Origin of the sequence: Lactobacillus sp. PV012 (assembly GCF_014522325.1) — a bacterium.
Lineage (GTDB): Bacteria > Bacillota > Bacilli > Lactobacillales > Lactobacillaceae > Lactobacillus.
In genome coordinates, this window is the sequence record NZ_CP041983.1 from 1 (window position 1) to 57,671 (window position 57,671).

The 57,671-nt window shown below is 33.3% G+C and carries 52 protein-coding genes and 2 pseudogenes (1 of these 54 running past the window's edge); 33 read left to right on the forward strand and 21 right to left on the reverse strand.

The window, feature by feature from the left end:
- Positions 1–374 precede the first annotated feature (374 nt).
- The 3 genes from FP433_RS00005 to FP433_RS00015 form a co-directional block, all read right to left on the reverse strand.
- Entirely contained in the window at positions 375–2,495 is a 2,121-nt protein-coding gene (locus FP433_RS00005) for an ATP-dependent Clp protease ATP-binding subunit (RefSeq protein ID WP_265486710.1), read from the reverse strand.
- A 193-nt stretch (positions 2,496–2,688) separates the two neighbouring features.
- On the reverse strand, positions 2,689–3,573 hold the full coding sequence (locus FP433_RS00010; protein ID WP_265486711.1) for an alpha/beta hydrolase: 885 nt from the start codon (positions 3,571–3,573) through the stop codon (positions 2,689–2,691).
- Positions 3,548–4,882, reverse strand: a complete 1,335-nt coding sequence (locus tag FP433_RS00015; RefSeq protein ID WP_265483813.1) for a PTS transporter subunit EIIC — start codon at positions 4,880–4,882, stop codon at positions 3,548–3,550. The genes FP433_RS00010 and FP433_RS00015 overlap by 26 nt, the downstream gene beginning before the upstream one ends.
- A gap of 154 nt (positions 4,883–5,036) precedes the next feature.
- Here FP433_RS00015 and FP433_RS00020 point away from each other — a divergent pair, with 154 nt between their 5' ends.
- Both FP433_RS00020 and FP433_RS00025 read left to right on the forward strand, forming a co-directional pair.
- Complete coding sequence (locus FP433_RS00020) at positions 5,037–5,270, forward strand: hypothetical protein (RefSeq protein WP_265483812.1); 234 nt, start codon at positions 5,037–5,039, stop codon at positions 5,268–5,270.
- Positions 5,271–5,294: 24 nt separating this feature from the next.
- Complete coding sequence (locus FP433_RS00025) at positions 5,295–6,491, forward strand: MFS transporter (RefSeq protein WP_265486712.1); 1,197 nt, start codon at positions 5,295–5,297, stop codon at positions 6,489–6,491.
- Between the two features lie 81 nt (positions 6,492–6,572).
- Here FP433_RS00025 and dltD read toward each other — a convergent pair whose 3' ends face one another.
- The 7 genes from dltD to FP433_RS00060 form a co-directional block, all read right to left on the reverse strand.
- Positions 6,573–8,837: a D-alanyl-lipoteichoic acid biosynthesis protein DltD gene (gene dltD / locus FP433_RS00030; protein WP_265486713.1), complete on the reverse strand. Its 2,265-nt coding sequence runs from the start codon at positions 8,835–8,837 to the stop codon at positions 6,573–6,575.
- Positions 8,830–9,069 carry a D-alanine--poly(phosphoribitol) ligase subunit DltC gene (dltC, locus tag FP433_RS00035; RefSeq protein WP_265483809.1) on the reverse strand — a complete coding sequence of 80 codons (240 nt, stop codon included), beginning with the start codon at positions 9,067–9,069 and terminating at the stop codon, positions 8,830–8,832. The genes dltD and dltC overlap by 8 nt, the downstream gene beginning before the upstream one ends.
- A 21-nt stretch (positions 9,070–9,090) precedes the next feature.
- A complete protein-coding gene (dltB, locus tag FP433_RS00040; RefSeq protein WP_265486714.1) occupies positions 9,091–10,308 on the reverse strand; it encodes a D-alanyl-lipoteichoic acid biosynthesis protein DltB in 1,218 nt (405 codons plus the stop codon).
- On the reverse strand, positions 10,305–11,825 hold the full coding sequence (dltA, locus tag FP433_RS00045) for a D-alanine--poly(phosphoribitol) ligase subunit DltA (RefSeq protein WP_265486715.1): 1,521 nt from the start codon (positions 11,823–11,825) through the stop codon (positions 10,305–10,307). Before dltA ends, dltB begins: the two co-directional genes overlap by 4 nt.
- A gap of 18 nt (positions 11,826–11,843) precedes the next feature.
- On the reverse strand, positions 11,844–11,999 hold the full coding sequence (locus tag FP433_RS00050; protein ID WP_265483806.1) for a teichoic acid D-Ala incorporation-associated protein DltX: 156 nt from the start codon (positions 11,997–11,999) through the stop codon (positions 11,844–11,846).
- 96 nt (positions 12,000–12,095) lie between these two features.
- The gene (locus tag FP433_RS00055; protein ID WP_265483805.1) at positions 12,096–12,392 is read right to left on the reverse strand and encodes a hypothetical protein; all 297 of its coding nucleotides are present in this window, start codon (positions 12,390–12,392) and stop codon (positions 12,096–12,098) included.
- Position 12,393: 1 nt separating this feature from the next.
- Positions 12,394–13,530: a hypothetical protein gene (locus FP433_RS00060; protein ID WP_265483804.1), complete on the reverse strand. Its 1,137-nt coding sequence runs from the start codon at positions 13,528–13,530 to the stop codon at positions 12,394–12,396.
- Between the two features lie 915 nt (positions 13,531–14,445).
- Here FP433_RS00060 and FP433_RS00065 point away from each other — a divergent pair.
- The gene (locus FP433_RS00065; protein ID WP_265486716.1) at positions 14,446–16,326 is read left to right on the forward strand and encodes a heavy metal translocating P-type ATPase; all 1,881 of its coding nucleotides are present in this window, start codon (positions 14,446–14,448) and stop codon (positions 16,324–16,326) included.
- A gap of 99 nt (positions 16,327–16,425) precedes the next feature.
- Positions 16,426–17,580 carry a cation:proton antiporter gene (locus tag FP433_RS00070; protein ID WP_265486717.1) on the forward strand — a complete coding sequence of 385 codons (1,155 nt, stop codon included), beginning with the start codon at positions 16,426–16,428 and terminating at the stop codon, positions 17,578–17,580.
- A 25-nt stretch (positions 17,581–17,605) separates the two neighbouring features.
- Here the strand turns inward: FP433_RS00070 and FP433_RS00075 are convergent, their stop codons facing one another.
- Positions 17,606–18,265, reverse strand: a complete 660-nt coding sequence (locus tag FP433_RS00075; RefSeq protein WP_265483801.1) for a CPBP family intramembrane glutamic endopeptidase — start codon at positions 18,263–18,265, stop codon at positions 17,606–17,608.
- 95 nt (positions 18,266–18,360) lie between these two features.
- On the opposite strand from FP433_RS00075, the gene FP433_RS00080 reads away from it, so the two are divergent.
- Together FP433_RS00080 and FP433_RS00085 are read left to right on the forward strand one after the other, a co-directional pair.
- Positions 18,361–19,446, forward strand: a complete 1,086-nt coding sequence (locus FP433_RS00080) for a YdcF family protein (protein ID WP_416202988.1) — start codon at positions 18,361–18,363, stop codon at positions 19,444–19,446.
- Positions 19,447–19,485: 39 nt separating this feature from the next.
- Entirely contained in the window at positions 19,486–21,819 is a 2,334-nt protein-coding gene (locus FP433_RS00085; RefSeq protein ID WP_265486719.1) for an ATP-binding cassette domain-containing protein, read from the forward strand.
- 45 nt (positions 21,820–21,864) lie between these two features.
- Here the strand turns inward: FP433_RS00085 and FP433_RS00090 are convergent, their stop codons facing one another.
- Entirely contained in the window at positions 21,865–23,253 is a 1,389-nt protein-coding gene (locus tag FP433_RS00090; RefSeq protein ID WP_322555907.1) for an IS3 family transposase, read from the reverse strand.
- Positions 23,254–23,355: 102 nt separating this feature from the next.
- On the opposite strand from FP433_RS00090, the gene FP433_RS00095 reads away from it, so the two are divergent.
- From FP433_RS00095 to FP433_RS00210, 24 genes and pseudogenes are all read left to right on the forward strand, one after another.
- Positions 23,356–24,393, forward strand: a complete 1,038-nt coding sequence (locus tag FP433_RS00095) for a BMP family ABC transporter substrate-binding protein (RefSeq protein WP_265486720.1) — start codon at positions 23,356–23,358, stop codon at positions 24,391–24,393.
- A gap of 70 nt (positions 24,394–24,463) precedes the next feature.
- The gene (locus tag FP433_RS00100; RefSeq protein ID WP_265487270.1) at positions 24,464–25,186 is read left to right on the forward strand and encodes a glucosamine-6-phosphate deaminase; all 723 of its coding nucleotides are present in this window, start codon (positions 24,464–24,466) and stop codon (positions 25,184–25,186) included.
- A gap of 148 nt (positions 25,187–25,334) precedes the next feature.
- Positions 25,335–25,982, forward strand: coding sequence for a deoxynucleoside kinase (locus tag FP433_RS00105; protein ID WP_265483798.1), 648 nt, complete (start codon positions 25,335–25,337; stop codon positions 25,980–25,982).
- A gap of 19 nt (positions 25,983–26,001) precedes the next feature.
- Positions 26,002–26,688 (forward strand): deoxynucleoside kinase, encoded by a 687-nt coding sequence (locus tag FP433_RS00110; protein ID WP_265486721.1) that lies wholly within the window; start codon positions 26,002–26,004, stop codon positions 26,686–26,688.
- A 132-nt stretch (positions 26,689–26,820) separates the two neighbouring features.
- Positions 26,821–28,131, forward strand: a complete 1,311-nt coding sequence (locus FP433_RS00115; protein WP_265486722.1) for an NCS2 family permease — start codon at positions 26,821–26,823, stop codon at positions 28,129–28,131.
- A 230-nt stretch (positions 28,132–28,361) separates the two neighbouring features.
- Positions 28,362–28,958 (forward strand): annotated as a pseudogene (gene ribB / locus FP433_RS00120) (3,4-dihydroxy-2-butanone-4-phosphate synthase); the annotation flags it as partial.
- Positions 28,959–29,124: 166 nt separating this feature from the next.
- Positions 29,125–30,438: an NCS2 family permease gene (locus FP433_RS00125; protein WP_265486723.1), complete on the forward strand. Its 1,314-nt coding sequence runs from the start codon at positions 29,125–29,127 to the stop codon at positions 30,436–30,438.
- Between the two features lie 15 nt (positions 30,439–30,453).
- A complete protein-coding gene (locus tag FP433_RS00130) occupies positions 30,454–30,867 on the forward strand; it encodes a peptide deformylase (protein ID WP_265483794.1) in 414 nt (137 codons plus the stop codon).
- A 100-nt stretch (positions 30,868–30,967) separates the two neighbouring features.
- Positions 30,968–31,366, forward strand: coding sequence for a hypothetical protein (locus FP433_RS00135; RefSeq protein ID WP_265486724.1), 399 nt, complete (start codon positions 30,968–30,970; stop codon positions 31,364–31,366).
- Entirely contained in the window at positions 31,350–31,628 is a 279-nt protein-coding gene (locus tag FP433_RS00140) for a hypothetical protein (protein ID WP_265486725.1), read from the forward strand. The genes FP433_RS00135 and FP433_RS00140 overlap by 17 nt, the downstream gene beginning before the upstream one ends.
- A 28-nt stretch (positions 31,629–31,656) precedes the next feature.
- Positions 31,657–31,896: a hypothetical protein gene (locus FP433_RS00145; RefSeq protein ID WP_265483792.1), complete on the forward strand. Its 240-nt coding sequence runs from the start codon at positions 31,657–31,659 to the stop codon at positions 31,894–31,896.
- A 489-nt stretch (positions 31,897–32,385) separates the two neighbouring features.
- Complete coding sequence (locus FP433_RS00150; RefSeq protein ID WP_265486726.1) at positions 32,386–33,471, forward strand: GHKL domain-containing protein; 1,086 nt, start codon at positions 32,386–32,388, stop codon at positions 33,469–33,471.
- A gap of 13 nt (positions 33,472–33,484) precedes the next feature.
- The gene (locus tag FP433_RS00155) at positions 33,485–34,240 is read left to right on the forward strand and encodes a LytR/AlgR family response regulator transcription factor (protein WP_265486727.1); all 756 of its coding nucleotides are present in this window, start codon (positions 33,485–33,487) and stop codon (positions 34,238–34,240) included.
- 149 nt (positions 34,241–34,389) lie between these two features.
- On the forward strand, positions 34,390–35,241 hold the full coding sequence (locus tag FP433_RS00160; protein WP_265486728.1) for a hypothetical protein: 852 nt from the start codon (positions 34,390–34,392) through the stop codon (positions 35,239–35,241).
- Entirely contained in the window at positions 35,228–35,797 is a 570-nt protein-coding gene (locus FP433_RS00165; protein WP_265486729.1) for a hypothetical protein, read from the forward strand. Before FP433_RS00160 ends, FP433_RS00165 begins: the two co-directional genes overlap by 14 nt.
- Before the next feature lie 14 nt (positions 35,798–35,811).
- Complete coding sequence (locus tag FP433_RS00170) at positions 35,812–36,411, forward strand: ATP-binding cassette domain-containing protein (protein ID WP_265486730.1); 600 nt, start codon at positions 35,812–35,814, stop codon at positions 36,409–36,411.
- On the forward strand, positions 36,401–36,892 hold the full coding sequence (locus tag FP433_RS00175; RefSeq protein ID WP_265486731.1) for a hypothetical protein: 492 nt from the start codon (positions 36,401–36,403) through the stop codon (positions 36,890–36,892). Before FP433_RS00170 ends, FP433_RS00175 begins: the two co-directional genes overlap by 11 nt.
- Positions 36,893–37,190: 298 nt before the next feature.
- The gene (locus FP433_RS00180; RefSeq protein ID WP_265486732.1) at positions 37,191–37,658 is read left to right on the forward strand and encodes a hypothetical protein; all 468 of its coding nucleotides are present in this window, start codon (positions 37,191–37,193) and stop codon (positions 37,656–37,658) included.
- Between the two features lie 54 nt (positions 37,659–37,712).
- Positions 37,713–39,788, forward strand: a complete 2,076-nt coding sequence (locus tag FP433_RS00185) for a hypothetical protein (protein ID WP_265486733.1) — start codon at positions 37,713–37,715, stop codon at positions 39,786–39,788.
- A complete protein-coding gene (locus FP433_RS00190) occupies positions 39,781–40,440 on the forward strand; it encodes an ATP-binding cassette domain-containing protein (RefSeq protein WP_265486734.1) in 660 nt (219 codons plus the stop codon). The genes FP433_RS00185 and FP433_RS00190 overlap by 8 nt, the downstream gene beginning before the upstream one ends.
- 209 nt (positions 40,441–40,649) lie before the next feature.
- Positions 40,650–41,066, forward strand: a complete 417-nt coding sequence (locus FP433_RS00195) for a CopY/TcrY family copper transport repressor (RefSeq protein ID WP_265486735.1) — start codon at positions 40,650–40,652, stop codon at positions 41,064–41,066.
- Positions 41,067–41,076: 10 nt separating this feature from the next.
- Positions 41,077–41,454 (forward strand): cupredoxin domain-containing protein, encoded by a 378-nt coding sequence (locus FP433_RS00200; RefSeq protein ID WP_265483781.1) that lies wholly within the window; start codon positions 41,077–41,079, stop codon positions 41,452–41,454.
- Complete coding sequence (locus FP433_RS00205) at positions 41,451–41,738, forward strand: cupredoxin domain-containing protein (protein ID WP_265483780.1); 288 nt, start codon at positions 41,451–41,453, stop codon at positions 41,736–41,738. The genes FP433_RS00200 and FP433_RS00205 overlap by 4 nt, the downstream gene beginning before the upstream one ends.
- Entirely contained in the window at positions 41,738–43,657 is a 1,920-nt protein-coding gene (locus FP433_RS00210; RefSeq protein ID WP_265486736.1) for a copper-translocating P-type ATPase, read from the forward strand. Before FP433_RS00205 ends, FP433_RS00210 begins: the two co-directional genes overlap by 1 nt.
- Positions 43,658–43,712: 55 nt before the next feature.
- Here FP433_RS00210 and FP433_RS00215 read toward each other — a convergent pair whose 3' ends face one another.
- Positions 43,713–44,354 (reverse strand): Crp/Fnr family transcriptional regulator, encoded by a 642-nt coding sequence (locus tag FP433_RS00215; protein WP_265486737.1) that lies wholly within the window; start codon positions 44,352–44,354, stop codon positions 43,713–43,715.
- A 90-nt stretch (positions 44,355–44,444) separates the two neighbouring features.
- Here FP433_RS00215 and FP433_RS00220 point away from each other — a divergent pair, with 90 nt between their 5' ends.
- Positions 44,445–45,005 carry a hypothetical protein gene (locus tag FP433_RS00220; protein WP_265483776.1) on the forward strand — a complete coding sequence of 187 codons (561 nt, stop codon included), beginning with the start codon at positions 44,445–44,447 and terminating at the stop codon, positions 45,003–45,005.
- Positions 45,006–45,268: 263 nt separating this feature from the next.
- A pseudogene (locus tag FP433_RS00225) lies at positions 45,269–46,605 on the forward strand (MFS transporter).
- A gap of 18 nt (positions 46,606–46,623) precedes the next feature.
- Here the strand turns inward: FP433_RS00225 and FP433_RS00230 are convergent.
- Together FP433_RS00230 and FP433_RS00235 are read right to left on the reverse strand one after the other, a co-directional pair.
- Positions 46,624–46,773, reverse strand: a complete 150-nt coding sequence (locus tag FP433_RS00230) for a hypothetical protein (RefSeq protein WP_265486738.1) — start codon at positions 46,771–46,773, stop codon at positions 46,624–46,626.
- Between the two features lie 119 nt (positions 46,774–46,892).
- Complete coding sequence (locus FP433_RS00235) at positions 46,893–48,530, reverse strand: malolactic enzyme (protein ID WP_265483774.1); 1,638 nt, start codon at positions 48,528–48,530, stop codon at positions 46,893–46,895.
- Positions 48,531–48,684: 154 nt separating this feature from the next.
- On the opposite strand from FP433_RS00235, the gene FP433_RS00240 reads away from it, so the two are divergent.
- Complete coding sequence (locus tag FP433_RS00240; protein WP_265486739.1) at positions 48,685–49,563, forward strand: LysR family transcriptional regulator; 879 nt, start codon at positions 48,685–48,687, stop codon at positions 49,561–49,563.
- A gap of 42 nt (positions 49,564–49,605) precedes the next feature.
- On the opposite strand, the gene FP433_RS00245 is transcribed toward FP433_RS00240, so the two are convergent.
- The 6 genes from FP433_RS00245 to FP433_RS00270 all read right to left on the reverse strand — a co-directional run.
- Entirely contained in the window at positions 49,606–50,574 is a 969-nt protein-coding gene (locus tag FP433_RS00245) for an AEC family transporter (protein ID WP_265486740.1), read from the reverse strand.
- Positions 50,575–50,692: 118 nt separating this feature from the next.
- Positions 50,693–52,246 (reverse strand): ClC family H(+)/Cl(-) exchange transporter, encoded by a 1,554-nt coding sequence (locus tag FP433_RS00250; protein WP_265486741.1) that lies wholly within the window; start codon positions 52,244–52,246, stop codon positions 50,693–50,695.
- A gap of 92 nt (positions 52,247–52,338) precedes the next feature.
- Positions 52,339–53,727 (reverse strand): NADP-dependent phosphogluconate dehydrogenase, encoded by a 1,389-nt coding sequence (gndA, locus tag FP433_RS00255; RefSeq protein ID WP_265486742.1) that lies wholly within the window; start codon positions 53,725–53,727, stop codon positions 52,339–52,341.
- Positions 53,728–53,797: 70 nt separating this feature from the next.
- Positions 53,798–55,705 carry a tRNA uridine-5-carboxymethylaminomethyl(34) synthesis enzyme MnmG gene (gene mnmG, locus FP433_RS00260; RefSeq protein ID WP_265486743.1) on the reverse strand — a complete coding sequence of 636 codons (1,908 nt, stop codon included), beginning with the start codon at positions 55,703–55,705 and terminating at the stop codon, positions 53,798–53,800.
- A gap of 8 nt (positions 55,706–55,713) precedes the next feature.
- Entirely contained in the window at positions 55,714–57,099 is a 1,386-nt protein-coding gene (gene mnmE / locus FP433_RS00265; RefSeq protein ID WP_265486744.1) for a tRNA uridine-5-carboxymethylaminomethyl(34) synthesis GTPase MnmE, read from the reverse strand.
- A gap of 105 nt (positions 57,100–57,204) precedes the next feature.
- On the reverse strand, positions 57,205–57,671 hold the 3' portion of the coding sequence (locus tag FP433_RS00270; RefSeq protein WP_265486745.1) for a YidC/Oxa1 family membrane protein insertase. The gene runs 409 nt beyond the window's last position; only the last 467 of its 876 coding nucleotides appear in the window; the start codon falls outside the window, past its right edge — the gene reads right to left on this strand; the stop codon is at positions 57,205–57,207.

The window sequence follows — 57,671 nt, forward strand, 5'->3', positions numbered from 1 at the left end:
TGCAAGTGTTTTTTGTAATTTTTTTAAAATAATATTTCATCCTAAAGCATTTGTTAAAATTCTTTGCTCTTTTCATTCGGGAATTATAATTCTATCAGCTTTTATTTTTTTGTCAACACTTTTTAATAATGTTTTTGATATTTCTCCACTTTCTTTTCTAAAAGCAACCTCCATCTTAACTAAAAGTAATATTTCTATTTACTCAACCTCCAAATTTAATCTGTAGCTTCTCACTTTCTGTATTCTATCTTAGTCTTTAAGTTTTGTTCCCATCTATTTCTTAATGGCTTTCTCTTTTTAGAATTAATTTAGTCATAGTAAAACCCTGAAATCTTTTCAAATTTCAGGGTTTATAAAATTATTTAATTTAAAAATTACTTATCTGACTTTTTATCAGTTTTTTCTTCTGCTTCTTTGATGTCTTTCTTTTCTTGATCTCTTGTTTTACGGTCAAAAAGCACATCTTCTAGCACTTTACCGTTTAAGTAAAGGTGCTTATCGTCAAGAGTAAATTCAACCTTCTTCGTATCTGGCTTAGAGACGATTAATTTAGCAGCTGGAGTTTCAAGATCTTGTTCTACCACTCTTCTTAATGGACGAGCACCAAATTCTTTGTCATAACCTTTTTCTGCCAAGTACTTCTTAGCTGGTTCAGTTACATGAAGCTCAATATCTCGTTTCCCAAGAGAAGCTTTCATCTTCTTTAAGTAAAGATCTAAGATCTTAAGCATATCCTCACTGGTTAATGAGTTAAATGGAACAATTGCATCAAGACGGTTCAAAAATTCAGGTCTGAAGTAAACTTCAAGAGCCTTACGTAAAGCATCTTGATCATCACCTTTAAGCAAGTTATCTGAGAAACCAGCATTTGAAGTCATGATAATAATTGTATCTTTAAATGAAATTGTTCTTCCTTGTGCATCCGTTAAACGACCATCATCCATAATTTGGAGTAATGCATTAAATACTTGTGGATTTGCCTTTTCAATTTCATCAAGCAAAATTAATGAATATGGTTGGTGACGAATCTTTTCAGTTAATTGTCCACCTTCACCATAGCCAACATAACCAGGTGCAGAACCAATTAACTTATTAACAGCCATTTGATCTTGGTATTCAGACATATCTAAACGTACTAAGGCATCAGCTTTACCAAATAGCTTGATAGCTAATTGTTTAGCTAATTCAGTCTTACCAACACCAGTTGGTCCTGTCAAAAGGAATGAACCTGTTGGACGGTTAGAATCCTTGAAGACTTGTTTACGAGCAATAGCATCAGTAATAATATCAATTGCCTTATCTTGGTCAATAACAACCTTCTTCAAGTCAGCAGCTAAGTTAGCATTCTTTTCAGCTTCGTCAGCATTGATTTCGCTCATTGGAATACCAGTCTTAGTTTGAATTAGCTTGTATAAATCATCTGCAGTAACTTTAGCTTCACTAGCCTTACCTGCAGTCTTAAGATCTTTCTTTAATCCTTCAATATCTTTCTTGATTTTAGCTGCTTCATCATATTTTTCATCCTTAGCAGCTTCATCTTTTTTAGCTTCTAAAGCCTTAATCTTATTCTTAATTGAAGTTTCGTCTTTTTGATCCATGTTTAAGGACTTCTTAGCACCAGCTTCATCCATTAAGTCAATAGCTTTATCTGGTAAGTGACGATCATTGATATAACGATCTGAAAGTTCTGCAGCAAGTTTCAATGCATCTGGATCATATTTAACATTGTGGTACTTTTCATATTTTGGAGCTAATCCTTCCAAAATCTTAATAGCATCTTCAATAGTTGGTTCAGGAACTTGAACTGGTTGGAATCTACGAGCTAAAGCTGGATCTTTTTCAATTTGTTGATATTCGCTAGTAGTTGTAGCACCAATAACGCGAATTTCGCCACTTGCTAAAGCGGGCTTTAAGATGTTTGCAGCGTCACCTGAATTATTTTCTGAATCTGTTGATCCAGCACCTACTATATTGTGTAATTCATCGATGAAAAGAATAACATTCTTATCGCCTTTAGCTTTATCAATAATTTTCTTCAATTTTTCTTCAAAAGATCCACGTAATGAAGTTCCAGCAACTAACTCATTAATGTTTAATTCAATAATATGTGCTTTCTTTAATTTTTCAGGCACATCTCCATCTACAATCCGTTGAGCTAATCCTTCAACAACAGAAGTTTTACCAACACCAGCAGGACCAGTTAAAACTGGGTTATTCTTTTTACGTCTACTTAAAATTTCAATAACTTGATCAATAACTGCTGTACGTCCGATAACTGGATCATACTTTCCTTTTTTAGCTTGTTCAGTTAAATCAATTCCAATTTCTTTTTCTTTTTTCCCTTGTTGTGCTTGTTGAGTTACACCTTGTTGAGGCATTTGGCCTGAGCTAAAGCCCATTGGTTGACCACCTGACATTCTTCTGCCATTCCCATCGTTGAAGAAGTCATTAAAAATGTCGTCAAAGTTGTAACTACCATTATCAAAGTATGCCATAGTATGTCCACTCCTCATTAAATAAATAATAAAGAACTTAGCACCTACTTATACCTAAGTGCTAATCTTTCATAATCTAATTATATGCGCTTATTTCTTTAATGCCAAATAATATGTATTGTTTTATCAATAAAAAAATAGAGGGATATTTTCATCCCTCTATGGCCTAAAAATTAATGTTTCATATGAAACATTAATTTTTATCTTTCTTATTACTATTTCTTTGTGGGCCATTATTTCCTTTTTGTACTGCCTTTAATAGATATTGTTCAATCAACTGCACCACTTGTTTATTTTGAGGCAAAGAAGAATGTTGAGCATCTTCTCCAGTGACGGTCATTGTAGTATAGTGGTTAACTTGATTTTGAAAAATGTATTTTCCAGCTTCTACGCTATTCTCTGGTACTAGACCATCTGACTCATAATTTTCCCCTCCAGAAACAGAATACACATTTAGGCTAGAGGGGATTTTACTTTTATTTTTAATAAAATCTTCTAACATCTGAGTTTTATGACTAATACTTGTTTCATTAAAATTAAACGGTGTCCCTACCGTCATTAACTCTTTAATTTTAATTTCACTCGAATAATCAGAATAGTAATGTTCTAGCCAGTAAGTCCAAATTAATCCTCCATTAGAATGTCCAAAAGCTTTAAAGTTATTAAAGGTATACTGCTTACTTAAGCTTTGAAAGGCTATGTTAAGCCACGAAGCTTGTTTTTTTATATTACTGTATCCATCCTTATTATTTTCAAATCCAATAATAATAAATGGTTCATTATCACCTTTGCTAATTTTTCCGCTATAAACTAATTGTCCATCAGTATCTACCTTTATTTTTAAAACACTATGTTTTTCCACAGTATCTTTATTTAAAGTAGAAACTAATTCATTAAATCTTTCTGTTGTTGCACTTGAACCTGGTACCATAATAACAGGAGAAAGCTGAGATTTTTTTCGCTCAGCTAAATCTTTATTAGAATTTTTTGTCCAAAAATATGTTGGAATCATTAATACTGCTAAAAGAAAAAAGATCAATATTAAAAATAATTTATTTTTCTTCACTTTTTTCAACATTTTTTCTTTCCTCTCTAGTATTTAATTCATCAACTTTACTTTCAATCTTATTAGCCATCTTCACAATTGGAATATAAAGAAGAATATCGACTGCAAAAATCACTAAAGCCACTAATAAAGCCTGCCAGCTTCCATTAGTAGCGATAAAGCCTTTGATAAGACCAGGAGTCCCTGTTAGTATCGCATAAGCAGAAGCAGGCACTAAATGGAGAGCGATTGCTCCTGCTGCTAAAAGCATATTCATAATAGGAAGAAAGACATAGGGTAATACAAAAAGTGGATTTAAAATCACTGGAATCCCAATTAAAGCACCTGCATTTGAACCAAATAAGGTTGGAATAAAAGTCCAACGACTAATCCTAACAACATTTTTCTTTTTAACAAATAATAAAATTACTATCAACAAAGCCAGCAAAATACCATTGCCGCCAAATTGTCCATAAGATTTATAAATTTCAGACCCCAAAAATTTATTTGGCACATTCCAGCTTGAGCCATGTTGCAACGCGTAACTAATGTTAGCTGTTCCCATGCCACTTATTCCCGCATCTGTTAACCCTGTCAACGGTTGACCAATTCCTAACCAATTTAAAAAAAGTGCTAATCCGATTAAAGGAATATAAGCAAAAATATTTAAATTATTTTGCCCTTGATTTTGAAAGTATTCGTATAAGTGAGTAGCCACTAATCTTAAGCCAACAAAATTAGCCACAATTCCTAATACTAGACCAATTGCCCAAGTTACCAAAAGTGGCTTGAAGGATGCAATCGCTCTTTCCTGAATATGAGGGGAATTATTTATTGAAGGATGAGTAACATTTTTGCCCAACCAACGAAAAATTTGTCCCGTGCCAAACCCTATCAAGAGTGCCAACAAAAAGCTGTCAATATTTAAAAAACGCCAATTAAACGTAAAAACTGAATTATTCACATTGCGATACCGATAAGCACACAGTAAAAGTCCAATCATCCCTGAAAGTCCAGCCATTTGTTCATCTTTATTATAAAATTGCGCAGTATACTTAGCAGCAAAATACGCTACAAATATTCCAAATAGATTAAAAATAACATTTGTTAATCCTTGCGTAGCATACCAAGCACCATTAAAAATTTGATCAGGTAACCAATTGTCAAAATATAATATATTTGAGATTAGACTATCCGGCGAAAATACACTTCTCCATAAAAACTGTGATACACTTCCAATAACTGCTAAAGGCATCAACATGGTTAAAGTTCTCTCAGACACTCTAAAAAAAGGACGTCGGCGGAACCACAAAAATATGGTATAAATATTACTCTTTGGCATCTAATTAATTTTCTCCCTTAACTAAGTTATATTTACTATACTATTCCTTTCCTTCTCGTCATTCAATCTCATCAAATTAACTGACCGTCTTTCCTCTAATTTTTAGCAATTAAGACTGGTATAATATAAGAAGTTAACTAAAAGGAGGACTAATATGATTAAATCACATCTTAAATTGAGTAATGAAAGTCGGGCATTACTTTCTTTTTATTGCGAACAAGAAAACAAAGATCCTGAAATATTGCTTAACGACCTAATTAATGAATTTTTACATAAAAATATTTCAAAAAATGATTTTCAAAAAATTATTGCTGAAGCTTCTGATTCTACTAGCTTTAACACTAGTGAATTAATGCGTAATTTTGGCGATAGCTGGCTTCAAGACTAATTATAGAAATGGAAGGTTGAAATAATGTTAAAAAGAGCAAAATCTGATCCTATTAACACAATTTGGCTTTTCCTTGGTTCACTTATTGTTAACACTGGTATTAGTTTTATTTGGCCGCTAACCACTATTTATATTCACAATTATCTCCACGAAAGTCTAACCATAGCAGGAGTTGTGCTTTTCTTAAACTCTATTTTTACCATGCTGGGGAATGCACTAGGTGGTTACCTTTTTGATAAATGGTTCCCTTATCAAACCATTTTACTAGGAGTAAGTATCGCCACCTTTTCTACCCTAATGTTAATTTTCTTTCATGGTTGGCCCGCTTATGTGGTTTGGCTTTTGACCTTAGGTATTGGGAATGGAATTATCGTTACTGGCCTTAATTCAACCGCCACGTTAATAAAAAGCAAAGCCCCCTCTTATATTTTCAATATTTTATATTTTACTCAAAATTTAGGTCTTGTATTTGGCTCATTAATGGTTGGTTTTATTTTACCATTTGGAATTGTCTATATATTTATTCTTGCATTTATGATGTTTCTATTTTTCAACATTGTTGTTTTAGTAAAATATCGCCATCTTAATCAGCGACCAAAAGATACAAACCACATGAAAATTTCGGAAGAGAACGTGACAAGCAATCCTCATTTAAAAATTATTGCTAGTTTACTTTTCTGTGTATTAGCAGCCTGGATTGCTTACGAACAGTGGAATTCTAATATTTCTTCTTATATGTTAAGTTTGCACATGTCCGTTACCCTATATAGTTTTCTATGGACTTTAAATGCTATTTTAATTGTAACTTTGCAACCCATTCTTACCTATTTTGATAGCTGGCTTACTGATCATATCAATGGAAGACTATATTTTGGTTTTACCTTGTTTGCCCTAGCTTTCCTACTTCTAATTGGGGCCACTCATTATGCTCGTTTTCTCTTAGCTATGGCTTTGTTAACTACAGGAGAAGTTTTTGCTTTTCCAGCAGTTTCTACTTTCATTAACAATTTTGCTAGTGAAGAAAACAAAGGGAAATATCAAGGAATTATCCAAGTAGTAGTTTCTGCGGGAAGAGCCCTTGGTCCCTTAATTGGAGCTCTAGTGATTGATTTCTCTTCATTCTTAACTCTCTTTATTTTTTGTACAGGTATCGTTCTAATTTCAGGCATTATCTTTTTCTTTACAAATGAATTATCCAAAAGAAAAAAGTTTAGAGACTAGGAGTTTTGTTTCTCCTAATTTCTAAACTTTTTATTTACTCAAAATTCAATACTAGACTTCAAATAGAAGTAATACGGTACTTTATTTTATTAATTCACTTATTAATTTATCCATTTGGACTTTTGTCTGCTTAAAGCTCTTTATTGGATGGTTTGTTTGAATGATCACAGCATTTTTTCCGTTATTAGAAATTCTTACAAATGCATGATAGCCAACTCCTGCCCCATTTGCAGCTCGAAAGCCCGCCGGATTATTATAGAATCCACCACCATAGTAGGCTGGTGCTTTACCTCTAAAAAGAATTTTCATTGAGTTTTTAGACAGTAAAGTTCCATCTGTAATGGCTTTCTCAGTTTTGTATAAATCTGATGTCGACATTACCACTGATCCTGCCCCAAGTTCTCCATGGAGCTCATTTAAATTCAAAGTAATCGGAACTTCAGAAGTTTTATTTTTATTAGCGTATCTATAAGATTGCGCTAAATGTACCTTCTGCAACTTCGATTTTTTATTCCAAATAAATGCAGTATTTTCTAGCTTCAATTTCTTTACAAAAGTTTCATTAAATAAACTTTCGTAGGATTGGTGAGTTACTTTCTCTAAAATTCCAGATAAAAGTACATAGTTAATTGAAGAATAATATCTTTTACCATACAAATTATCCTTAAAACTAATCAAATGGTCAATATCATATTCGATACCCGCTTGATCATTTTCAAACTTCGGACTTCCTAATGGTGCTTTATTTGGTGTAGTAAGCCCACTTGTCATTTCAAGCAACTGTTGAATGGTAATCCGATTAGCTTGATCAATATTAGGGTAAAATTTGGCCAACTTATCTGTCAACTTCAGGTTACCCTTTTCAACTTGACGCATAACCATTGTAGCAGTCATAGCCTTTTGAACAGAATCGATTAAATAACTAGTTTTCTCAGTATTAACTAAGTTTTTCTTCTTATTTGCCCAACCAGTTGCATAAGAGACCCTTACCTTATTATTTTTTACTTCAGTTACTGTCCCTTGTAAGCCCTGCTGATTCATCAAATTTTGCATTCGGTTAATTTCAGCTGCTTTTTCTTCAACTGACTTGCTAATTTTTGCATCTGGCTTTTTTGCCCAAGCTTCAGAGAAATAATAGTTATTCAGCTGATAGTTAATTGGCGTATTCTTAAGTTTCATAAATGACTGTACATACTTATCCATCGTAAGCCATCCATTCCAACCTAAGTGAATAGTATCTTCCATGAAGTATTCTTTGTCACCATCCTTCGACAAATCAGCTACATGGGTAAAACCTTGAGTTAAAAGTTGCGCTTTAATTTTATTTACAGAACGTTGGTACATCTTTTCAGATAGACCTGTATATTTTGCCCACTTACTATTTACTGGTGGAATTACAAATAATACATTTACATGTTCTTGCGCAAATTCATTTAAAACTAACTCAAAATCGCCAAATTCTGGGGAACGGGTATAGTCAAAATTCTTTTGAGAGTCTTTTAGACCCTTTAATCCATTCTTCAATAATCTCTTTTTAAAGAAATTATTAGAGATATTAAATGAATTGTTTGTTGTACCCTGTGCTCCTTGATTATTAGCGAATTGACGCAAATTATCATATGCATATGTCCCAGGAAGTTTGTGCGCACCACTTTGCAATTTCGGAATATTATTCTTCATATCAAAAGTAGTAAAAAAATCATCCTGATTAGAAAGGGTTCTTTGACGCATTTGAAGCCATGATCTTTGCCAATTGGAAATTTTCTTTCCATCTGCTAGATCTTTTAGTGCTGCTTTAGTCGACTCACTTGAAGTTGCTGAAGGCATCTTAAGTAATCGTTTAGCAGCATAGCGTGTCGCAACACTATCTTTAGCACTCAAAATCCAATCAATAGCTTGTAATTGTGAAAAATACATTCCAAAAGCAGCTGGATCTTGCCCTTCTTTTACAAACCATTGAGGAGAGATAATAAACACTGCTTTTTTACCAGCAAGTTGTTTCTTAGTCTCTTGAAGATTCATAAAATGTGTCAAGGATTGACTACCAGGTCCCCCTAATAAAAAGGGCTGATATGAACGATGATATTTATAAGCTAAAACACTTGGATGTAAAGGATCCATTCGAGAAAGCTCACTTGAACCATAAAAAGGAACGTACTCTTTTTCAAAAGCCGCCCGTTTAATATTTTCTCCCTTAAATACGTTTTGAGATTGGGAGACAGATGCTTTGAATAAAACACCATCTGAAACTTTTCTATTCCATGGAATTATAAAAACCACGAATAATAGAATAAAAGCACAGATAACTGGGCCAAAAATTTGCCACAGCTTTCGTTTATTACTCATTTCTTAAGCTTTCTACCTTTTCTACAATTTTTGTAGGAGTTTCCCATTCTTCACGTACAAATTCAGATACTGGAGGAGTAATTCCGATAAGTTGTTGTAATTCAAGTAACATTTGTACTACTGCCATTGAATCCATTAAACCTGTTTCGAATAAATCTTCATCCATACGATCAGTAAAATCTTCACCAGTTAATTCATTTAATACATTTAATACAGCTTCTTTAGTATCCATAATTTAAATTCCTTTCACTATCTATTTCCAACCAAACCAAAGAGTACTTAAAAATCCTGAAAAAATCAAGAAACTGAAACATACTACATTGAAAGTTAAGAAAATCGCAAACCATTTTGTAAACTTATTAGATGGAATTTTGTCTTTATGCTTTCTCTTAAATACAAGCCAATTATCATTAAAAATAATCGCAAAAGCATGATAAATCCCATATACAATATAATACCACGTTAAACCATGCCAAAATCCCATAACTAGGAAATCAATAAAATATGATAAACGTGACAAGTCTTTTCGATTTTTAACAAGTTTTTTCTTCATTGCAAAGAAAGTAAATCTCATGAAAATGAAGTCACGGAACCAAAATGATAGGGTAATATGCCAACGATTCCAAAAATCTTTAATATTCTTAGAAATAAATGGCTTATTAAAGTTCATTGGTGTCTTAATTCCCATGAAATATGATGTTCCTACCGCAAAGAGTGAATAACCTGCAAAGTCAAAGAATAAATACATACTATAGCAGTACATATAACCTACTAAAGCCCAAGAAAGTTTTAAAGGTCCTTGTCCCATATGGATTGACATCTTTGCTAATTGAGGAAGCCAAAGCGTACCAAATACATATCCAATGATAAATTTATATAAAAAGCCTTGGAAAATATATCTAGTCCCTAAACGCATCTGCTCAATATACTCTTGCCGATCAGGCGCTCCATTACAATCATTTGCAAATCTTTTATAACGATCAATAGGTCCTGAAGAAATCGTTGGGAAAAACAACAGAAAACGGGCATAAGTTACAGGATCAACTTTTTCTATTGCCTTATCTCTTAATTCCATCAACACTTCAACCGTTTTAAAAGTTATATATGAAATCCCAAAAAATCCAATTAGATCCGCAACTGGATTATTAACATGGGGCGCAATTTTTACTACTACCAATGGCAAAATTGCTAAAATGATGACTACATAAAAGACCCAACTTTTATTTCGTCCAGATCTGATATAACGTTCATAAGCAAAAGTTAACAAGAATTGAAATGCAATATAGCCAATCAATTGATACCCTTGAATTGCATCTGTTCCATCAAACATTAATACCAAAAACAGCAATGATACCAGAGCTTCATAAATCTTAAAGCGTCGTCCAAAATACAACCCAATTATTAAAGGTAGTAACGCCACAAAAAGAATTATAAAGTAACGCGGATTGCTGTATGGTTGCATATTGATCACGCGTTATTTACCTCCTTGATTACCTGTTTGATATCTACCTTACCATTTTGCGAAATTGGCATATTTTCTCGGTAAATAAATCTTTGAGGAAGCATATATGGCATAATATCTCGGCTTAAATCTTCACGTAACTTTTTAGTCAATTCAGCATCGCTATACTTTTCTCTCACGCCTTCCGCTAATTCCACCACTGCAACTAATTGTTGCACTTTATGGTCTTTGTTATATCGTGGTGCAACTACGCCATAGCGTACCAATGGATTTTTAGCAAGATAGAAATTAATTTCTTCTAGTTCAATTCTATAGCCATTAAATTTTACTTGGAAATCAATTCTTCCTCGATAAAAGAGCATATCTCCGTCTAAAAATCCTAAATCTCCAGTACGGTAGGTACTATATTGATCATTTGGATTTTTGAAAAATGCGGCTTCAGTTTTTTCAGGATTATTTAAATATCCCTTAGATACACTTGGCCCTTGAATCAATACTTCTCCTTGTTTATTATCTTTATCTTCACCCTTTGAAGTATCAATTGTAACCTTTGTATCTTTTTTAGCCACTCCAATTGGTAAACGATCATACTTATTTAAGATATCATTATCAATTTCAACACTAGTTACAGCCACTGTAGTTTCAGTTGGACCATAAGTATTATAAATATGACTATCAGGGAATTTATTCTTTAATACTTGAGCAGTTTTGTGACTTAATTCTTCCCCACAGAATAAGAAATGAGTTAAATTCTTGTGATGCTCACCATTAAAAGTAGGATCTAAAAAACTCATTTCAGCAAATGATGGTGTTGAAACCCAAACATTAAAGTCTAAATTAGGCATAGTTTTAAACAGTTGACCCAGATTTTGCGTTACATCATGAGGTAAAACGACAAGCTTTCCTCCTGAAGTTAAAGCGGGATACAAACTCATTACTGATAGATCAAAAGAATAAGGGGCTTGAGCTAAAAAGCTAGGATGTTCAGGTAAATTAAAATCTTCTAACTCCCAATTTACAAAGCTTAATAAGTTATTATGGCTGATTTGAACACCCTTTGGCTTTCCGGTAGTTCCAGAAGTAAAGATAATATAGAAATTATCATCCCCACTTACATAATTATCTTCAGCAATATTAAAATCACCATCTTCAACTTCTGATGCATTTAATACTTCAATATTCTTCATTTCAATTGGTAACTCATCAACAGCAATTACCAAAGGTGCTTGAGATACCTCCTGAATCATAGTTAAACGTTCACTGTTTGAGTAACTAGCGATTGGAATATAAGCATGTCCAGCCTTAACAGCTCCTAAAAAGCTCGCAATCATTTCGAAGTTTTGACCACCCCAAATCATAACTGGTGCTTTTTCAGGAATATTCATCTTTTTCAATTTAGCTGCATAAGCATCTGATCTCTTTTTTAAATCACCATAAGTATTTGTCTCACCTAAATAGTCATAAACAATTCTATTTGGATCTTTTATAGCAATTTCATCGATCGTTTTGATTACATCTTTAATCATTTAATGCGATCCTTTCAATTAAAAATCTTTATAAATGAAGCTTGCGCTACCAATTCCACTATAAGAGTAGAGATAAACTAAAACTAACAAAATAGCAAAATAAAAAATTGTTTTTCCAATAAATATTCCTATTTCCTTAGCTCTAGAATTTTGGTGTTCAGTTTTTGCTGCCATTCTCACACCTCATAATCTTTTTAATTTTACAACACCTTTTCTTTGAGAGAAAGGCTCCCTGTCTTAATATAAACATTATAACAAAAAAAATCTTATTTAACGCCCTCTCTTATTATCTCTTGCATTTAAATAGGCAATAAATAAAAAGATAGTTGGTAAAAGTGAAACGAAGAAAAGTGAAAAAATAGTTACTTTTATAATCCAACTTGGATTTTGCCAGCGACTAGTATTAGCAGTGGCCAAAAGATATGCTGAAAAAACCACCACTATTGCCAGGGTAATTAAAAATAATCCTGCATGACTCATATTATAAAGCTGAAGCATCACTGCAGCTGCAATTAAGCCACTCCACCCAGCTACCTTTATCCAGAAACTTGTTTTGTTTTTTATCATGTTAACTCCCTAATAAAGCGTTAATATTTGCTGACAAAATTCTATCTACTATCATAATATCATCACGAGCGTATTCTCTTGAAGAAGATTCAAACAATAACAATAATTGTCCTTTATAAACAGAGATTTGTTCTAAATATGGCGGTAATGTAACAACCTTATCAGCTCTATCTTCATCTAAGTTATCAATCGCCGATGCCGGGAAAAAATAAAGCTTAGAGTCTTTACTCCCATAAGATTGACTTAAAATAATCCAATCCTTATAAATTGCTATTCCCTGAATCTGACTATCCATTGCTGCACTTCCGGCCCCAGAAGCCCATGTACTTTGTCCTGTTACTGCTTTGATTTGATCACTAGTAATAGTATCTTTAAAATATCCTATTCTACTTATTGGATAAGCAACAATTCTTCCCTTTTCATCTTTACTAAAAAATCCTACAAACAGTTGATTATCATCATAAGTTACTGCAGATGCACGTTCAATAGTTGGTAGCGTTATTTCATGGTCATAAGTAATCGGCTGGTGACTTTTTTGATAATTATAATCTTCGATTCTTTTAAGAGGAATAGACATTAAAGCAGCCTGTCCTTGGCTTGTTCCTGTTAACCAAATATTTTTGGCAATTGGATCATAAGTAATTCCACCTAAGTGGGGTTTACCGGCTACAATAATTCGCTTAAGATATTTTCCTTTCTTATTTAATACATAGATTACTGAAGCATGGGTATGTTTTGCATCATATGCTGTAATTAAAATATAGTTTCCAGCAATCGTTACTCCTTGGGGAGTCATATAGAAAGAAGAAGTATCTTTATTTTTTTCATAATCATAGCTTATTGTTTTTTTAACACCAGGAATCACAACATCTGCGCCTCGATAGGAGGTCTTCGGGGTAGTGTAGACAGCTTGATAAAGTTTAGGGTACTTTTTACTAAGTTGCTTCTTAAAATATTCCAAATTATAGCGTGTTGCACTTATACTCGTTCCGTCTTTAGCACTTACTAAAGCTGGCGCACTCGAAAAAGCTTTTTGATTTTGATGATGGCGATAAACTTTATTTACAATAAAATAACTACCTATTCCTGTAATTACGATCAATGATAGGAAAAATAAGATTCTAATGACTTTTTTCATTTTTCCCACCTCCTTCTTTAATACAATACGAAAAAATTCTTCTTTTTAAATTTCCCAAGTGAATATTTCCCAGGAATTAATTTTCTTATGAAAATTATAAACTACCTTTACATTTTCTGTAAAAATTAATCATAAATTCATCATATTTTCTCTCTAATATATAAACCATAGCAAGAGGGGAAACCTCAAAGCTATTAGCATTAATATCCAAACTTTTATTTTCATTTTTACTCCTCCAAGTAAATTAAACACATTGCCTTTTCGGCTAATCATATTATCCCTAAAACCTCGTGAAATTCATTTACGAGGTTTTTCTTTGGGTTTAAAATCATTATTTTCTCTTAAAAAATACTTTTAGGTTTAATCTGTTGCTTTTATCAATATTTATAATTTCTATGAAAAAACGTCACACTTTCTTCATAATTTCTCTCTAATATATAAACCATAGCAAGAGGGAAACCTCAAAGCTATTAGCATTAACATCCAACTTTTTTATTTTCATTCTTACTCCTCCAAGTAGATTGAACATATTGTCAGCTCTTTCTTAATCAGAGTTGACCACATTTATTCCTAAAGACTCACATCTTCCCACTGTGAGTCTTTTTTATTTTTCAAAAACCTTTCTTCAATTTTTTTATAACATTTCATCACACTTTCTTCACAATTTCTCTCTAATATATAAACCATAGCAAGAGGGAAACCTCAAAGCTATTAGCATTAACATCCAACTTTTTTATTTTCATTCTTACTCCTCCAAGTAGATTGAACATATTGTTAACTCTTTCTTAATAGAGTTAACCACATTTATTCCTTATTTTAAGACCACGAACTTCGTGGTCTTTTTTTGTTTTATATAATAAATGATATAATAATTGAGTAATGTTTTATTTGATATATTAATTTTGGAGGACACATATGCTTAAACGACAATGGAAATTTTTTACCGTTCTGGGCATTGGGATAATTGGATTAATTCTAGACTTTTTACTCCATAAACCAACAATTGCTGGTTTTCCTATTTCTGAAATTTTAATTGATATCTTCGGTATTTTTATGGTAATTACCATGGCGATCGAAATGATTCATACCTTAGAAAAAGGAAACTGGGGTGTCGATGTTTTAGCTATTATTGCCACTTTATCTACAATGATCGTGGGAGACTACTGGGCTGCATGGATGATTTTAATTATGCTTACCGGTGGTGACTCCTTAGAAGATTATGCAACAGGTCAAGCTGATCGTGAATTACGCGCTTTGTTAGATAATACTCCTCAACTTGCTCATAAATTGGTTAACGGCAAAATTGAGAATGTAAATGTAGACGACTTAAAAGTTGGTGATATTGTTTTAATCAAACCTGGTAATCAAGTTCCTGTTGATGGTGAAATTATCAAAGGATCTTCTAGCTTTGATCAATCATCCCTAACTGGTGAATCTGTCCCTGTCGATAAAGGTGTAGGTGATAAACTTATGTCTGGCTCAATCAATGGTGACAGTGCTGTCGAAATGAAAGTTACTACTTTAGCTAAAGATTCTGAGTACCAATCTATTGTTGCTTTAGTAAAATCTGCTCAAGCTAAACCTGCTAAATTTGTTAAAATGGCTGATCGCTATGCTGTACCTTTTACAATCATTTCTTTAATTATTGGGATTGCTGCTTGGATTACCTCTGCTGTAACTAATCCTGGACTTGACTGGCAACATCACTTTTTACGTTTTGCTCAAGTTATGGTAGTTGCTTCTCCATGTCCTTTAATTATTGCTGCACCAGTAGCTTTAGTTTCTGGAATGAGTTCAATGTCACGTAATCATATTATTATAAAAAACGGTACCACTCTTGAAAAGCTGTCTCGGACTTTAACTTTTGCTTTTGATAAAACAGGAACTTTAACTCAAAACAAATTAGTTATTGATCAAGTTAATGTGGCTGCTGATAGTGACCTTACTAAAAAAGAGCTCCAATCCTTAGCAGCGAGTGTTGAGCAACAATCTAGTCATATTATTGCCACCTCATTGGTTAATAGCACTGGAAAAGAAGCATTGAAGCCAGTAACTAATATCAAAGAAACTACTGCTCAAGGAGTAAGTGGAATTATAGATGGTAAAGAAGTCAAAGTAGGGAAACTTTCTTTTGTTGCCCCTGACCACAAAAAAATAGACGTTACTTCTACTGCAATTTACGTTTCTGTAAATAATAAGTTTGCTGGCTACATTACCTTCCAAGATCAAATTCGTCCAGAAACCGCTTCTACGATTGCGCGTTTACGTCGTCAAGGAATCAAATTAATCATGATGCTTACTGGTGACCGTAAGAGCGTAGCTGATAAAATTGCCAAAGAAGCTGGCATAACAGATGTTAAGGCTGACCTTCTTCCAGCTCAAAAAATCCAAGCTATCAAGGATGTACCAAAAGACTTACGTCCTGTTGCAATGGTTGGTGATGGTGTCAATGATGCTCCAAGCTTAATGGCTGCTGATGTCGGAATTGCTATGGGAGCCCAAGGTGCCACCGCTGCTAGCGAAAGTGCTGATATGGTCGTAATGGTCAATGATCTTTCAAAAATTAACGATGCCGTTGCAATTTCTAAACACACTATGAAAGTAGCACATATCGATATTATTACTGCTATCTGTGTGGTAATCTTAATTGAACTTATTGCCTTTACCGGTATCATTCCAGCTATTTGGGGTGCAATTATCCAAGAAGTAGTTGATTTAATTACTATTTTATTAGCTTTACTTGCTAAAACTAAGCCAACTAATCCTGCACAAACTGGATTACCTAAAAAGAATTAAGTTGCATCCAATAAAAACATTGGCTAGAATTTTTATAGACTTATCTAAAAGTTTCAAGATTAATCTTGAAACTTTTTCTTTTAAAGAATCGAGGAATTTATGCATTTTTTAGGCGAGTTAATTATTATTTTGATTGTTACTACCTTATTGGGACAGCTTTTTGCCCGCTTTAACCTACCTCCTGTTATTGGCCAACTTTTATCAGGAATTATTTTAGGACCTGCAATTTTATCTTGGGTTCACCCAGGAAATATTATTTCTCTATTTTCTGAATTTGGCGTAATTTTATTGATGTTTCTAGCAGGCCTTGAAAGTGATTTAGATCTTTTAAAAAAATATTTTAATCTTAGCTTCACAGTAGCTGGAATTGGTGTGATCTTACCAGTTATCTTTATGGGAACTGCCTCTTTACTATTTGGTATGAAATTTTTAGAAGCTCTATTTATCGGAATTGTGTTTGCAGCTACTAGTGTTTCAATTTCAGTTGAAGTTTTAAAAGATGCCAATCAACTTCATACTCGTGCAGGAAGTGCAATTTTAGGCGCTGCAGTTGTTGATGACATTCTAGCTGTTGTTGTCTTAAGTTTATTTACCACCTTTAGTCATGAAGGAGGAAAAAGTGGTTTAACCAATATCTTCTTTTTAAATCTTTTAATTGAGGTTATCTATTTTGGCGCAGTATGGTTGATTTATAAGTTTATCGCACCGTATTTTATGAGGGCCGCAGAAAAACTTGAAGTAAATTATGCTGTTGTCATTGCTTCACTTGTCTTAGCCCTTACAATGGCTTGGGCAGCAGATTTTGTCGGTTTAAGTGCAGTGGTAGGTGCTTTTTTTGGAGGGCTAGCTATTCGACAAACACCACAATACCAAGAAGTTAATTCCTCTGTTTCAGCAATTGGCTATGCAATTTTCATTCCCGTATTTTTTGCAGATATTGGTTTAAGCATGACTTTTGCAAGTTTTATCAAAGATATTTGGTTCATCATTATAATGACTATTCTAGCCTTAGTTTCTAAATTTTGGGCCGGAAAATACAGTAGCGAAATATTTGGATTTAGTAAAAACGATGCTAATATTGTGGGGGCTGGAATGATTTCCCGCGGAGAAGTTGCATTAATAGTGGCACAAATTGGAATTACTCACCATCTATTTCCAGAAGATATTTATTCTAGCTTAATTTTAGTTATTATCGTTACTACAGTATTATCGCCTTTCATTTTAAATCACTACCTCAAAAATCTTTCTAAATAAAAAGCTCCCCATTGGGAGCTTTTTATTATAAGAAGGGTAATAAATTATTTAACATGTGAGCAATAATTGAATATCTTAAATCTTTTGTTAAAACATAAGTCCACGCAAGTATTGAACCCATCATCCAGTATAAATAGATAAATTTTGAAAAAGTTGGATCATGCATAAACCCAAAAACAAATCCACTGGCTAAAACACCTAAAACCTTAGTCCATTTATTTTCGATCGGGAAAAATGTATTGAAAAACATCCCTCTAAAAATTATTTCCTCACAGATTGGGGCAACAATCACTAATAAAACATTATAAATCGGATTAGCTAAACTTGAAATTTTATTTAATTCCTGCTGGTTATGTGACGTTACTCCACCCTTAGCAAACAATTGAATAAAAGCGATTTGAAGAATCGTCATCAAAAAAAACATTCCAATTGCAATAAAAATTCTCTGAGCATTCCAGTGAGGCTTTTCATTAAAATCCCAGTTATTTTCTTGTTTTAATTGGTATTTATACAAAGCAAACATTGCCCAGATTGCCATAACGGTTATTATACCTATTCCAACCTCATTCCATATTGGTAAAGCAGTCTTATTCGGAATTACATACATCCATTGAATAAAACTGTAACCAATAAAAGCAATAATGATAATTCCTACATTTCCAAGAAATCGTAAAAAACTTTTCACAGATTTACACCACTTTTCTTAAAATATTCCAGCTAGTTACTTATAATTTATAATAAAGAAAAGAATGAAAATATACAAATGGAGTGAGTTTGTTGATAATCCGAATCCTTAATTTTAGTTTACATAATCAAGTTAGTCTACTAACTTTTTTAGTTTATTTAACTTTTGCAATTTTTATTATTTCCTGGCTAATAGAACCTCGTCGTTCTATTAATGCAGTTTTCTTTACCGCCTTTGTCCTTTCATTTGCTCTTTGGTGTGGTAAGCTTTTATTTTCTCAAAAAAACACCTTTCTAACTTGGAGCTTTGGCTTAATTGTATTAGGGATGTTTATTTTAATATTTATCTTAGTAATTTTTTCTTGGGCATTTTTCCTTTGGAATGCTTATTTCGTTTGGAAGTATGAATCACATACCCTGCCTAACTTATTAACTCTATTTTCAGGAATTGGATTAATGCTAATCTGGATTTTAATTCGCCTCCATGTCTTTAAGAATGTGCCAGACTGGGTCAATATTCTCTTGTCTGGTATAGTCGTTTTAGCATTTTATTTGTTAATTATAATGTATAATTTTTTAATTAATTTGATCTTATATCAATTTGTTCCCCGTCACTACAAACAAGACTATTTAATTGTGCTAGGTGCAGGCTTAGTAAATGGTAAAAAAGTATCTCGCCTTTTAGGAGCGCGAATTGATCGTGCGATTGCTTTTTCATACACCCAATACGATAAGGGACATCCCCATCCTAAATTTATTATGTCTGGTGGAAAAGGAAGCGATGAAAAAATTTCAGAAGCCAGTGCAATGCGTGACTATGCAATTAATCGTGGAATTGCTGCTGAAGACATTTTATTAGAAGATAGATCAAAAAATACCTATGAAAATATGCTCTATTCTAAAGAAGTTGCCATTAAAGACTTTGGTAGCAAAAAATTTCATGCAAAGTTTTTTACTAATAATTATCACCTCTTTCGCGCTGGACTCTATGCTAAAAAGGCGCATTTACATGCTAATGGCGTTGGTGCGCCAACACGCTTATACTATCTACCAAATGCGATTATTCGAGAATTTGTTGGCATCTTTGTCATGCACAAACAACGTCATTTTGTGATTATGGGAGTTATTACTTTAATTTTTGTTCTCTTGGCTATTTTATCTGGAATCGGATACATAAAATAAGTTATAATGGTATAACTATTATGTTAGAAAGGATCTTTTATGCTACAGCTAGAACATTTAATGAAGACATATCACATTGGTGGCGTTACAACCCATGCACTAGATGATGTCTCTATTAACTTCCGTAATCACGAATTTGTTGCTATTTTAGGACCTAGTGGCTCTGGGAAAACTACCTTATTAAATGTTATTGGAGGATTAGATCGTTATGATAGTGGTGACATAATCATTAACGGTAAATCGACCAAAAACTTTACCACTACCGACTGGGATGCATATCGTAATAATACAGTTGGTTTTATTTTTCAAAATTATAATCTAATTCCCCATCTTTCCATCATAGAAAATGTAGAACTAGGAATGATGCTCTCAGGAGTCGACAGCAAAACTCAACATGAAAAAGCAATTGCAGCCTTAAAACGTGTTGGACTTGGTGACCATCTCGCCAAAAAGCCAAATCAACTTTCTGGAGGACAAATGCAGCGTGTTGCAATTGCCCGGGCAATTGCAAATGACCCTGATATTTTACTCTGTGATGAACCTACAGGAGCATTAGATACTAAAACTAGTGAAAGTATCATGCAACTTATTAAAGAGCTAAGTAAAGATAAGTTAGTAATCATGGTTACTCACAATCCTGAATTAGCAAAAGAATACGCTAGTCGTATCGTCCATTTCCAAGACGGAAAAATCCTTAGCGACTCTAATCCTTTTACTCCTAAACATAAGGTCAAAGATACTTTTAAACTTATCAAAACTAAAATGTCTTACTGGAATGCCTTAAAGTTAAGTTTCACTAATATCATGACCAAAAAAGGGCGAACTTTTTTAACGGCCTTTGCTTCTAGTATTGGAATAATTGGAATTGCAATTGTTTTGGCACTTTCCCATGGTTTTCAGCATCAAATTGATGAAACCCAAACCAAAACATTGGCTCAATTTCCAATTTCTATTTCCAGTGTTGCAAATGATTTATCACCCACTACCAAAAAAGACTCTGATACCAACCAAAAAAACAATGGATATTTAGTAGCTACTAAGCCTGCAAATGAACAAAATACACACAATAATCATATCACTCAAAAATATGTGGATTATGTAAATAAAATTAATCCCACTTATGCTAATAACATTACCTATATCCGTGGAGCACAATTAAATCTTTTAACTAAAGCTAATAATAAAATTAAGCAAGTTGAATTCTCAAATAATAATTCTAGTGGTAATTCTCTCGCCAACGCCCAAACTCAAGGAATGGCTACTATGGGAATTAACACCAATGTTTTCCCTACCACTTTGGATAAGAAAAAAGGAAACTTTTTAAGAACCAACTATCAACTTCTTGCTGGAACCTGGCCAACTTTAGAAAATCAAGTAGTTTTAGTCCTAAATAATAAAAATCAAGCTAATATCAATGCCCTTAAAAATATCGGCATTAATGTCAAAAATGGTCAAAAAATCAATTTAAAGTCCTTAATCGGGAAGAAATTTAAACTAATTTCAAATAATAATTACTATCAAGAACTTCCTACTGGAAACTTTGTTCCTAAGAGTCCGAGTTCTTCTATGTATAACTCTGGCAAAACCATTACTTTATCAGCAGTTATTCAAGGAAAAAATAATTCTCAAATGGCACTTTTAGACAATGGAATTGCTTATAGCGATGCTTTGAGTAAAGAAGTAGTTAACGAAAACCAAAACTCTGCAATTGTTAAGGCGCAAAAAGCAAGCTCTAAAAATGTTATGACAAATCAACCTTTAACCAGTACAGCTAAAACGCAGTTTTTAGCTACTCTTGGTGGGAGCACCCTTCCAACTGGTATCTTAATTTACCCAACTTCATTTGATTACAAGGACAAAGTTCTTGATTATCTAGCTCAATGGAATAAAGGAAAAACTAAATCTAATCAGATTCTTTATACCGATATGTCTGGTACAGTAACCAAGTTAACTGGAGGCTTAATTGGAGGTATTACTGATGTTTTAGTAGCCTTTGCTGGAATTTCCTTGATTACATCAATGATTATGATTGGAATTCTTACTTACACATCTGTTTTGGAAAGAACTAAAGAAATCGGAATTTTAAAAGCTCTTGGTGCACGTAAACGTGATATTACCCGAGTATTTGATGCCGAAACTTTTATTCTAGGACTCTTCTCCGGAATTCTGGGAATTTTTATTGCCTACTTATGTACTTTCCCAATTAATTTTGTTTTATACAAAATTACTGATATGAGCAACTTGGCACAACTTGATCCAATGCAAGCACTTATCTTAGTAATTATTTCCACTATTTTAACTATGATTGGTGGGCACTTACCTGCTCGATTAGCTGCTAAAAAAGATGCTGCCATTGCTCTTCGAAGTGAATAAAAAAGACGGCTTTTATGATATGAACCTCAAAACTAGGACATATTATTAAGCTGTTTGATTTAAAACCATATTTCGATATTGGATCGGAGTATGGTTTTTTATTGTGCTCTTAATTCTTTGATTATTGTAGTAATAAATATATTCTTTGATTGCTTCTTCAAGCTCATCTAAATTCTTAAATGTTTTCTCAAAGCCATAAAACATTTCTCGCTTTAAAATACCAAAGAATCCTTCCATTAACCCATCATCTAATGAATTTCCTTTTCTAGACATTGATTGTTCAATACCATGATTTTTAAGCCAATTTTGAAAAGCTGGATGTTGATATTGCCAACCTTGATCAGTATGAAAAATAAGTCCATTTAAGGCAGGATGATCTTTATAAGCTAATTCAAGCATGTTCATTACTTGTTCTAAGACTGGATGACGACTAATAGTGTAAGAAATTATTTCATGCGTGCAACCATCCATGATTGGAGAAAGGTACAGCTTTTCTCCATTTAAATGGAATTCCGTTATATCAGAGTACCATTTTCTATCTGGTAAAACAGCTAAAAAATTACGACAGATCAAATTTGGTTTAATTTTACCTACGGTTCCTTGATAACTTGAATATTTTCGCTTACGTCTAATGGCAATACCAAATAAACGCATCCTTTTCATTAGGCGTTTTACTTTCTTATGATTAATTTTAATTCCTTCGATGTGCAATTGAGCAGTAATTCTCCTGTAGCCATATCGATGTTTATGTTCCTCAAATATTTCTTTAATACGTTTCATAATCTGATGATTCTTTAAATCCTTATCATCATGCTTTAAAACATAGTAGTAATTACTTTTAGATAAATGAGGTAAATCAGGATTAGAATTAATTGTATTTAATATAAAAGTTATGGTTACATGAAGTTCATGCCTTAGTTCAGTAACCACCTGAGCTATTTCTTTGGCTTTTGGTTTTTCCTTTGAGAAACTAAGGCGCTTAATTTTTTTACAAATTCGTTTTCGACAGTAAGTCTTAAGTTCTCTTGTTTCAGGTCTCTTAGTTGTTTTTGAAGTTCCTTGATTTGTTGGTCTTTGCTTTTCATATAATGGTCTGCCTTTCTTATGATTAATGACATTATACCCATCTTCTTTAAATTTGCGAATCCAATTATGAATTAAGCTTTCAGTAGGCAACGCCAACTCTAAAGATACTTGATGAGCAATTTCATTGTTAAGCAGTACTCTTTTAATAGCAGATTCTTTAAATTCAACTGTATAAGTAGTATTAGATCTATCTAAAATATTAGTTCCATAGCGTTCTATTAATTTAAGCATATATCTAATATTTCCTGAACTTATACCATATTGTTTACCCAGCCATCTAGAAGACTTACCATATTTTTTCCAATAATTATAAATATCAATTTTATCTTGTTTTGTTAATTTAGCCATACTAAAACCCCGAAATTCTTGTCCGAATTTTGGGGTTCATATCATTAATGCCGTCTTTTTTAGTGCTAAAATTTAGGTAATCTCAATGTAAAGGAATTTTTTATGTTAAAAAAACTATTCTTAACTACTTTATTTACATTTTCACTTTTTTTAGGTGGGTGTAGACACTCTGACCACAAAACTGTTCATCATTCTGCTAATCCTAGCATTGCGCTAGTAACGAACGCCCCTGACGATGGAACTAATCCCTATATTGAAGCCGGTAAAGAAGGCCTTAAAAATTACGCTCAGCAACATCATTTAAGTACAGGAAAAAATGGCTATCAAATCTTTAGTCCCAATTACACTAAAGAAGACTACAGCTTAATTGACCAAGCAGCGCAAAAAAACTTTCATACTATTATTGCTTTAGGAGCTAGTTTTAAAAATGCTGTAGATGATACTGCCAGTCTTTATCCTCACAATAATTTTGTTTTAATCGATGGTAAAGCTAAATCGGCTGCAAACGTCACTAGCATTACTTTCAATAGCTGGCAGATGGGGTATTTAGCCGGTGTAGCGGCTGCAAGCTCTAGTAAAACGCACACTGTCGGAATTTTAAGCCAACCAGCTTCTTCTTTACTAAAGGGATATTTAGCTGGCATTAATTATTATTCCAAATATTATCATGTAAAAACCAAAATTTTAGCAAAAACGATTTCTTCTGCTCCTAACAAAGAACAAGCACAAAACTTAACTCAACAAATTTATTTAAAGGGAGCCGATATTATTTTTTCTGCCGTCGGCCAAAATAGCCAAGGGGTCTTTTCAGCGGCTAAGGCAATCAATCAGACTCAACCTGTTAATCAAAAAGTTTGGGTAATTGGGGTTGATAATGATCAAAGCAGTGCTGGAAAATATCAAGCTAAAGGTGGGCAGCCCTCTAATTTTACTCTAACCTCAGTCATTAAAAATATTCCCCAGGCCATTGAAAACGTTAGTGAAGAAAGTTTCAACAATGCCTTCCCTGCTCGTCAGCTTCTAAATTATGATTTAAAAAATAATGGCGTCACCCTTATTCATTCTACTAATCTCTCTTATTCTAGCTGGATTGCTATTCAAAAAGCACGTACTTACCTTATTCAAAAAAATGCTAAGTGACTTTTCTTGACGGTCTATACCAGTTAATTATATAATGGACTAGACCAATAAGAGAGGGGTAATTATTATGATGAAAATTATTGTTACCAAAGATAATATTGAAGGTGGCACTAAAGCTTTTGAAATTATCAAAAATGGCATGTCTAATGGTGCTAAAGTATTGGGTTTAGCAACAGGTTCTTCCCCAATTTCCTTATATAGTGATATGTGCAATAGCGACCTTGATTTTAGTGAAATGACTAGTATCAATTTAGACGAATATTATGGCATCAGTCCTGAAAATCCCCAAAGCTACCATTACTTCATGCAAAAACATCTTTTTGATCAAAAACCTTTCAAAAAATCTTATATTCCAAATGGCTTAGCAAAGAATATTGATGAAGAAGTAGAAAATTATAATCAAATTATTCAAGAAAATCCTATCGATATTCAAATTTTAGGGATTGGACACAATGGCCACATCGCTTTTAATGAGCCCGGTACTCCTTTTGGAAGTTTAACTCATAAAGTCACTTTGGCAGAAAGTACGATCAAAGCAAATTCAAGATTTTTTAACAATGAAAAAGAAGTTCCACGCCAAGCAATTTGCATGGGAATTAGATCAATTATGCAAGGGAAAAAAATTGTACTTTTAGCTTACGGTGCTTCAAAACAAGACGCTTTAAAGGCATTAGTTGAAGGTCCTGTTATTGAAAAAGTACCTGCTTCAATTTTACAAGACCATCCAGATGTCACCATTATTTGCGATCAAATTGCTGCCAAAAAAATTAATCCTAAATACTTTACTATCTAGAGATATTAAGCTTTTACAGGATTTATTTCTCAAAAAAAGCCAAGCTACTGCTTGACTTTTTTGTGTGGAACATTTTTTAAAAACCACTTGCACAACCACAAGATATTGTTCTAAACTGGTAAAGCAAACAACATATTGTAGAAAGAATGTGATTCCAGTTATTGTTTTAAGCGGGCCTATTGGAGCCGGAAAATCCAGTTTAACCAGTATTTTATCTGAGCATTTAGGAAGTAAAGGTTTTTATGAAGGTGTAGATAATAATCCCATTCTTCCTCTTTACTATCAAGATATGGCACATTATACCTTTTTATTAAATATCTATCTTCTAAATCACCGTTTAGATCAAATTAACGAAGCTATTTTAGAGCCTAATAATGTTTCAGATCGCTCAATTTATGAAGATGCGCTCTTTTTCAAGATGAATGTAGACAGTGGGAAGGCCGATCCAACCGAGTTTAATATCTACAATAGTCTTTTACATAATATGATGGCTGATGCTCCAGGTAATCCAAGTAAAAAACCAGATTTATTGATCTATATTCACGTTTCATTGGATACAATGCTTAAACGAATCCAAAAACGTGGTCGTTCTTTTGAACAACTCTCTACTGATCCTGAATTGAAGAACTACTATGCCCGTTTAATTCAATACTATGAACCATGGTTCGAAGCCTATGATGCTTCTCCAAAAATGAAAATTGATGGAGATAAATATGACTTTGTAGTTGATGAGAACGCACGCAAGGAAGTTATTGCACTTATTGACCAGAAGTTAAATGAAGTGGGTAATCTGTAAGAATTAAAGAAGGAATGTGATGACAGTTATTGTTTTAAGTGGGCCTATTGGAGCCGGAAAGTCTAGTTTAACAGGAATTTTATCAGACTATTTAGAAACTAAGCCTTTTTATGAAAGTGTGGATGACAATCCTGTCCTTCCTCTCTTTTATGAAAATCCTAAAAAATATGCTTTTTTACTTCAAGTTTACTTTCTAAATACACGCTTTCAAAGTATCAAAAAAGCACTAACTGATGATAATAATGTGCTTGACCGTTCAATCTATGAAGATGCACTCTTTTTCCAAATGAATGCTGACATTGGACGAGCTACCACTGAAGAAGTTGACACATATTACGATCTTTTAAATAATATGATGAATGAATTAGACCATATGCCAAAGAAAAATCCTGATTTACTTGTGCATATTAAAGTTTCTTATGACACTATGCTCAAGCGAATTCAAAAACGTGGTCGTAATTACGAACAACTCAGCTATGATCCAACTTTGGAAGACTACTACAAGCGTTTATTACGTTACTATGAACCTTGGTATGATCGTTACGACTATTCTCCAAAGATGATTATTGATGGCGATAAATACGATTTTATGGCAAATGATAATGACCGTAGTATTGTCTTAGCACAAATTGTAACTAAACTAAAAGAAGTAGGTAAATTGCCAGAAAATTGGGATAAATCTACTAATATTAGTCTTGAAGCTTAAGTCCTAAAATTAGGGCTTTTTATTTTTGGCTGTATTATTTATAATTCGGGTTTACAAGAATATAATTGCTTGATACACTATTAAAGTAATGCTTTTAATTGTTAAACACGAACATTCACAATGGAGGTTAAGATGAACTTCGTAAAACAATATTTTAAATTGGATAGCCTCGGGACCAATATTCAAACCGAGTTTTTGGCAGGACTCACCACTTTCATTAGTATGTCCTATATCCTTTTCGTTAATCCCTCTGTTTTAGGAGCAAGCGGCATGAATACCGGTGCCGTATTTACTGCTACTGCTCTTTCAGCAGCCTTAGGTACTGCAATCATGGGAATCGTTGCCAATTATCCTATTGGAGAAGCACCAGCTCTGGGAATTAACGCATTTTTTGCTTATACGGTTTGTATTGGAATGCACGTTTCTTGGCAAACAGCTTTAGCTAGTGTATTTGTCGCTTCCATAATTTTCATTTTAATTACCCTCTTTAAATTACGCGAAAAAATTATCGATTCAATTCCAGCTGATTTAAAATTTGCAATTTCTTCAGGTATTGGTCTTTTTATTGCCTTTCTAGGTTTTCAAAATGGTGGCTTAATTGTTGCTAATAAATCAACTTTAGTTGGGCTTGGTTCTCTTCATAACCCACTTGTTTGGATTACAATTGTTGGATTATTTATTACAATTATCCTAATGATTTTAGGAGTTCCAGGAGCAATTTTTATTGGAATGATTGGTGCTTCAATTTTTGGAATATGCACTGGACAAATTTCACTTCCTCACAAATTTATTTCTTTGGCACCAAGCTTAGCTCCAACTTTTGGCCAAGCAATTTTTCACTTAAAAGATATTAATACTCTACAAATGTGGGTAGTTGTTTTAACCTTCCTATTAGTTACTTTCTTTGATACAGCCGGAACATTAATTGGGTTAGCGCAACAAGCTGGTTTTATGAAAAATAATAAAATGCCTCGTGTGGGAAAAGCGTTGGCTGCTGATTCTACTGCAATGCTATTTGGATCAATTTTCGGAACTTCTCCTGTTGGAGCTTACGTTGAATCAAGTGCTGGGATTGCAATTGGCGGTCGTTCTGGTTTAACCGCTGTTTTCGTTGCCATCTTTTTCTTGATTTCAATGATTTTTAGTCCTCTTCTTAGTGTCTTTACTGTTCAAGTAACTGCTCCCGCATTAATTATTGTCGGTGTATTAATGGCCCAAAATACTGCTCATATTCATTGGAATAAATTAGAAATTGCTGTTCCTGCATTTTTAATTTTAATCGGAATGCCACTTAGTTATAGTATTTCTGATGGACTTGCCTGGGGAATGATAACTTATCCAATTTCGATGGTAGCTGCCCGCCGCTATAAAGAAGTCACACCAATGATGTGGGTACTATTTGTAATCTTCATCATCTTCTTGTGGGTACTAAATTTTAAATAGGAAATTTATGAGGATAATTCCTCATTTTTTTCTATAAAAAATTGACAATAAAAATTAAAATAGTTAATATAATAATTGTAAATTTTATTTTAAGGAGCGATGAGATCCATATTACTTTACTTTATATTTAGCTAAATTTATGGTAATTTCATGCTTTGATACTACATAATTTCCCACTTGTTAACAATGTTTCGTTAGTTTAATTAAAGGAGATTTTGTCAATGTCAAAGATGATTAAAGAAAAAATTGAAAATGCACTTGAATGGTTAAAAAATGGCGGTTTGGTAATCGTAGCTGATGATGAAGATCGCGAAGCAGAAGGAGACATGATTGGTTTAGGTTCCAAGGTGACAGCAGATAATGTTAATTTCATTATCAAGAATGCTCGTGGCTTGTTATGTGCACCCGTTTCTCCTGCTATTGCGGATAAATTAGATTTATATCCAATGAACCAACATAACACTGACCCTTACGGAACAGCTTTTACTATTAGTGTTGACTATAAGGACACCACTACTGGTATTTCAGCGGCTGATCGTGCTTTAACTATCCAGAAACTTAGTGATCCTTCTTCAAAGGCAGAAGATTTCTATAAACCTGGTCATATTTTTCCATTACGTGCAAAGCAACACGGCGTCTTAGACCGAAATGGTCATACTGAAACAGGTTTAACTCTTGCTCGTTTAGCCGGCGAACCTGAAGTAGCATATATTTGCGAAATGATTAAACCTGATGGTAGCATGGGACGTCGCCCATATCTCAAAGAGTTTGCCCAAACTCATGAAATGCCATATTTTACTATTGCGGAATTACAAGAGTATGTCCGTGAATTTCATCCTAACATTTAATCAATCTGCGTTATACCTAGAGGGTGTAACGCTTTTTGTTTGGAAAATTAAAAAAACTTAATTTTTTCTCTTCTCCCATAAAAATTCTGTGCTACACTAGTAACAATTAATCAATTTTATTAATTTATAATCGGAGGATATTTAAATGCAGACATTAAACAAGGTCTTTCATTTACAAGATGCTCATACCACTGTCAAAAAAGAGTTTATTGCAGCTCTTACTACTTTTGTCAGTCTCTCCTACATCTTATTTGTTAACCCTAATATTTTAAGTGCAGCTGGAATTAACAAAGGAGCTGCCTTTACTGTAACTGCTATCGCAACCGCTATTGGATGTGTTTTGATGGGATTAATTGCAAACTACCCGATTGCTCTAGCACCTACTTTGGGTAGTGCTGCCTTTTTCTCATACAATGTTGTCATTGGGATGCATATCAATTGGCAAACTGCCTTAGCTAGTGTCTTAGTAGCTTCAATTTTATTTATTTTAATTACAATTTTTAAACTAAGAGAAAAAGTTGTTGATGCCATCCCTCAAGACTTAAAATATGCCATTTCTGCTGGGATCGGTTTATTTATTGCCTTTATTGGGTTACAAAATGGTAAATTAATTGTTGATAACAAATCTTCTCTTGTTGGATTAGGTTCTTTTAGCAATCCAGCAGTTTGGATTACTTTATTTGGATTAGTACTTACAGTGATCTTATTAGCTGCTAAAGTACCGGGGTCCATTTTTATTGGAATGATTGTAACTGCTATTTTTGGAATTTTTATCGGTCAGATTGCTACACCACAAGGTATTATTTCTACTCCGCCTTCAATTGCACCAACTTTTGGCCAAGCAGTTTTTCATTTAAGTGATATCAATACCCCACAACTATTTATGGTTGTTTTAACCTTCCTATTAGTTACATTTTTTGATACAGCAGGTACTTTAATTGGAATGACCCAACAAGCTGGTTTAGTAGATAAAAATGGTAAAATTCCTCGTATTGGAAAAGCATTCTTATCTGATTCTCTAGCAATGGTTGAAGGATCTATTTTGGGTACTGCTCCCCTTGGAACTTCAGTAGAATCAAGTGCAGGAATTGCTATGGGTGGTAAAACAGGACTAACTGCTATCTTTGTGGGAATTTTATTTTTGATTTCAATGATTTTTAGTCCTTTACTTGCTGTCATCCCTACGACTGTTACCGCTCCCGCCTTAATTATTGTTGGGGTCTTAATGGCAGGTAATCTAAAAAGAATCGACTGGGATAAGTTTGAAGTTGCCTTCCCTGCTTTCTTAGTTGTGGTTGGAATGCCTCTTACTTACTCTATTTCTGATGGATTAGCCTTGGGAATGATTGCTTATCCCATTACCATGATTGCTGCAAAGCGTTATAAAGAAATTTCCCCAATGATGTACATCTTATTTGTCTTATTCATCATCTTTTTCTTAATTACCAACATGGGATAACGAAAGGGGGACTTCATGAGTAAAAAATCAATTGTTAAAGATGTGATGTTTTTATCACAAAAAAGTACTCCTGCCACAACTGCGGACATCCAAGTGGCTCAAGATTTAACCGATACTTTGATTGCTAACAAAGAACGTGCAGTTGGACTAGCAGCTAATATGATTGGCGTGCAAAAGAATATTATTGCTTTTTTCGCTGGGCCACTTCCAATGGTGATGTTTAATCCAAGAATTATTAATAAATCAGGAGAATATCATACGCAAGAGGGATGCCTTTCACTAAGTGGGCAGCGACCAACAACACGTTACCGGGAAATAACTGTTGAATTTCAAAATCATAATTTCGAAAAGACAACTCAATCATTTACAGGATTTGTTGCAGAAGTGATTCAACATGAAATTGATCATACTAAGGGAATTATTATTTAAAGGTAGTTGAATAACTGCCTTTTTTTGAAGACCGATTTTTTGATTTTTTGATTTTTTTGATTTATATTTACTTTGAATATTTAATTAAAGGAGTAAAATTATGAAAAGAAAAAGCATACTAAACACTATTATCGCACTATCTCTTTTAGGAAGTACAGAGTACCTCGGCTTATTTAATACTACCCAAGTTCATGCAGCTACAACCTCTACCAAGACTGCAACTTCTTCTATTAATTCACTTAATACTTTTACAATTCAAAACATTGATCCCTATATAAAAGTAGTTAACAATCAATACGTTCTTCAGTTACCCTCAACTGCCTCATTTTCTTCCAATGTTGTAAAAGCAGTTCAATCACAACTTCTCCTTACTAATACTACTATTAAAAAAAATCATAGTATGATCGATCCAACAACTAAAGAAATTGTTTCTAATACTGATGCTCCATTTTTTTCTTTAGCTCGTAGAAGATGTTGGGGCCATGTATACTGGTTTTGAATCTAATGCTGCTGTCTACCAAGAAGCTCATTACTTAGAAATATCTGGTACAGCAGTTGAATATATTGGCATGCTCTCAGTAGCTGTACCTGGTATTGGAGATGTATCTGGTGCACTATTAGGTGCTTGGGGTAAAGTGCTCTCTGATCATAATCATAATGTTGCTGAAGCGCTATTAAGATATAATCGTCGCCATAAGCACAGTTATATCTATATGGATTATAATTTTAATGGTAATTATTCTTTCCATACCTTTAAATAGTTCCATATGGAGGAGGGATTATTTACTTATGTTATATTATCTATTAATTCTTATTTTAGCTTTTATAAGCCAAAATTTGTCTCCCAGGCTATATCAAAAAATTGGACTCTGGTATCTTATTATTTATATTCCAATTTTATTCATTGCAGTTGGTTATATTTACTATGAAAATCAAAGCACTTTTTCCTTAGTCTTAGCAATTATCACCTTTATTCTAGGTGTCATTCTGAATATTTGGGGAATCAAAAAAGTAGCCAAAAATGACTAACTTTAGCGTCAAATCCGGTCATTTTACCACATATTCTTAAAAATCGACCACTTAGGAAAAGTTTTATAACTATTTCAATTTTCCTTTATAATAAGATTTCGTTAAACACAAACCAACCATTTGGAGCCTCATAATCACCAAATGGTAAAAGACCTCTCTTTACTGTTAGAAAGGTCTTTTTTGGTATTTCTATGTATGTTACACTAAAAAATATAATTTTTTGGAGGTTTCAATGATGAATATTTTTGAATTATTATTTTTTAATCCGTTTGTTTCTTTTTTTACTAATCGTGGCAAGAAAAGTAGTCACTTATTCAAATGGTAGAACTAACACCTAATTGGCTGGAAATAGGATTATACGAATTATTTGCTTTATTATTTGACTACATAATTTTCTATGCCTTAAACAATAAAAGAAAATTTTATCTTTCAGATATTATTTTCTTTTTTATTACTTTTCCCATTTTATTTATCTTACAAGATTTCGGAATGCCTATCACTCTGATTGTAACAATCCTTGAAATTTTTAGTTTCTGGCTTTTTTACCAAAAAAAATTTGGTTCTTTACAAACTCTAACTACAGTTGTATTAACCAATTTTCTTTCGCTAGCAGTCGATTCAACTTTAGGCGAACTAAAAGATTATAAAATCTTTTCCTTCCCCTACTTTTCAGTACTTTTTTATCTTCTAGTAATTTTTATACTAGCTTGGGTAACATACCACTTTAAATTCACCAAATTTCTCACTAAAAATAATGACTATTATTTACTTTCTTTAATTATTTTTTCTTTTGTTACTTTGCTTCTAGTAGAAAATTTTTCTAAATCTACTGTTTTAATTTTTATTCTTTTTCAATTTATCTTTTTAATATTTTTACTGCGCTACTATCAAAAAAAGGAGGCAGCTCAACAATTAGCAAGAGAAAACAAAAACTTAGATATTTACTTACAAACACTTCAGATAGAACAAGACAAGCTCCATGCCTTTAAACATGATTATCAAGATCTTCTCAAAAGTCTAACTCATAATGTAAATTCCAAGCAGCTTAAAGAAATATTGCCTAAATTAGACGTTTATTCAACTAAACAAATTTCTACAAATGAATTAAATATTTCTGAATTAAATAATATTTCAAATCCTTATCTAAAAAGTTTAATGATAGAGAAATTTAATCAAATTTATGAATACAAAATTCCCTATACTTTTGAATGTACTATGCCAACAAAAATTCCTTCCTCAATAAACATATTTGATTTAATTAGAATAATTGGTATTGGTTACAATAATGCAATTGAGGAAAGCTTAAAACTTCAACAGCTAAATAAAATTCCTGAAATTAGAACTATGATTCATCAACCTAATTCTGAAGAACTAGAAATTACCATTAAAAATAGAACTTCTCCTCAAAATAAAACTGACAATCTTACTCAACGCAGAGTTACAACTAAAGCTGGTCATTCAGGCTTAGGATTAGCAAATGTTGTAGAAATCATTACACACTATGATAGTCTTTCCTTTTATCATAGTCAGAAAAATGGTTGGTTTACTTTTACACTTACAATTTTTAATAAATAGGAGGAAAAAACAAATGATCCAATTTAATGTCTTTATTTGTGATGATAATCCTGCTTATCTTCAAGAAGTAACTGTTGCTGTTAAACAATCTACAATTATCTTATCTGATGAACAACGTACCTTTGACATTTTAAAGACTACAACCAATTATTCTGAACTGCTAAATTATATTTCTACACATAAAACCCAAAATAATATCTACTTTCTTGATATTGAACTTCAACAAGAAAAAAATGGTCTAGATTTAGCTGAGCAAATTCATCATCTTGATCCTAAAGGACAAATAATTTTTGTGACTTCCTATCAAAAGTTTGCCTTTTTAACCTATCAGCGTCGAATTGATGTATTAGATTATATCCTAAAGACTCTACCAAAAGTGGAGTTTCAACAACGTATTACTGATACTTTAACCCAAGCCATCGATAATCTTCTTAAATTTTCACAAGATAAAAAAGAGATTTTTACTTATAAAATTGGTAGTCACATCTATCAAATTAGCCTTGATAGTATCTATTATATTTCTACTATTAAAAATTCCCATAGCTTAGCTTTAATTACAAAAGAAGGCTCGTCTTACTTTAGAGAAAGTATAAAAAATATTACTAAGCAATATCCTACTTTAATTAAAGTTTCTCAATCATACCTCATCAATTATAAAAATATTTCTGATATAAATTTAAAAGATAGAATTATCATTTTTACAAACAATGATTCTATTCCTTATTCTCTTCGATACCAAAAAGTTATAAAAAAGCTCAAAAATAACTAATTTCTACCCAAAACTTAACAAATATGCCAAAAAAACTGCAATTTACGCCAATTTTGTTTTTATAGATTTTTTTCAGATATATTTTTAAACGAAATATTTATTTGAAAGGAATTTATTTCCTTCTTTATTACTCTAAAGGATTAACAACAATGCTCAAAAATACTAAAAGAATTTTAGCCCTTCTTTTTTCTATTTATTTTATTACCCTTAATTTTTACCTATTTACTTACTGGCAAGAAGAACATTCTTTATTAGTTCAAATTAGAAAACTAAATAGAACTGATCCTTTTCAAGGATTGAATTCATTTGTACACATCCAACTTTCCCAAGATCCTCCTTTTACTACACCCGGCCTTATCTATACTATTGTAAGTTTCATAATTATCCCACTTTTTGGCTCACTCTTTTATATTTATCAAAAAGACAACGCTACATTTAATTTTTTGCCCCAAAGAATATCCTATCCAAAATACTTAAAGAAAGGGTTTCTTTCTTCATTTCTAGGTGGATTTTTACTTTCCCTTTTTACTAGTATTTATGAAATTATTTTTGTTAAATTTACTCTTTCAGGAATTAACTATTCTGTTAATGGTTATTTTAAAGAAGTTGGTATCCCTTCTTTTTCAAATAATACATTAATCGAAGTAGTTTCTATTATCGTTTTAAATGCGTTAGGTTGGGGAATTTATTCAATGTTTATTTTTGCTCTGAACTTATATATTCCAAAGATAATTTTTTCTATTCCTAGTGGATTTCTCTTTTTCTTAATTATTACCTTATTAATTTCAACTTTCGGAAATCGGAACTCTCTAGTTATGGTTATTAGCGGTACTCTCTTTCCAGAAGCATTGGTATCCCCTGGTTTTACCACCTTTTATGGTTTAGCATACCCAATAAATTATTATCTTCAATTCATCCTTTCGGCTGTATTTTATATTTGTTTAGCTCTTGTTCTAGCTGTTATCTGGAAAAAACGGAGACTTAAATATGGCAAAAATTAAAAGAACATTTATAATCTTTGCATTATTTTCATTAATATTAGGAACTATTTTTGGCTTTCTTATCTTTTTTACTAGAGCAAGTGATGATTTACCCTACTTATTTATTCATCAACATGGACTTTCAACTTATTATCAGACATTCTTCCTACTTTTAATTGCTTGGGAAATATTTTATTTCAAAAAAATTCGTTCCCTAATTATTATTCGCAAAATGAAATCCTTATTCCTCTATCAACTTTGCTTATCTATAGGTGCAAATTTAATTCTATTTATACTGGGCCTGTTTTTACCGTTTATTTTCACAGGAACTTTTAGCTTTAAATACGGGAATCTCATTTATGGAAGTTTAATCATTTTACTTCATTTTATAATTTTAGCCATTTTAACTTGGTGTCTAATTTTGCTCTATAATTCAAAATATCCAGTTATTTGGCTCTTATTAATTCTCTTTATTAATATTTTCTATCATCAAACTCTTGAAACTAATTACTTAATTATTCACTACAGTAAATATTTTGACCCTCTTTGGCGTGCTATGCACAATGTTTATATTTAGTAGAAAGGCTACTTATGCAAATTTCAAATCTCCAAAAATCATTTAAAAAGAAACAAGTTCTCAAAGATATTAATCTAACCACTGAGCCAGGGCAGTTAATTCATATCGCCGGTCGTAACGGTTCTGGAAAATCTACCATTTTTAAAATTATTACAGGGCTTCTTAAAGCAGATAGTGGCAGTATAACGTTTGATAATAATACATATATTGGCGCCTTAATTGAAAATCCTGGCTTTTTAGAATATGAAACAGGACTATCCAACCTACAATTCTTAGCTAATTTGCGCAATAATTATAATGAGGAAAAAGTTCTTCAACTTTTAAAATTTTTCTACTTAGATCCCAACGACCAACAAGCTATTCGGAAATATTCTATTGGAATGCGACAAAAAATTGGCATTATCCAAGCCGTTATGGAAGATCAAAATTTAATTTTATTTGATGAACCTACTCGCGGACTAGATCCTGATAGCATTCATCAATTTGCTTCTCTACTCAAAAAATTAAAAGAAGAAGGCAAAACGATCATCGTTGCAAGCCACGATGAAATTCCTGAAATACCTTATACTCACTTTTATAAGTTAAGTGACGGAGTACTTGTAGATGAAAATTAATAAAGTTTATTTTTCTTTTACTCTTTTTTTGGCTATCTTTTTGATTGAAGTAAAAATAACTCAATCTCTTTCAAATAGAACTTTATTTTTAATAACTTATGGTTGGTATAACAAAACTCTTCTATTAAGGTCTCTTAATGGTTTGATATTTATCTTTGACTGGTTAAGTATTTTGTTAGCAAGTACTACTTTTTCCTCAATAAATAATTTTATTATTTTTCGCAACTTAACTTTTAAAGAAAAACTTATTAAGCTTTCTCCTTATCTAATTCAATACTTTCTTGGAATTCTCTTAATACATTTAATAACTTTTACTTTGGCTTTTGAGATTATTTCAATTAGTTTAACTCTTTTATTTTTAATCTCCACGTTTTGTCTAAGCTATTTCCTATACAACTATCAACTCGAAAAAGCTATCTTTATCCCAATTTTTTTAATAATTATTAGAAGTATTGTTACTACAGTTTTTCAAAATCAATAACTCAACTATTCCTCTATCAAATATTCGTTAAAATCAACTAGTTAGAGAATTTTTCTAATTAAAACAATTTTCTTTTATAATTAAAGACGAATTAAACGTAAAACAAACATTTAGAACCTATGGTTAAAAGAATCTATCCAATTAATTTATCTGATAGATTCTTTTTAAGCTTTAATTTTCTTAAAAATTTAACGAATAGGCCAAAAAAACGGCAACTTAGGCCATTTTCGTTTTTAAAGATAATTTTAAGGTATACTTTCTACATCAATAAATTATTATTTTTGAAAGGATTTTAATTATGATGTTAAAAAAGAAATTAGTAGTATTTTCGACTCTTTTAGGGTTAACTGGAGTTTTGAGTTCTTCAATTTCCTCTGCCCATGCCGCCACAATCGATATCACTGATGATATGCCTTCTTCAGGATCTGTTGTTATCGAAGGGCAAAAGATTAAAGAGTCCTCTTCTCCTCTTTTTGTTGCTCCAAAGAAAAGAATCCAAACTTCTACTCCATGGTTTACAGTTTCTTTAGCACGGGATGTAGTTAATATGAAAAACGGTAGATGGGTTTCATACACCGATCATAATAATTACTTCAATCATTACAAATGGTCTCATTCTAACTTTTACTATACTTTGGGACGTCACCACTCATCAGCAAAAGTCGGTAGCGGAAAAATACGAACTGCTGTTGGCATTGAACGAGGATGGTCTTACGCAACTGCTAAAGGTTACGGAACAGCTAAAACATGGTACTCTGAAAATTAAAAATAGCGGTGCTTAAAAGCATCGCTATTTAATTATATTAGTCTGGTTTAAATAATGTATAAAAAAATTCTCAAATTATTTCTTATCTTTTTAAATGTTGCAGTGACTTTCACTGCATTACTCCTTTTCAGTCAAAAACTTAATAATCAAAGAATTTTAGAAATTACTGATTTAAGCAGTAACTACACTCAAATCGATTTGCCACAAGATCCTACTTCTCAAAATGAGTACACTAAAGTAATTCACGCACTTCAAAAAACAAGTTCAACTTTAGATATACCGTTTTTAAAAGAAGCAAACAATCCTTCTAGCAATTTGAATTTCGCTAATTTTTCCTACAACAAGATTCTCACTCCTTCCTTAACCTATGAAGTAAGTAATCTTTCAACTAGTTCTCTTAAACAAAATTTTGGTATTAACTTTAAAAACAAGACTTACTACCAGAATTCTTTGCCTCATTATGGTAATTTAAATATTACTGTTAAACCTCTTACTACTTCTTCAAGTACCTTTGAAGGTCATTATTACATTGAAACGATCGATTCAGGATTAGTTAAGGATTTCAAAAAATTACTTGCAAAAAATATTAATGCAGAATTTCATTCTCATTGGAGCTGGCACAATTTTGATAGTGAAGAGATGTTACCACTAGATGATCGATTTATTGCCGATAATGATTATCTCTATCCCTTATTAGGATTACTAATTTTTCAAATTATTTTCTTTATTATCTTTTGTTTTTCATTCTCCCACACAATTGGTGTATTACGCTTAGAAGGTAAGAATATCTTTACTATTTTCCATCAACTTTTTCTTTATCCTTTTATCATCAGCTATTTACTTTCTATCGTTTTTATTACTCTATATCTGACACACTATAGTCTTTTAAATCATCTGCTTATGCTTATTGGAATGATTTCCCTCTTTTTCGGGGGAGAAATTTTGCTATCTTTGATTATCATTTTTATTTTTTGCAAATTTTCTCTACCCACTTTGCTTGATGGCTTTACCTACACAAAAAATTTTTTCTTTGGACTAGCTGCTCTTAAAGGCCTCATTTTAACTCTATTATTACTATCAGCAGCACCAGTAGGAGATTTTTTAATTCAATATTATCACTCCTTTATTCCACAACCAACCATCTATAACTCATACGGAACTTTTTATCCCAAGTATGATGGCTATAATGACAATAATGTCGTCTATTTTAAAAAGAACGATAAAATCATAAAGAAATTGTATTCTTTTGCCAACGCTCAGCACGCACTCTATATTGATAGCAGCGGCGCAGAAGGCCCTAATGCAACTCTCAAATATCCTACTATTGCTATCAATAATAATTATCTCAAAAAGTTCCCTTTAAAGAATTCAGAAAATAAGCCTATTGTTATTTCAGAAAAAGAAAAACATCTAGTACTTTTAGTACCTCAAAAATATAAAACTCAAATTTCTAATATTCAACAAAACGCTAGAACAGCACTTCAAGAAAAACTATCTTTTTCAGTTATTTACATCAAAAATAATCAACCTATTTTTTCTTCTTCAGGAAAAAAATTAACTAACTACAAGTATATTTATACTCTTACTAGTAAAAACTATCATTATTATCCTACTCTCAATATTGGTACTGGTGATGTTAATGATCCCCTAAAAATTCCATTGGTTAATAATTCCCCAGGAAATACTTATCATTTTTATTTCGCATTTCTAAAGAAAAATAACTTGCTGGATAACTATCCTCATTTAGCTGCCACTTCAAATGCTGCTTATGAAGATTTACTTGGAAGTTTTGACGGAATTACTGGCTTATTCAAAGAAAATCTCCTAGTATTTATCCTATTTTTGTTAGTTGTCTTTTCAACTATTTATCTCTACTTTACTGTCTACGGCAAAAGCAGCGCTTTAAAACAAACTCTGGGGTATTCAAGAATATACAGTACTCGTTTTTACTGGATAATCTGGGTAATCCAATTTTTCGTAATTTTAGCTTTGCTAAAATTTTATTTTCATAGATTTACGCCACCATATCTCATGACCTTTGCCCTAGCCGAAATTCTCGAAGCACTCATCGCAATTATTTCCATTACTATTTTTTCAAAATATTCGCTCAGGAGGGCAATCAATGACTAACCCAATTCTTTCTGTCAAAAATCTTTCTAAAAAGTATCGTAAAAGAATCATTTTTCAAAATCTCAATCTTGATATTTTCCCTAATACCATTACAACTATCTATGGCGAAAGTGGGAGTGGCAAATCTACTTTAATTCATATTATGGGCTTATTAGAAAAACCATCTAAAGGTAAGATTTATTTTAAAAAACAACAAGCTCCTCGTCCAAATACTTTTCGGGCTCGTAAAATTTTAAAAAATGAAATTAGTTTTCTTTTTCAAAATTTTGCTTTGATTAATGACAAATCTGTTAATTACAATCTAAACTTAGCATATAATCATAAAATTAATCACCAAGAATTTGAACAAGAAAAAGCAAGACTATTGCAGCAATTTTTACCCCAAGTTTCTTTAAAACAAAAAGTTGCTACTCTATCAGGTGGTGAGCAACAGCGTCTAGCTTTAATCAGAGCATTACTTAAACCAGGTGAGATTATCTTTGGAGATGAACCTACAGGCTCTGTTGATCCTAAGAATCGTGAGAAGATTTTTAAAATTTTTCAGTATGCAAAAGAAAATGGAAAAACTGTTATCTTAGTTTCTCATGATCCTTATATCATTAATAAAAGCGACTACAAGTATCAACTACAAGATTTAACTTCTCAGATATGACATCAGACCAACAAACTTTATTTTTGTTTTTTATTTTTTTATTTAATTGTACTATAATTGGATTAGGTGATTGATACTCTTAATCATCTTTATAACAACTTCAACAAACAAGAAAAGTCTTTTTAGAAAATTCTAAGAGGGCTTTTTTTGTTGACAAATGTAAATTTATATTTTAAGATTACAAATGTAAACGAAAAGAGATAACTTAAATGTATCAAGAAATATCAGATGCTGAATGGGAAGTGATGCGTATTGTTTGGACTCTTCAAGAAGCTTATACGAGTGATATTTTAGCGGCTTTAAAAGATAAAAAGTCTTGGTCTCAATCAACTATCAAGACTTTAATTCGAAGACTAATTACTAAAGGACTTCTATCTTCTAAAAAAGATGGCCGTAAATTTATTTATTCTCCTCTTGTCACAGAAACTCAGATGATTAATCAGTCTTCTGAAAAATTACTTGCAAAAATGTGCGATATGCATAAAGGGGGTGCCATCTTGAAGCTTCTTCAAGACTATCCCATCTCAAAAAGTGATTTAATTAAGATAGAAAAAGAAGTACAAAGCAAATTAAAGACTGCTCCGGATGCAGTAGCTTGCAATTGCATTGATAAAAAGATGTGCTAGGAGGATTATTATGGGCATCACTCAAATTATTACAATTATTATTGCCTTGGTAATAATTGCATTTATTTTATGGTGGTTCTTTGCACCACATAAGCAACAAGCAGAAGCTGCTACTATTGTAGAAGATGAGCAAACCGCTAATATTGTTGTTAACGGTGGCTACAGCCCTGCAACAGTGGTACTCAAGAAAGGGATTCCTGCTCAAATCAACTTTGATTTAAAAGATTCCACTGCTTGTTTATCTCATGTGGTTTTTGAACAACTAGGTGTCAACAAGGACTTAACTAAGCAACCAATTACTACTGTTACCATCCCAACTGACAAAGCTGGTACTTACAACTTCGCTTGTGGAATGGATATGTTTCATGGAAAGGTTATTGTAAAATGAGTATTTTTTCTAAAAATCAAGTTAAAAAAGTTGTTGTTTCAGCTGACAATCATGGCTACAAACCAGATGTCATTGAATTTAAAGAAGGCAAACCTGCTCAGATTAAGTTTATTCCAAAGGGTAATCTTGGCTGTCTAGACGAATTGAATTTTAAAGAATTAGACATTCATGACGATCTTAAAAATAAAAAAGAAGTCACTGTCAACATTCCTACTGATAAACCAGCCACTTATAATTTTGCTTGTGGCATGGACATGTTTCATGGAAAGGTTATTGTAAAATAATGAAACTCTCAAATATTCAACGATTTTGGATTTCTTTTATTCTATCAATTCCCATGTTGATCCAAATGTTTGCGATGCCTTTTGGCTGGATGATGCCTGGTTATAACTGGATTGCCTTAATTACTACTACCGTTATTATGGCAATTTCTGCCCTTCCCTACTGGAAGAGTGCCTGGGCTGCTTTTAAAAAGCATGACGCAAACATGAATACTCTTGTTGCTACGGGAACAGCTGTAGCGTATTTTTACAGTATTTTTGCCATGTTTACTGATCGACCTGTTTACTTTGAAAGTGCTGCCTTTGTAACGGTATTTGTTTTACTAGGGGATGCAATGGAGGAAAAGATGCATAACAATGCCTCCAATGCTTTAGGTAAACTAATGGGTCTCCAAGCAAAAGATGCAGAAGTACTACGTAATGGACAATATACTAAGATTCCATTGGATCAAGTACAAATTGGTGATTTAATTCGCGTTAAGCCTGGAGAAAAAATTCCAGTAGACGGAGTTATTACCGAAGGGAAAACTAACCTAGATGAATCAATGGTAACTGGTGAAAGCATGCCAGTAATGAAGCAGGTTGGTGATACCGTTATTGGTTCAACCATGAATACTAATAGCGTTATAACTTTTAAAGCAACAAAAATTGGTAATGATACCATGTTAGCTCAAATTGTTGACTTAGTTAAAAAAGCTCAAACTAGCCATGCTCCTATTCAAAATCTAACTGATAAAATTTCTAATATTTTTGTCCCTACTGTGATGATTATTGCAATTATTACTTTTGTAATTTGGTACGCTATAATTGGTGCCACTGCAGTTGAAGCTATGTTATTCGCAGTTGCTGTAATTGTTATTGCTTGCCCATGTGCTTTAGGTCTTGCTACCCCAACAGCTCTGATGGTAGGAACCGCTCGTAGTGCTAAAATGGGAGTTTTGATCAAAAACGGTGAAGTTTTACAAGAAGTTAGCAAGTTAACTACGGTTGTTTTTGATAAAACTGGTACAATCACTGTTGGTAAACCTGAAGTCACTGATATTGTTGGTGACTCAAATCTTGTCTTAGCTGTTGCGGCTAGTTTAGAAGAATCTTCAGAACACCCTTTAGCTACCGCTATTTTAAAGAAGGCTAAAGAAGAAAATATTTCAATTACGCCTAGTCGTGAATTTGAGGCAATTGAAGGAAAAGGAGTTAAAGCCGACTATAATGGCCAAACTGCTTTTGTTGGAAGCAATCGTCTTTTAGCTGATGTGGAAATTTCTGACGATCTAAAACAACAAGCTACTAAGCTTCAAAAAGAAGCTAAGACAGTTGTTTATGTCGGTTTAGATGGCAAAATAATTGGATTAATTGCTATCCAAGATGTTCCTAAAAAAACTTCAAAACAAGCAATCCAGGAGCTTAAAGATCGTGGTCTAAAAACTGTGATGCTTACTGGGGACAATGAAGATGTCGCTCAAGCAGTTGCAAAAGAAGTAGGAATCGATCAAGTAATAGCTGGCATTTTACCAAATGAAAAAGCACTTCAGATTAAAAAACTTCAACAACAAGGTAATATAGTGGCATTTGTAGGTGATGGAATTAATGATGCACCTGCCCTTTCTACAGCAGATGTTGGGATTGCAATGGGATCTGGAACAGATATTGCAATTGACTCTGGTGGAATTGTCTTAGTTCAAAACGATCTGCGTGGCGTTGTGCGAGCTTTAGAAATGTCTAAAAAAACCTTTAATCGCATTAAGCTTAACCTCTTTTGGGCTCTTATTTACAATACTATTGGTATTCCTATTGCAGCAGGATTATTTGCTGGATTAGGCTTTAGTTTAAGCCCAGAATTGGCAGGATTAGCAATGGCCTTTTCATCAGTTTCTGTTGTTACAAGCTCATTATTACTAAATAAAGTTAAAATTAGAGCATAGTAAAAGCATCCCTAATTAATGGGATGCTTTTTTACTCTTCCACTTCCAAACACATCTATCTTAATTTTACTTTTTTACCTCTTACTTCTATTACTCCCTCTTTTTCCAACTCTTTCAATTTTCGGCTAAATGTTTCTGGAGACATTCCTAAATAAGCAGCAATATCTTTCTTTTTTAATCTTAAAGAAAACTCTTTTTCACCGCTTTTTATACTTATATCTTTTAAATATTCCCAAATTCGCTTTTTCGCATCTAGAACTGACTTTAATAGCTCATGCCGTTGTGTCTGCACAATTTTTTGACCAAAATTATTCAATAACTTTAAAGCAACCTCAGGATTTTCTTTTAAAAATATCTGAAACTTATTCCTATCAATTCCACATATTTGCGTATCTTCAAGCGCTTCAATGAAAGTATTTGACTTACTATCTCTAAATAGATCCCCTTCTCCTTCTATCTCTCCTTCTTGCAAGATATTCAATACTACTTCATTACCCTCTTCATCTAAATTGAATACTTTGGCACACCCTCTATCAATTACTAATAATCCTCCTGCTTCTCCCATACTCCTTATTAATCTACCCTTTTTATAAAGAATTTGGTGTGTTGAAATAGTACTCAATTTTTCTTTAACTTCTTGAGGCAATGTTTTAAAGATCTCTACCTTAGTTAAACATTTTTCTGGATTATGTTTCATTTTTCTTCTTTCTTGATCTAGATCAATTTTTTTACTTAGTGATTTTATTATACTAAAAACATAAATTAAGAATAAACGGAGGATAATAAAATGACAAAGTATATTGCAGATATTAAACCTTTAAACGAGGATAAAATTGGCTCTGTTTCACATGGAACAGCAGAATTTACCGAAACTGACAACACCCTACACATTCATGTGGAAATGTTTGATACTCCTAAAAATATTGAACACTGGGAACATTTTCATGGCTTTCCAGATGGAAAAGATGCCAGCGTACCTACAAGTGCTGCTGATACAAATCATGATGGTTATATCGATTTACCAGAAACTGAACCATTTTCTGGTACAACAATGGTTCCTTTAGATAATGCACCACATAAAATGAATATTCCCCATGATGGATATCCTGTAGCTGATGAAAATGGTCATTACGAATATGAAGTTGATGTCCCACTTTCAGAACTAAAAGTTTCTTTTAAAAAGGCATTTAATACCGACAATCTTGATTTAGATAAAAGAGTGGTCTATGTTCACGGAGTTCCTGAATCGATGCCACTTCCTGATACTGTTAAAGGAACCGTCATGTCTTATGATCCTCACACTACTCTTCCAATTGCTGCAGGTAAAATTAGAAAGGTAGAAGACTAATCTTTTTGCTGCCCGCTTTACTTTTAATGACCAACTGATGCCAGCCATGTATTTGAGGGCTGCTGGAATACTTCTTGAAACTTTCTTTAAATTTATCAACCATCTACTTGAAATTAAAAAATAATTTTTAAGACTTCTAAATAACTAAATTCAGAAGTCTTTTTGCATGATTTAAGAATTTTTGTTAGGGTTAATATATAGATTTTTATTTATATTCAGGAGGGATTTTTATATAAATAGGATTTTTAATCTTATTTATTTTTATGAGTGATACAACCATACAAGAACCAATTAAAAAGAAAAGCTATAAAAAAGCTCCTTTAATGCCAATTCACTTACGCGTATTTGTAGCCGTAGTTTTAGGACAAATTGCATGTGGATTTGCGCTCGGAATAAGCGGAACCGCCTTAAGTAGTGCTGCTAAATACATTCATATTAGTGATTTATGGACGGGACTTATCGGTGCTGGGGCATTAATCGGTTTAGCTGGTAGTTTAATCATTGGTAGAATCTCTGATGAAATTGGTCGCCGAAAACTTTTAATGGGCAATATGTATCTACTAGCCATTTTTTCAGGCTTAAATTTGTTAACATCTAGCCTTTTTCTAACATTTCTACTTCGTGTTGGTGTGGGACTAATGCTAGCAATTGACTATACAGTGGGAAATGCACTACTCACAGAATGGCTACCTGCTAGTGAAGACAGCAAGCGACAGACTCAACTTTTAATTTATTGGACAATAGGATTTATTGGCTCCTATCTTACAGGTATTTATATCACCGGATTTAACCGTCATACTTGGCAAGTAATCTTTGCCACTGGAGCAATTCCGGCTTTAATTGCTGCTTTGTTCCGCAGTTTTTTCCACTCCCCCCTTCTCCAAGTTGGTTAGCAAGCAAGGGAAAAGTAAAAAAAGCTAATAAGGTACTTAAAAAGTATTTGGGAATCAGATGGGTCATTCCTAAACGCTTAAAGAAAACTAATATTCCTAAGGAATCAACATGGAAGATTCTTCTTTCAAAACGGTATCGTCGTAAAGTTTTTGTAGGAGGTATGTTCTATGCGTGTCAAACTTTTTCATTTTTTGGAATAAGTATATTTTTACCTATTCTTCTTCAGGATATGAATATTACAGATGAAAAAATATCAGGAATTATTTATAATGGAGCAATGTTTTTAGGAATTTTATTTGGAATTTTTATTTTTAATAAAATTAGTCGGCGTACTTTTTTAATTTCAAACTTTTTAATTTCTAGTATCTTAATTATTATCTTGGCCTTTGGTAATCATTTTACTTCTATAGTGAAATTGACTATTTTTTCAATTTTTTCTATTATTCTTTCTTCTGGTTTAGTATTAGATTATTCATATCCTACTGAACTTTTTGATATTAAAGTTCGTGGTACAGGGGTTGGAACATGCATTACAATTAGTAGAATTGGTGCAGCTGCAGGAACTTTTTTACTACCTATTTTGACCAATATCGGTGGGAGTAAGTTAGCTATGCTAATTTGTGGTATTGTTTTATTTATTAGTTTTGTAATTTGTCTTATTTGGGCTCCAGAAACTTCTCCTAAATTTGACACACAAAAAGGTTAGGAGTAATTTCCTAACCTTTTAACGTTCAATATCACTATCATTTAAGCGGCTGTCTTGTACATGATGAATAGTTTTTTGCAAATCTGTATTTACCTTTTTATCATCATTTTTTTCTAAAAAATCAGCTGCTCTTTCAAAAAGATTCTCTTTCTTTTTATTCATTATCATCACCCTTTCCTTTTTATCTTAGTATAATCTCTTTTTTTAATTACACAAGGAAAAAGCTAGTACTCTGCAGTACTAGCTTTTTGAGATTTTGGTATATATCTATAAGTAGTAGAAATCAATTAGTCTTCGTTAGTGTATTCAGCAGTCCATTGGATTTCTTCAGTAACTTTAGCAGGATCAGTAATACCTTCACCAGCTAAGCCTTGATCAATAGCAGATTGTACAACTGCACGAGCTTCAGTCTTAGTAAATGATTGAAGCATAGAAATTGGAGGAAGTACAGCTGCACCTGGTTTAGAAGTATCAACAATACCACCCAGTGAGTGAGCAGCTGCTGATAAAATTTCATCGTCAACAAGTCTAGTCTTACTTGCTAAAACCCCTAAACCTAAACCTGGGTAAATCAAGGCATTATTAGCTTGACCAATGTGGTAAGTTACACCCTTATATTCAACTGGAGCTGATGGAATACCAGTAGCAACCAAAGCACGGCCTTCAGTCCATTTAATAATGTCTGCAGGGTGAGCTTCAATTAACTTAGTTGGATTTGAAATTGGGAAAATAATTGGACGTTCAGTACCAGCTGCCATAGCTTTTACAACTCCTTCAGTAAAGGCACCTGGATTAGTTGAAGTACCAATCATAACGCTTGGATGAACAGCTTTAACTACTGCTTCTAAGTTAGTTAATTCATCCGCATTTTCAAATTCACTTCTCTTACGTACAAATGGCTTTTGTTCTGGAGTTAAGCCTGGAGTATCTTCAAATAAAAGACCTTGCTTATCTACTAAGTAGAAGTGTTTCTTAGCTTCTTCTTCACTTAAACCTTCCATCCGCATTTCACGGTACATCATGTTGGCAATACCCATCCCTGCGGTACCAGCACCATAAGTTAAAAAGATTTGATCAGTGAACTTTTGTTTAGAAATATTTAAGGCACCTAAAACACCAGCTAAACATACGATACCAGTACCTTGAACATCATCATTAAAGACTGGAATCTTATCTTGGTATTTCTTTAAAATCTTAGTAGCATTATCACGACCAAAGTCTTCAAAGTGTAAGTAAACATCTGGGAAGACTTCACGTGCAGTTTGCACAAACTTATCAACAAAGTCGTAGTACTTATCACCATATACACGCTTGTGACGTACACCCAAATAAAGGGGATCATTTAGTAAAGTTTCATTGTTAGTACCAACATCTAAAGAAACTGGTAATACTTCACTTGGATCGATACCAGCAGCTGCAGTATAAACCATCAATTTACCAATAGCAATATTTACACCATTAGTTCCCCAATCACCAATACCTAAGATACCTTCTGCATCAGTAGCAACGATTAATTTTACATTGCGGCCTGCGGCAGCGTTACGCAAACTTTCTTCAATTGAACCTTCATCATCAATTGATAAGAAAGCAGCTTCTTGAGGTCTTTGGAAAATTTCACTGTATTTTTCAATTGCAGGTGCAATCACAGGATCATAAATAATTGGCATCAATTCTTCGATATGATGTTGCATTACGTAGTAGAATAAAGTACGGTTAGTATCAAATACTTCCATTAAGTATTGACGTTGTTGCAAACCTTCAGGACGAGTCTTGTATTCATCATAAACACGTTTTGCTTGTTCTTCAATAGTTTCAACACGTACTGGTAAAGTACCTACTAAACCTAATTTTTTTCTTTCTTCATCTGTAAATGCTGTACCTTTATTTTTAAAAGGATTATTTAAAATACTCCATGCATTACTCATTGTGTAGGCCTCCTATTCGGCAATTGCCTTTAATCTTATTTCAAGAAAAGTATAACGTCAAAATAATTTTATAGTCAAAAGATAGACTTTACCAAAGGTTTATTTATATGAAGGCAGAAATTACTTAGACCATCCATTAGAAAGGAAATAGATAGTGAATACACAAGATTTACGATATTTTCATACTCTAGTTCAACTCAAAAGTTATACAAAAACAGCTGAGCATTATAATGTGAGTCAGCCAACTATTACTGCTGCGGTTAAACGATTAGAAAAAAAGCTGGGTGGGCAGTTCATTATCCGGGACCAATCTCATAAGAGTATTATCATCACTCACTTAGGGATGCAATTTGATGAGCATGCTCAAGCAATTTTAAATGAAATTTCCGTTGCCAAGGCCGAAATTGCCTCTGAACCAGATAATGATATTCCCTTTGGCTTACCTCCAATTATTGGACGTAATTATCTTCCCAAAATTGCTCCAGCGCTTTTTTCAAGAGGTCTTCTTCCTCGTTTGAATGTCATTGAACATGGCTCTTACGACTTACGTAAAATGCTTTTACAAGGCGACATTAATCTTACTTTACTAGGATTGACTTCCCTAGAAATAGAGCCCGCAATCAAGCTTCATCCGATTTCGCATTATCCAATCGAAATTATTGTTTCCAAAAAACATCCTCTTGCTCAGAAAAAGGGAGTTTACTTTAAAGATATTGCCCAGGAAAACTTTATTGGCATGACTCAAGATTACATTCATACCCAAGCACTTGATACGTTAATGCAACGTAATCACCTTCATTTAAATACCATTTACCGTAGTCCTGACGTTATGGTAATTAAATCTTTAGTTGCCCAAAACTTAGGTGTTTCATATGTAACAAATCTTTCAATTAACAAAAATGATAATATTGTGTCAATTCCATTACTCGATCGAGAACAACCAGAATTTATTTTAGCAGCTGCTACAAGAAAGAATCATATTTTCAGTAAGCAAGAAAAAGAGCTATGGGAAGTTTTAACAAAAGATAATTAAGCATCAAAAAAGAGATTTGTGTTAACCACAAACCTCTTTTAATTAACCAATAATAAACATTAAAATTGGTACAACTACGATGAATAATAAAGTACTTAAAACAACAACATTTGTTGCGTAGTCGACATCACCATGAGCTTCACCGGCCAAAATTGGAAGCACAGCAAGTGCTGGTGTTGCAGATTGAACGATGAAAGTCTTACCCATTAAGCTTGGGATACTTAAGTGAAGTATTGATGGTCCAAACCACATAACCAATAAGATCATGACAACTGGAGCTAATACGAAACGTCCAAGTAACGCAAAGATTGTATCTTTGTCAAAGTGGATACTCTTAAGACCAGCATTAGCTAATACAATACCAATATAAATTAATGATAATGGCGTTACTAAGCTACCAACGTAATTAAAGGTATCGCCAAGGAATTTTGGTAATTGAATACCAGTTAATAGCCAAATTACTGCCACAAAGAAACCAACTAATGGCATTGGTAAGATCTTCTTCCAGTTAACCTTGTTATGTTGCTTTTCAGCTTTAACTAGAGTTGGATCATCATTCTTGATCAAGAATACACCAAAGGCCCAAGTGGAAACCGTATTGATGATGTAGTAGATCAAGAAATATGAAGTTGCCTTAGGACCAAAAAGTGCCAAGTTCAAAGGCATTCCAATAAAGATAGTGTTGGCGTTAGCGATCGTGTTGATAAATACCCCACGACGTCCAACCTTAACTTTAAGCACCTTAACCAAAATAAAGGCTACAATGTAAGAAATAACTACTCCAATAAATGGTAAGAGCAAACCCGCAAATAAGTTAAATAACTTTCCACGAGTTAAGTTATTTTGAACAGACATAAAAATGGAAGCAGGCAAGGCAATTTGTGTAATTAATTTAGAAACATTACCACCAAATGAGTCTGCTAGCCATCCTTGTTTGCGAAGAATATATCCTAAAAGCATAATCAAGACAATAACGACTACACTTTGGATAGATGATAGAAACGCTGACATCTAATCCCCTTTCATATAAATCAAATTTATTATCCCCATAAAAATAATTATATGGTTAATCTATTAACAATCATTTATACCATATTTTTAAAGAAATTCCTATATTTTTTGAAATTCACTAACCATCTAGTTCCACTCCCTGTAGCTTTTTCATAGCTGTATAAACATTTCCCCGCTGACTAGCATCTACTTCCAATACTAAAATATCCCCAGGCAGAATTTTCGTTTTCCCATCAGGAATAATCATTTCATTATCACGTTGAATAGTTTTGACTAAAGTATTCTTGGGCCAAGAAATTTCTCTAATGGTCTTATCTACTAATTGACTATTTTCATAAACTGGCAGGACCAATTGGTCTGCTTCACCACTCAATTGGTGATCTGCTTGTGGTTTTTCCATAGCAGCAGCTAATTGACCATAGATTGGACGTCCACCTAATAGTTGATCAACTAACAAGGCCACAAAAGCCACAACTGCTAAGGGCATCAAATGTAAGAGCGAACCCACCATTTCTGTAATTAAGACAATCGCAGTAAATGGTGCTCTGATAATTGCTGCAAAATAACCAGCCATTGAAAAAATAATCAAATTAATTACTAATTTCTCAGGTAATAGTCCAAGTTGCACCATCAACAAACCGTAGCATCCCCCAATTAGGGCACCCATGGTTAAAATTGGCAAAAAAATACCACTTGGTAGTCCCGAATCATACGAAACAATTGAGAAAGCAATTCTAATTATATAGTATGCTCCCAACACTCCCACTAAACTCCAGCTACTTGCAGTAATCATCTTGGGAAGTGAGAGAATTAAATGATTACCTGGCCCTGTAATCAAAGGCAAACAATACATGATAGGAATTAAGATAGCTAACGGAATTAACCCATACAACCAAGAAGGTAGAACATGAATTTTCGCATAAATCTTTTTTAAACCAAAAAGTCCTTTTTTATATAAATGACCTAATAACCCTAAAATTATCCCCAAGATAAGCAAATGCCAATACAAGTAAGTAGGAAACATGTGATTATAAGGTAAAGCTAATGATGGTTTTTGCCCAAAAATATTAGACACAACAAAGTCAGAAGCAATTGCTCCAATTAGGGCATTCATCCACACACTTGGAGAAAAATTGTGGAAAACTTCTTCTAAAACAAACAGAGCACCACTCAATGGAGCACCAAATGCAGCGGACAAGCCGCTAGCTGCCCCTGCTGCTAGCAAAATCCTAGTGTTAGATTTATTTTGTTTAAAAGCTCCTGCCACTCCTTGCCCAATGGACGATCCTAACTGTAAAGAAGGCCCCTCTGGTCCAAGAAATAACCCCGTACCAATTACTAGAATACCTCCAATTAATTTTCTCCATAAAATTGACCACCACGGCAAGTGGAGCTTACCTTGCATCTGCAATTTAACTTCTGGGATTCCTGAGCCTCCCACATGAGGATATTGCTTAACAAAAAAGCCTGAAATTAATCCTACTAAGAATAAGCCCAAAATTATTGCTACAAACCACCAAAGATTTTGATGAGCTTTTTGAAATAAACCTAACCAAAATTGTGATGTTAATTCAATTCCAAATCTAAAAAGGCCAACTATTGCCCCGGCAATAACTCCTACTATTAGAGCTTGGAATAAAATCTTTAACTTACTTTTTTCCTCTTTTTCCACCTTGATCTTCTTTCCTAATATCCAAATTACTTTTTTATTATAACCTACTTACCCCACAAAAAAAGAAGACACTTTCTGTCTTCTTCTTGTTTTTATTTTTCTTCATACCATTCCGTATGGAAGACTCCCTCACGATCGTTACGCAAGTAAGTATGGGCCCCAAAATAATCACGTTGTCCTTGAAGTAAGTTTTGAGGAAGATTTGGATTAAAGATAGATTCCAAATAGTTCAAGGCTGCACTTAAAGTTGGAGTTGGAATACCAGCATCAGTTGCTAACTTAAGCACTTCACGCAAAGCATCAATATCTTCTTTTTTTACTTTATCAAAAAATGGAGCTTTAAAAAGATTTTGTAACTCTGGGTTTGCACGATAAGCAGACTTAATGTCTTGAAGCATTGCTGATCTAATGATACATCCTGCTTCCCAGTTTTGGGCAATAGTATCGTAGTGAAGCTTCCAATTATAAGTCTTGGCAGCTGCTGTCATTTGCTCAAATCCTTGGCCATATGAAACTGCCATTGCTAGATAAAGGGCTTTAGCAAGTTTATCTACTAAATCACTTGGAACTTTCCCGGGTAATTTTTCAGGTTCAGGATCATCTCTAAAAGTAGCTTTTGACATAAAACGCGCCATGACTGCTTCAGCAATTACTGTAATTGGAACACCTAACTTAATTGCATCTTCAAGCATCCAATTTCCAGTTCCTTTATAAGAAGCCTCATTTAAAATATGATCAATTACATAATCAGAAGTTAAAGTATCTTTTTGCTTTAATACTTTTGAGGTAATTTCTACTAAATAGCTTTGCAATGCGCCTTGATCCCATTTAGCAAAAATATCACTCATTTCTTCATTTGAATAACCACCAACATTTCGCATTATGTCATAGATTTCACAAATAATTTGCATAATTCCATATTCAATTCCATTGTGAACCATCTTGACATAATGACCACTACCTTCCGGTCCAATGTAACCTACACAAGCTTGTCCAGTAGGTGTTTTAGCGGCAATTGCTTCTAATATTGGCGCTACTTCTTTATAAGCTTCTTCATCACCACCTGGCATCAAAGCAGGGCCATTTAGGGCACCTTCTTCTCCACCAGAAACTCCCATTCCAATGAAATGAATTCCCTTTTCCTTAAGAGCTTTTACACGGCGGTTTGTATCATGAAAGTTAGAATTACCACCATCAATGATGATATCTCCCTTATCAAGTAATTTCTCTAATTTTGCTAAGGTTTGATCAACAGGTTCACCTGCACGAATCATCACTAAAATTTTACGTGGGCGTTCTAAAGAGTTAACAAATTCTTCCCAAGTATATGTTGGCTTTAATTTATCACCTTCATATTTTGCAAGTGCATCTACTTCAGGCTTATCAATACTAAATCCTGAGACAGAATATCCATGATTTTTAACATTCAAGGCTAAGTTCTTTCCCATAACAGAAAGTCCGACTACACCAAATTGTTGCATTTTTTTGCCTCCCCTTCTAAATTCTTCTTTTATTTTATCATGCTTGTACTAGTTACTACCCGGAAATAAATTATTTTTCCGCAGGTAATTTTGCAATTCTTCCTTGTTGAATATAAGCACTTAAAATTGCTAAATCCGCAGGGTTTACTCCCGAAATTCTTTCTGCTTGTGCCAAAGTTTCCGGACGAATTTTTTCAAATTTTTGACGTGCTTCAGTTGCTAAACTATCAATTGCAGAATAATCGATTCGATCAGGGATCTTCTTGGATTCTAAACGATGAAGGCGTTCTACTAACTTCTTTTCTTTCTTGATATAGCCTTCATACTTCAAGGCAATCTCAACTTGTTCTTTTACATAGCGATCATCAGCTAAAGGATGACCAACGATTTTTTCAATACCTTCAAAAGTAACTCTTGGACGCTTCAAGAAATCTGCCGCACTTACTCCATTATTTAATGGATCTTGATTGATACTTGCTAAATATTCTTGCACCTCTGGTGTTGGGTGAATCATAACTTCTTGCATAGTTTTCATCGCTTGAGCAATTGCCTGCTTTTTATTAAGGAAATCTTGGTAACGTTCTTCATCAATTAAGCCTAATTCATGTCCCTTTTCAGTTAATCGCAAGTCTGCATTATCATGTCGAAGCAATAAGCGATACTCTGCACGACTAGTCAATAAACGATAAGGCTCATTGGTACCTTTTGTTACCAAGTCATCAATTAAAACTCCAATATAAGCCTCATCACGTTGCAAAGTGAAACCAGGTTTACCTTCTGCATTTAAAGCTGCATTAATCCCAGCAATTAAGCCTTGTCCTGCTGCTTCTTCATAGCCAGATGTTCCATTCATTTGACCAGCAGTAAAAAGTCCTTTAATATTTTTCGTTTCAAGTGTGTGTTTTAATTGCCATGGTTCAATGACATCATATTCAATTGCATAACCTGGACGCATTAATTCAGCTTTTTCTAATCCGACTACGGAATGCAACATCTTCAGTTGAACTTCCTCAGGCATTGAGGTAGAAAAGTCACCAACATAAACTTCCTTGGTATCACGACCTTCAGGCTCTAAGAAAATTTGATGACGATCTTTATCAGCAAAGCGAACAACCTTATCCTCAATTGAAGGACAATATCTTGGCCCTACACCCTTAATTACCCCCGAAAACATTGGAGCACGATCAAGGTTTTGCCGAATGATATCATGGGTTCCTTCATTGGTGTAAGTCATATAACATGATAATTGCTCTTCAACTGGAATATAGTCTTCATCTTTACTTGTATAAGAAAAATGACGTGGTTCCTCATCCCCTGGTTCTTCTTGAGTCCGAGAATAATCAATAGTATTACCATCTACTCGTGGAGGAGTACCTGTTTTAAAGCGACGCATCTTAAAGCCAAGCTTCTCCAAATTTTCTGGTAATTTAATTGATGGAAGTGAATTATTTGGACCTGAGGAATACTTTAATTCCCCAATAATAATTTGTCCACGAGCCGCTGTTCCAGTAGTTAAAACTACACTTTTGGCATGGTAACGAGCTCCTGTATTAGTGATAATTCCTTTGCAGACACCATCTTCTACTACCAATTCATCAGCAACTCCTTGACGCAAAGTAACCAATGGATTGGTTTCCAATACATCTTTCATTGTTGCATGATATTGCCATTTATCTGCTTGAGCGCGAAGAGCACGCACGGCAGGCCCTTTTCCAGTATTTAGCATTCTCATTTGGATATAAGTGGCATCAATGTTTTTACCCATTTGGCCACCTAGAGCATCAATTTCACGAACAACAGTTCCTTTTGCTGGTCCTCCTACAGATGGATTACATGGCATAAAAGCGACCATATCTAAATTAATAGTTAAAAGTAAAGTTTTTTGACCCATATTTGCTGCGGCTAATGCTGCCTCACAACCAGCATGTCCTGCTCCAACAACTATTACATCAAATTCTTTTGAATCATATGTCTTCATTTTTTCACCTATTTTCCTAAACAAAATTGACTAAATAATTCTGTAATCAGTTCATCAGGGGCACTTTCACCAGTAATTTCTCCCAAAGTATCCCATGCGTCTTTTAAATCAATTTGTACTAAATCGAGTGGCATCGAACTATCCACACCTGTAATTACTTCTTGAAGAGACTGGCGTGCTTTTTGTAATAATCCGGCCTGGCGCTGATTAGTAACCATAACCTGATTGGCAGAATTTTCTAAACCACTAAAGAACATCTTTTCAATTTCAGTTGCTAAAGAATCTAAGTTATTTCTTTCTAAGATAGAGGTCATAATTACCGGTGAATCAGTAATCTTTTGTATCATTTCCCGGGTAATCTTACTTCCAAGATCACTTTTATTTAAAATGATAATTCGCTTCTTAAACTTGGTAAAGTCAAGTAACTCTTTATCTTCATCTGAAAGTTCTCTACTTCCATCTAATAGCAATAAGACTAAATCTGCATCTTGAACAGCCTTTTTTGACCGTTCAACACCAATTTTCTCTACTTTATCTTCTGTCTCGTGAATTCCAGCAGTATCGATTAATTTTAAAGGAATATTTTTAATAGAAACATATTCTTCCAAAGTATCACGGGTGGTCCCGGCAATATCAGTGACAATTGCTTTTTCATCTTGTGTTAAGTAGTTTAACAGAGAAGATTTTCCAACATTTGGACGGCCAACAATCGCTGTCGCTAAACCATTGCGCATAATTTTTCCTTCTTGCGCCGTAAGTAAAAGCTTTTCGATTTTCTTTGAGACCTGCTGGGTCACTTCTTTCATTTGCTTGCCTGTCATATCATCCATATCGTATTCTGGATAGTCAATATTTACTTCTTCTTGCGCCATTGTATCAAGTAAATTTTGACGTAGTTCTCTAATTTGGCCTAATAAACCACCTTTTAATTGATTCATGGCTATTTCCCGGGATTTATCAGTTTTAGCGCGAATAATATCCATCACAGACTCAGCCTGGGTTAGGTCAATTCGCCCATTCATAAAAGCACGCTTTGTATACTCTCCTGGATCTGCCATTCGAGCTCCATTAGCTAAAAGGAGTTGTAAAATTTCATTGGTAACGACCATTCCACCATGACAATTAATTTCTACAACATCTTCACGTGTAAAGGTCTTTGGACCTTTCATTACGCTCACCATTGCTTCATCTACTACTTTTTTTGTTTCTGGATCAATGATATGACCATAATGAATGGTATGCGTTGCAACTTGCTCTAAATCTTTACCTTTAAATACCTTATTTGCAATTTCAATTGCATCTTCTCCTGATAATCTAACAATCGAAATACCTCCTTCACCAATAGGTGTAGAGATAGCAGCGATTGTATCAAATTGAGTTAAAACTTGTGCCATTTTTACCTCTTCTATAAAAATTAAATAAAAAAAGCGCCACTCCACCCTTGTTCATAACAAATAAGGTGGATAAAGCACTTTGACTACTTTATCTTTACCAGATAATTATTTACTTTTTTTTCGACCTAATCGCTTATAGGTTCTTCGCAATCGTCGTTGACGTTCTTTCTCAGCTTCTTGTTTTTCTTGTTGCTCTTTTCGATACTTAAACGGATTTTGCAAGAAGAAAGTTTGACCTACTTGGAATAAGTTAGAAACTACCCAATACAGAGAAATAGCAGATTGAAGTCCCATTGCTGTAATCCCAATAAAAATTGGCATAATATATGTCATTGATTTTGTCATTCCATTTTGAGATGACTTTGGTTGAGATAGCTGACTTATATATGAAGATAAGAAGGTAAACAAAGCAGCTAACAATGGCATGATAAAGTAAGGATCAGGACGACCTAAGTCCATCCATAAAAAGCGACCATTTTGCAGCTGTGGAGTTCGAGAAATTGCTTGATAAAGAGCCCACATAACTGGTAATTGGATCAAAAGTGGTAAACACCCAATATATGGGTTTACCC

What these genes read in the sequence shown, in the direction of transcription:
- FP433_RS00005 (WP_265486710.1), bottom strand. Translation starts at nt 2,495, where the DNA reads ATGGCATACTTTGATAATGGTAGTTACAACTTTGACGACATTTTTAAT.
- FP433_RS00010 (WP_265486711.1), bottom strand. Translation starts at nt 3,573, where the DNA reads ATGTTGAAAAAAGTGAAGAAAAATAAATTATTTTTAATATTGATCTTT.
- FP433_RS00015 (WP_265483813.1), bottom strand. Translation starts at nt 4,882, where the DNA reads ATGCCAAAGAGTAATATTTATACCATATTTTTGTGGTTCCGCCGACGT.
- FP433_RS00020 (WP_265483812.1), top strand. Translation starts at nt 5,037, where the DNA reads ATGATTAAATCACATCTTAAATTGAGTAATGAAAGTCGGGCATTACTT.
- FP433_RS00025 (WP_265486712.1), top strand. Translation starts at nt 5,295, where the DNA reads ATGTTAAAAAGAGCAAAATCTGATCCTATTAACACAATTTGGCTTTTC.
- dltD (WP_265486713.1), bottom strand. Translation starts at nt 8,837, where the DNA reads ATGAGTAATAAACGAAAGCTGTGGCAAATTTTTGGCCCAGTTATCTGT.
- dltC (WP_265483809.1), bottom strand. Translation starts at nt 9,069, where the DNA reads ATGGATACTAAAGAAGCTGTATTAAATGTATTAAATGAATTAACTGGT.
- dltA (WP_265486715.1), bottom strand. Translation starts at nt 11,825, where the DNA reads ATGATTAAAGATGTAATCAAAACGATCGATGAAATTGCTATAAAAGAT.
- FP433_RS00050 (WP_265483806.1), bottom strand. Translation starts at nt 11,999, where the DNA reads ATGGCAGCAAAAACTGAACACCAAAATTCTAGAGCTAAGGAAATAGGA.
- FP433_RS00055 (WP_265483805.1), bottom strand. Translation starts at nt 12,392, where the DNA reads ATGATAAAAAACAAAACAAGTTTCTGGATAAAGGTAGCTGGGTGGAGT.
- FP433_RS00060 (WP_265483804.1), bottom strand. Translation starts at nt 13,530, where the DNA reads ATGAAAAAAGTCATTAGAATCTTATTTTTCCTATCATTGATCGTAATT.
- FP433_RS00065 (WP_265486716.1), top strand. Translation starts at nt 14,446, where the DNA reads ATGCTTAAACGACAATGGAAATTTTTTACCGTTCTGGGCATTGGGATA.
- FP433_RS00070 (WP_265486717.1), top strand. Translation starts at nt 16,426, where the DNA reads ATGCATTTTTTAGGCGAGTTAATTATTATTTTGATTGTTACTACCTTA.
- FP433_RS00085 (WP_265486719.1), top strand. Translation starts at nt 19,486, where the DNA reads ATGCTACAGCTAGAACATTTAATGAAGACATATCACATTGGTGGCGTT.
- FP433_RS00090 (WP_322555907.1), bottom strand. Translation starts at nt 23,253, where the DNA reads ATGGCTAAATTAACAAAACAAGATAAAATTGATATTTATAATTATTGG.
- FP433_RS00095 (WP_265486720.1), top strand. Translation starts at nt 23,356, where the DNA reads ATGTTAAAAAAACTATTCTTAACTACTTTATTTACATTTTCACTTTTT.
- FP433_RS00100 (WP_265487270.1), top strand. Translation starts at nt 24,464, where the DNA reads ATGAAAATTATTGTTACCAAAGATAATATTGAAGGTGGCACTAAAGCT.
- FP433_RS00110 (WP_265486721.1), top strand. Translation starts at nt 26,002, where the DNA reads ATGACAGTTATTGTTTTAAGTGGGCCTATTGGAGCCGGAAAGTCTAGT.
- FP433_RS00115 (WP_265486722.1), top strand. Translation starts at nt 26,821, where the DNA reads ATGAACTTCGTAAAACAATATTTTAAATTGGATAGCCTCGGGACCAAT.
- FP433_RS00125 (WP_265486723.1), top strand. Translation starts at nt 29,125, where the DNA reads ATGCAGACATTAAACAAGGTCTTTCATTTACAAGATGCTCATACCACT.
- FP433_RS00130 (WP_265483794.1), top strand. Translation starts at nt 30,454, where the DNA reads ATGAGTAAAAAATCAATTGTTAAAGATGTGATGTTTTTATCACAAAAA.
- FP433_RS00135 (WP_265486724.1), top strand. Translation starts at nt 30,968, where the DNA reads ATGAAAAGAAAAAGCATACTAAACACTATTATCGCACTATCTCTTTTA.
- FP433_RS00140 (WP_265486725.1), top strand. Translation starts at nt 31,350, where the DNA reads ATGTATACTGGTTTTGAATCTAATGCTGCTGTCTACCAAGAAGCTCAT.
- FP433_RS00145 (WP_265483792.1), top strand. Translation starts at nt 31,657, where the DNA reads ATGTTATATTATCTATTAATTCTTATTTTAGCTTTTATAAGCCAAAAT.
- FP433_RS00150 (WP_265486726.1), top strand. Translation starts at nt 32,386, where the DNA reads ATGCCTATCACTCTGATTGTAACAATCCTTGAAATTTTTAGTTTCTGG.
- FP433_RS00155 (WP_265486727.1), top strand. Translation starts at nt 33,485, where the DNA reads ATGATCCAATTTAATGTCTTTATTTGTGATGATAATCCTGCTTATCTT.
- FP433_RS00160 (WP_265486728.1), top strand. Translation starts at nt 34,390, where the DNA reads ATGCTCAAAAATACTAAAAGAATTTTAGCCCTTCTTTTTTCTATTTAT.
- FP433_RS00165 (WP_265486729.1), top strand. Translation starts at nt 35,228, where the DNA reads ATGGCAAAAATTAAAAGAACATTTATAATCTTTGCATTATTTTCATTA.
- FP433_RS00170 (WP_265486730.1), top strand. Translation starts at nt 35,812, where the DNA reads ATGCAAATTTCAAATCTCCAAAAATCATTTAAAAAGAAACAAGTTCTC.
- FP433_RS00175 (WP_265486731.1), top strand. Translation starts at nt 36,401, where the DNA reads ATGAAAATTAATAAAGTTTATTTTTCTTTTACTCTTTTTTTGGCTATC.
- FP433_RS00180 (WP_265486732.1), top strand. Translation starts at nt 37,191, where the DNA reads ATGATGTTAAAAAAGAAATTAGTAGTATTTTCGACTCTTTTAGGGTTA.
- FP433_RS00185 (WP_265486733.1), top strand. Translation starts at nt 37,713, where the DNA reads ATGTATAAAAAAATTCTCAAATTATTTCTTATCTTTTTAAATGTTGCA.
- FP433_RS00190 (WP_265486734.1), top strand. Translation starts at nt 39,781, where the DNA reads ATGACTAACCCAATTCTTTCTGTCAAAAATCTTTCTAAAAAGTATCGT.
- FP433_RS00195 (WP_265486735.1), top strand. Translation starts at nt 40,650, where the DNA reads ATGTATCAAGAAATATCAGATGCTGAATGGGAAGTGATGCGTATTGTT.
- FP433_RS00200 (WP_265483781.1), top strand. Translation starts at nt 41,077, where the DNA reads ATGGGCATCACTCAAATTATTACAATTATTATTGCCTTGGTAATAATT.
- FP433_RS00205 (WP_265483780.1), top strand. Translation starts at nt 41,451, where the DNA reads ATGAGTATTTTTTCTAAAAATCAAGTTAAAAAAGTTGTTGTTTCAGCT.
- FP433_RS00210 (WP_265486736.1), top strand. Translation starts at nt 41,738, where the DNA reads ATGAAACTCTCAAATATTCAACGATTTTGGATTTCTTTTATTCTATCA.
- FP433_RS00215 (WP_265486737.1), bottom strand. Translation starts at nt 44,354, where the DNA reads ATGAAACATAATCCAGAAAAATGTTTAACTAAGGTAGAGATCTTTAAA.
- FP433_RS00220 (WP_265483776.1), top strand. Translation starts at nt 44,445, where the DNA reads ATGACAAAGTATATTGCAGATATTAAACCTTTAAACGAGGATAAAATT.
- FP433_RS00230 (WP_265486738.1), bottom strand. Translation starts at nt 46,773, where the DNA reads ATGATAATGAATAAAAAGAAAGAGAATCTTTTTGAAAGAGCAGCTGAT.
- FP433_RS00235 (WP_265483774.1), bottom strand. Translation starts at nt 48,530, where the DNA reads ATGAGTAATGCATGGAGTATTTTAAATAATCCTTTTAAAAATAAAGGT.
- FP433_RS00245 (WP_265486740.1), bottom strand. Translation starts at nt 50,574, where the DNA reads ATGTCAGCGTTTCTATCATCTATCCAAAGTGTAGTCGTTATTGTCTTG.
- gndA (WP_265486742.1), bottom strand. Translation starts at nt 53,727, where the DNA reads ATGCAACAATTTGGTGTAGTCGGACTTTCTGTTATGGGAAAGAACTTA.
- mnmG (WP_265486743.1), bottom strand. Translation starts at nt 55,705, where the DNA reads ATGAAGACATATGATTCAAAAGAATTTGATGTAATAGTTGTTGGAGCA.
- mnmE (WP_265486744.1), bottom strand. Translation starts at nt 57,099, where the DNA reads ATGGCACAAGTTTTAACTCAATTTGATACAATCGCTGCTATCTCTACA.